This window comes from Vibrio sp. SALL6, from assembly GCF_002002385.1.
GTDB lineage: Bacteria > Pseudomonadota > Gammaproteobacteria > Enterobacterales > Vibrionaceae > Vibrio > Vibrio parahaemolyticus.
The window spans coordinates 1-50,741 of sequence record NZ_MQVK01000027.1 but is presented as its reverse complement, the minus strand read 5'-3'; the positions used below and the strand labels follow the sequence as shown (position 1 = coordinate 50,741).

Here is a 50,741-nt window from a genome sequence, read left to right as displayed (position 1 = left end):
CCGCTCGACGCCGTTATCGTCCCCCGAAGGTTCAGATAACTCGTTTCCGCTCGACTTGCATGTGTTAGGCCTGCCGCCAGCGTTCAATCTGAGCCATGATCAAACTCTTCAATTTAAAGTTTTTTCGGCTCAATGAATACTGAACATTACATAAAGTAATGTTTGAATTGACTGTGCTGAATCCGAAGATTCAATGGTCACTTCGTTTCATTGAAACCTAATTTGATACCGAGGTATCTAATTGGATTATCATCAACGAGTGCCCACACAGATTGATAGGTCTATATTGTTAAAGAGCTATTCTTCTTTGTGATTCACATCACTTCGGAAGAGGCGGCCATTCTAGCGAGATAATTTATTGTGTCAAACACTTTTTTAAAATTATTTCGTTTTTCTTTCTAGCCTTGCCAACCTTGCTGAAACCCTTGCGAGCCCTTGCCCTGTCGACGAGGTGGCATTATAGAGATCGCGCTCACATTGGCAAGTGTTATTTTGCAAAAATTGCAAAAATAATGATTAAACGACGACTTTTCGCCCAAAGCTTTATTTATCCAACTTTACCCAAAACTATCAAACAACTTATCCACAGAGTTATCCTAAAATGTGTATTTTTAATCCCATTACTTATGCCTATAAATAAAGAAAGCTGCATGATCGCAGCTTTCTTCTATAGATAGATATATCTGTAACTAGATACCTGAACCATCTTGTTCATTACCATCATCTTCATGAAGTCCACATTCACGCTTTAAACCAAAGAAGCGAGTTTCTTCCTCTGACATTCCTGGCTCCCATTTACGTGTCGTATGTGTATCCCCAACAGACAAGTAACCTTCTTCCCAAAGTGGATGATAGGTAAGACCATGTTGCTCGAGGTAGTAGTGAACATCTTTATTAGTCCAATCGATTACGGGCAGAAACTTAAACACGCCATTTTGAATCGACAGTATCGGTAAACCCGCTCGTGATTTACTTTGCTCTCTACGTAAACCTGAAAACCATGTTCCAACATTAAGTTCTTTCAATGCACGACGCATTGGCTCGACTTTATTTATTTTGTTGTACTTCTCGATCCCCTCAACGCCCTGCTCCCATAATTTGCCATAACGTGCTTCTTGCCATTGAGCACTTTGCTCCGCTCGATAAACTTTTAGATTAAGGTTGAGTTTTTCTGTCAACTCATCAATAAAGCGATACGTTTCTGCAAACAGATATCCGGTATCCGTAAGAATAATTGGGATGTCAGGTTTTTCTTGAGTCACAAGATGAAGCATGACAGCAGCTTGGATACCAAAGCTTGAGGATACCGCAAACTCTCCATCCAGATTTTCCAAAGCCCACTTTACTCGCTCTTGTGCCGACAGCTGTTCAAGTTCGACATTGATTTGTGCAAGACGGAGTATTTGCTCCGTCTTTGTTAATGTCAGTAACTCCGCCAGCTCCGGTTTGGAAGCCACAGAATCAAGCATAGAAGTCCCTCTTTGATACGAACACTTCTTGAATGATGCCTGCACGAATAGTGAAATCGCCAAAGGCTTCGCCTTCCTCACGCTCTTTCGACCATCGAGCCACCAGCAGATCAATCTCTTCTAGGATTTGTTTATCCGTGATGTTCTCTTTATACATTTTAGGTACGCGTGTACCAGCACGATTCCCCCCCAAATGTAAGTTGTAACGACCCGGCGCTTTACCTACCAGACCAATTTCAGCCAACATCGCACGGCCACAACCATTTGGGCACCCCGTCACGCGCAGAATGATATTGTCATTTTCTGGCAATCCGTGTTTTTCCAGAATGCCTTCAACATCCGTGACAAACTGAGGGAGGAAGCGTTCAGCTTCTGCCATCGCTAGAGGACAAGTTGGGAATGCCACACACGCCATTGAGTTTTTACGCTGCTCGCTGACATTGTCATCCATTAAGCCATGTTCACGAGCGATCTTTTCAATCTTCGCTTTTTCGCTTTTCGGTACACCCGCAACAATTAGGTTTTGGTTGGCGGTCATACGGAAGTCACCTTTGTGGATCTTCGCGATTTCAGCGACGCCCGTTTTCAGCGGCTTACCCGGATAATCCAGCAATCGACCATTCTCGATAAATAACGCCAAGTGGAATTTACCATCGATACCTTCTACCCAACCAATACGGTCACCACGCTCAGTGAACTCATACGGGCGGCTAGCTTCAAACTGAATGCCTGCGCGTTTTTCTACTTCTGCTTTAAAGACATCTGTACCGACGCGGTCGAGTGTGTATTTGGTTTTAGCGTTTTTACGGTTTGAACGGTTACCCCAGTCACGCTGAGTTGTTACAACCGCAGCCGCAACATCTAAGGTTTTTTCTAGAGGAATGAAACCAAAGTCATCAGCTCGGCGTGGGTAAGTCGACGTATCGCCATGCGTCATCGCCAAACCACCACCCACTAACACATTAAAGCCAACCAATTTGCCGTTATCGGCAATCGCAACGAAGTTCAAATCGTTCGCGTGGACATCCACATCATTTTGTGGAGGAATGACTACGGTTGTTTTGAACTTACGTGGTAAGTAAGTTTTGCCCAGAATCGGCTCATCTTCTTCGGTCGATTCGACTTTTTCTCCGTCTAACCAAATTTCAGCATACGCGCGAGTTTTAGGTAGAAGGTGTTCACTGATCTTCTTCGCCCACTCGTAAGCTTCTTGATGCAATTCAGACTCTACCGGGTTCGTGGTACACAGTACGTTACGGTTAACGTCTCCTGCTGTCGCGATTGAATCAATACCGATGCTGTTGAGCGTTTGGTGCATCAACTTGATATTTGGTTTTAATACGCCATGGAACTGAAACGTTTGACGTGTCGTCAGGCGAATACTTCCATATAACGAGTGTTCTGTAGCAAACTTGTCGATCGCCAGCCATTGTGTTGGCGTAATAATACCGCCAGGCATACGAGCACGAAGCATCACGTTATGAAGAGGCTCAAGCTTTTGCTTGGTACGCTCGTTACGGATATCGCGATCGTCTTGCTGATACATACCGTGGAAACGAATAAGCTGGAAGTTATCCGCTGTAAAGCCGCCAGTGATTCGGTCTTGCAAATCTTCGGCGATGGTTCCACGTAATAGATTGCTTTGTTTTTTTAGGCGTTCGTTATCAGATAGTGGCCCTAGCTCTTCGCCTAATACAATCTGCTTGTTATTTTCAGTAGAAAAAGTCATTAGTACACATCCCTCTGATAACGTTTCGCTTTACGTAAATCATTAATAAATTGTTCTGCATCGTCACGTGGCATCTTGCCTTCTTGCTCCGCAACAATGACCAATGCGTCATGGACATCTTTCGCCATACAAGTCGCATCACCACATACATAGATGTAAGCACCATCTTGAATCCACTGCCATACTTGCGCGGCGTTTTCTAAAATGCGGTGCTGTACATAAACTTTTTCTACTTGGTCACGACTGAAAGCAACATCTAAGCGGCTTAACACTCCCGACTTAAGGTATTTTTGCCATTCCACTTGGTACAAGAAATCTTGTGTGAACGTGCGATCACCAAAGAACAACCAGTTTTTACCTTCAGCATCGCGGTTTTCACGCTCTTGAATAAAGCTGCGGAATGGCGCAATACCAGTGCCCGGCCCAACCATAATGATCGGTGTATTATCATCTTCTGGCAGTTTAAAGTTATTGTTGTGCTCTACAAATACTTTTACGTCACCGCCTTCTTCTAGACGTTGAGCTAAGAAGCTCGATGCGCCACCGTAACGTTTTTCATCGTTGTGGTCATATTCAACCAACCCGACGGTAAGGTGTACTTCTTCATCCACTTCAGCTTGGCTAGAAGCAATAGAGTAAAGACGAGGCGTCAAACGGCGCAATAAACCAACCAACTCATCCGCGGTCAGTTTGGTTTTCTTCTCTGCGAATACATCAACAATTTGAGTGTTGGCAGAGTACTCACGAAGCTTGTCTTTATCTTCCACCAGCTTTTGTAGTTTCTTGCTGCCAGATAACTCGGCAAACTTAGCCACTAGCTGTGGGTTAGATGTCGTGATCTCGAACTTACCCACTAAAGCACTGTGAATAGATAAGCTTTCGCCATCAACGTCAACTGTTTCAACACCAGACAAACCAACTTTACCTAGAATTTCATTAGCAAGCTCAGAGCTGTTTTCGTACCACACACCCAAAGCATCACCTGGTTGATATGTCAGACCCGAACCATCTAGATCGATTTCAATATGGCGAACATCTTTACCCGAGTCTCGACCCGTGATCTTTTGGCTGGTGAGTAACGTCGCTGTGTATGGATTTTGTTTGTTGTACTGAGAATGTGAAGCTGCCGCTTGCCCTACAGGAAGTTGAACAATTTCCGCTTCATTGCCAGAAGATAGTGTCTCTTTAACTTTACCTAGCGCATTCTTGCGCCATTCTTCCGCTGCCGCTTCGTAATCCACATCGCAGTCAATACGGTCAATAAAAGACGTCGCGCCCAGTTTTGCTAAGTACATGTCAAAGTCTTTACCAGTTTGGCAGAAGAACTCATAACTAGAATCACCCAATGCAATCACACCATATTGAAGGTTTGATAGCTTAGGCGCTTTCTTAGATTGTAAGAACTCGTGCAGCTCAATGGCATTGTCTGGCGCTTCACCCTCACCGTTGGTAGAAGCAACAATGATGACGTGCGTTTCTTTGGCTAAGTTTTTGCCTTTGTAGTCGCTTGCGTCAAACAGCTCTACTGCAATTCCTTCTGCTTTCGCTTCTTGTTCTAACGCTTCAGCAACACCTTTTGCGTTACCGGTTTGAGAAGCAAAAATGATGGTCAACTTACCGGCAGGCTTTGCTGATACTGCGGCAGCTGCTTGGGCGATTGGTGTTGCCGCCGCACTTGGTTGATGTTGAGCTAAACCCCAAAAGTACCCACTGACCCAAGCAAGTTGCTGCGAAGACAACTCAGAGACAGTTTGTTGGAGTGAATTAAATTGTTGGTCATTCAGAGGGCTTGCGATCGGAGGATTTCCGCCTTGCCCATTATTATCTTCAGACACATTCTTGTGAGAATACTCATTCTTTTGAAAAGACATTATCACGACATCCCTATTCATTGCGTGACGATAGAGTACCCACTCTCCTTAATAACAAGAAAGAATAGAAGTGAATGTTTTATAACTTTTTGGAAGTAAGAACGGCTTACTTTTTGCTCAGCGATCTTCGATGCGGACTTGTTGAAAGCCCACCGCCATGGCTGATTTTGAGGCGGCATCTAAATCTTCATACAAACATTCTTCACCGTGACTGTCGGTCAGAAACACGAAACCACCTCGCGCATGCCTAAACTCAACAACCCATCCACCTTCTTGGATTGCTGGTTCAATAATGGCTTCAACAAGCTGGTTTTCACGAAATAGATGTCTTAGTTCATTTATTGTCATCGCTATCCCTGCTCTAACTTTCCCATTGCTCCTAAATAAGCATGGTCTACCTGAACAAAATAGGGAGAGAAATTCGAATAGATATAATGAAGTGGTATAAAAAAACGCCACTTATATCGTGGCGTTTTTAAAACCAAAGAAAGGCGTCGAATTAAAATGAGTATTCCGCACTAACAAAGAAGCCATTTGCGAAGATAAACTCTTTACCTAAGCTTGAGAGAAACACTTCCGACTCTAAATCGATCACGCGGTATCCACCACGGAAAGCCAACTGAGCGTCTTGTAGTGGCACATGGTATTGAATGCCAGCCATTAAGTCCGTGCTCTTGATGCCTTTGTTGTCACCAAAGTTCATCTCACCAATCACATCAAAGTTCGTATTAGGCACTTGGATCTCTGCGTAGCCGTACCAAGCCCAGATAAGCTCATCAAACTCTTCAGTACGCTTATTTGTACCAGCATCAATGTATTTCGTATCGCTTAGATTGCTGAATGTAACACCCGCATCAAAATGCAATAGATCATGGTCTAGCACTTGGTAGTACATGGTTAAATCGAGTTTATCAAAGCCCATGTAATCGGCATCAACACTTGAGTAACGTAGACGTGCATTCGGTACGTATTTCACATCGTGCTCAATGGCAGCGTAAAAAGTACCCGTTGTACTGCTATCTCTTCTTACTTCATTAACTTTTGTATCTGCACCCCATACTTCTGCCCCCACTTTTGCGGAAAAAGAAGATTCTGCGAATGTAGGAAGAGATGCGGCTAATGATAATGCTGTTAAAGCGATGGTCGCTTTATTTGTCATGGAATGTGTACTCCGAGATAGCTGATATTCAACAATGAGGGCGTGAGGGGAAATATACCATACTCTCACGCCTCGCTATCAACTAAATCGTCTATACCCAACTATTTATAACGCGGTTGGGCAACGAAGTGTTTGAAAAACCAAATACCCAATGCGATGACGATTAGCCATGGCAATAGTTTGAGTACCGCTCCGACCATGCCAAGCAAAAACATCACAACCAACGCAATACCTGTTGCAGCGAACACCGTCATCATTGTGATGCCTGTTACTAATAGGGTCGCGGCAAATACTAAAATAAAGATCAGTTCCAACATAATCACTTCTCCATTTGTTTTCATCAACACAGAGCAGTTTCCATACCAACTTATCGAGCTTTAATTAAGATTATGATTTTTAAATAAAAATAAAGCCAGAGACATTTCTGCACTCTGGCTTATTTATTCGCTAGTTGGTGTTTTTAACCAACCACTGGTGAATTTTACACATTCAGTTCTTTTGGAATCTTCGCTAAGGCATCTTGCAGCACTTCTAGACCAGAGCCTGGCTTGTGCGCATTTTCACTGATGTGACGGCGCCATTGACGAGCACCCGGCATATTTTGGAACAGACCCAACATGTGACGCGTGATATGACCAAGGTACGCACCTTTCGCAAGCTGCGCTTCAATGTATGGGTACATCTCTTCAACAATTTCGCTGCGCTTCTTCACCGGAGCAGCAGAACCAAACAGCTCTTGGTCCACCGAGGCAAGCAAGTAAGGGCTTTGGTAAGCCTCACGACCGATCATCACACCATCAAGATGCTGAAGGTGCGCTTTCGCTTCTTCCAGGGATTTCACGCCACCATTCACCGCGATGGTTAGGTGAGAAAAGTCTTGCTTCAATTGGTATGCACGTGGGTAGTCCAACGGTGGGATCTCGCGATTTTCTTTCGGGCTTAGACCGCTAAGCCAAGCCTTTCGCGCGTGAATAGTAAACTGTTCACAGCCACCCTTCTCTGAAACGATAGAAATGAAGTCAGTCAGGAACTCGTAAGAATCTTGATCGTCAATACCGATACGTGTCTTAACCGTAACAGGAACATCAACCACATCTTTCATTGCAGCGACACAATCCGCGACCAATTGTGGCTCCGCCATCAGGCAAGCACCAAAGCGACCATTTTGGACACGATCTGATGGGCAACCTACGTTTAAGTTAATCTCATCGTAGCCACGCTCTTGCGCCAGTTTGGCACACTTGGCCAAATCTTGTGGGTTTGAGCCCCCTAACTGAAGGGCTAACGGATGCTCTTCTTCGTTGTAAGCGAGGAAATCTCCTTTTCCATGAATGATCGCGCCTGTCGTCACCATCTCAGTGTACAGCAGGGTTTCTTTGGTCATTAAGCGATGGAAGTAGCGACAATGACGATCGGTCCAATCCAACATTGGAGCTACAGAGAGCCTGCAAGAATGAGTCATGATTTAAACACCCGTTTTTATGTTGCCAAGGTCGAGCGCAGCTGTGCGCTCAAAAATTAAGTCGGACATTGTATACCCAGTCACCTTTAGGTGCTAGCGTCAACGAGCATGACTTAGTCTACAGAGGCGACGACGGCTTGAAAGCCAGTCACTTTGCACCAACAAGATATGCAAACTAACGTAGATATTCCTTTATAACCGCCGTCCATAGAAAACACACAATGGTCAATTTATACGCAACCATCTTAACTTTGTGATTGCCATTTTGACTTCTGAATGACAGGGAATGACTTTAATTCATGATTTTCGTTCTGAACCTAGGTAAAATGAGGCATTTCTAAACGAACTTCGTTTAGAAATGATTTATCATAGAGCTCGTCCGATAGTTATGGTGAAAGGTTTGAACCCAACAATCATGGAACAAATTGAAAATATCTGCGCAGAGCGTGGAGTAAGATTGACTCCGCAACGCCGACGCGTCTTTGAACTCATTTGTTCTAATCGCCGCGCCTCAAGTGCGTACGAACTATTGGAGCAACTAAAAGAGAGTGAGCCTCAGGCTAAGCCTCCAACGGTTTATCGTGCGTTAGATTTTCTCCTAGAACAAGGATTTATCCATCGAGTCGAATCAACAAACAGTTTTATAACTTGTTGTTCTTTCAATACTCAACAGCACTTCTTCCAACTACTGATTTGCGATAAGTGTGGTGATGTCGTTGAACTCGAAGATGAGACACTGATATCCTTGTTAACCGAAAATGCCGAGAAGCTTGGATTCAAACTGACCAACCACGTGATTGAAACTCATGGTGAATGCCAGGCCTGTTCCTCCGAGACGAAAGACAAAGTATAGAAGAACGTTATGCGCGCTGAATTTGTAAACCCGTTTTTAGCCTCTTTAATAAACGTGCTAAAAACCATGGCTTCTCTTGAGCTGAAGCCACAAAAACCGCGAATCAAAAAGGATGAGATCGCACGAGGTGACGTTTCTGGTTTGATTGGCATGGTAGGTCCACAAACACGTGGTTCCATGTCCATAACCTTTGATGAAGCGTTAGCGCTAGAAATCATGCAAAACATGCTTGGTGAGCGTCCAAATGGACTCAATGAAGAAGTGACCGATATGGTAGGTGAGATCACCAACATGGTTACTGGTGGTGCCAAGCGCATTCTGGCTGAAAGCGGATTTGATTTTGATATGGCAACTCCGGTGGTGGTATCTGGCCGAGGCCATACGATTCGCCACAAATGTGAAGGCTCAATCATCATCATGCCTTTCTCTTCCCAATGGGGAAATGCCTTCATCGAAATCTGCTTCGAATAAAAGAGAAAAAATAGGTTGGCCAGTGCCAACCTATTTTGTTTCTGCCTCAGGCAATAAAAAAGGTCAGCATTTGCTGACCTTTTCTTTTTCTATTCAAACATTCATTAAGCTTTGAACGCTTTAAATGCATTGATTAGACCGTTTGTTGAGCTGTCGTGCGAGCTAATTTGAGACGCATCTGCTAGCTCAGGTAGGATTTGGTTAGCCAGTTGTTTACCTAACTCCACGCCCCACTGGTCGAAGCTGAAGATATTCCAGATAACACCTTGTACGAAGATTTTGTGTTCGTACATTGCGATCAGGTTACCTAGTGTACGAGGCGTGATTTGCTTCACTAGGATAGAGTTGGTTGGGCGGTTACCTTCAAATACTTTGAATGGTGCAATCGCTGCCACTTCTTCAGCATTCTTACCTGCTTTCACCAACTCTTCTTTCACGGTTTCTTCACTCTTACCAAACGCTAGTGCTTCAGTTTGCGCAAAGAAGTTCGACATCAGTTTTTGGTGGTGATCGCTAGCTGGGTTGTGACTGATTGCTGGTGCAATGAAGTCACATGGGATCAGCTTAGTGCCTTGGTGGATCAACTGGTAGAACGCGTGCTGACCGTTTGTACCAGGTTCACCCCAGATGATAGGGCCCGTTTGGTAAGTCACTGCGTTGCCGTCACGGTCAACGTACTTACCGTTAGATTCCATGTTACCTTGCTGGAAGTACGCCGCGAAACGGTGCATGTACTGATCGTAAGGCAGGATTGCTTCTGATTCCGCGCCATGGAAGTTGTTGTACCAAATACCGATAAGCGCAAGGATCACAGGGATGTTGCTTTCTAGGTCTGTTGATACGAAGTGGTTATCCATCTCGTGAGCGCCGTCTAGAAGCTCAATGAAGTTGTCGTAACCAACTGCTAGTGCAATTGAAAGACCGATTGCTGACCATAGTGAGTAACGACCACCAACCCAGTCCCAGAACTCAAACATGTTGTCTGTGTCGATACCGAACTCAGATACCGCTGGAGCGTTAGTAGACAGCGCAGCGAAGTGCTTAGCCACATGCGCTTGATCACCCGCAGACTCTAGGAACCAATCACGTGCAGTGTGCGCGTTAGTCATGGTTTCTTGAGTTGTGAACGTCTTAGACGCGATCAAGAATAGCGTTGTTTCTGGGTTAACTTTCTTCAACGTTTCAACGATGTGAGTACCATCAACATTAGATACGAAGTGAAGGTTTAGGTGGTTTTTGTATGGCGCTAGAGCTTCCGTCACCATGTAGGGACCAAGGTCAGAGCCGCCGATACCGATGTTTACGATATCTGTGATTGCTTTACCTGTGTAACCTTTCCACTCACCGCCGATTACACGCTCAGTGAATGATTTCATTTTCTCAAGAACCGCGTTTACCGCTGGCATTACGTCTTCGCCGCCAACCATTACTGGTTTATTCGAACGGTTACGTAGTGCAGTGTGCAGAACAGCGCGACCTTCTGTTTGGTTGATCGCTTCACCACTGAACATCGCTTCAATTGCAGACTTAAGCTCAGTCTCGTTAGCAAGAGCGAACAGGTGCTTCAGAGTTTCCTCGTTGATGAGGTTCTTTGAGTAATCGACTAGGATGTCTGAGCCGAAACGTGCAGAGTATTTGTCAAAACGCGCCGCGTCTTGAGCAAACAGCTCTTTAAGATCCATATCTTGTGCAGATTCGAAATGCGCAGTTAGCGCTTTCCAAGCTTGTGTTTGCGTTGGATTGATATTTTTCAACATGGTCTTTATCCCGATGTTACAGTAGGTTCCATTCCTTACAGTCTAGCGAAAACTGTGGAATCCCCGATTTAGCAAATAGAATATTAATGAGATGTTTGGGCGAATTGCCACAAAACAAGTCTTTGTAATTTTTTTTCAGGCGCCAATTATGACCGAGTGCTTTTACCCTCACATTGAGTTAGGTCACGTTCCCTGCCCTGAAATTGAACAATTCATTTATGATGGCAAGAATCATATCACTTACTTATGACAGGCTCTAATTGGAATAGGATAGACGCCAATTTATAAATTTCCAAAGGAACACGTATGTGGGCACAAAAAACACTGCAATTAAAAGCAAGAAGTCGGGGTTTTCATCTAATTACTGATGAAATTGAACAACAATTACCGCAAATAAACGAGTTTTCAGTAGGTTTGTTACATCTATTTATTCAACATACCTCCGCCAGTCTGACCTTAAATGAGAATGCCGACCCAACCGTTCGCATGGACATGGAAGCACATTTCAACAAATTTGTGCCTGAGCGTGCACCCTATTATCAGCACACCTATGAAGGTGATGACGACATGCCCGCACACATTAAAACATCACTGCTTGGCAGCAGTGTGACGATACCGATCCAAAACGGCCGATTAGCATTGGGAACATGGCAGGGTATTTACTTGGGTGAACACCGAGACTTTGGTGGTAGCCGTCGCGTGATTGCAACCATCAATGGTGAATGAGAGAGATAAAACAAAGGCTAACCGTATGGTTAGCCTTGCTCTTTCTATTTGGTGTATTCCATCTCGACACGTGGGGTCAATTTGGTCACCAACTCGTAAGCTATCGTCCCAATATGATTTGCGACTTCTTCAACGGGCAGTTCCTTACCCCAAAGAATCGCTTCGTCACTGACTTTATCTGTCGCATCAGGACCTAAATCCACGGTCAGCATATCCATTGACACTCGCCCCGCGACCGGTACTTTGCGACCATTGACCCATACTGGAGTGCCGTTAGGAGCACTTCTTGGGTAACCGTCGCCGTAGCCCACTGCGATGACGCCAACTTTGGTGTCGCGTTCACTGGTCCAGATACCGCCGTACCCCACGCTTTCACCTTTCTTCACTTCACGAACTGCAATCAGGTGTGACTTCAAGGTCATTACTGGTTGGTAGCCCAAATCTTGCGCCGTTTTGTCACTAAAGGGCGACACACCATACATAATGATCCCTGGTCGAACCCAGTCCAACTGACTCTGAGGCCATGCCAACAAGCCCGCCGATGCTGCCAACGAACGCTCACCCTGACAGCCTGACGTCAATGCCATAAATAACTCTATTTGTTGCGGCGTGATATTGCTATCCAGCTCATCCGCACAACCAAAGTGGCTCATGTATCGTAATGGCTTCGCCACATTCGGGCACTCTTTTAGGCGAGAGATAAATTCATCATACTGCTCAGGGCGAACGCCTAAACGATGCATCCCGCTGTCGATCTTCAGCCAAACGACCACTGGCGTTTCTAAATCCGCTTGTTCCAATGCGGTAAGCTGCTCTTCACAATGCACCACAGTTTGAATGTTGTTCGTCACTAAAACAGGCAGATCACCCGGCGAGTAAAAACCTTCTAGCAATAGAATCGGCTTTACCACACCGCAAGCGCGCAGTTGCAGCGCCTCTTCAATACGAGCCACACCAAAAGCATCAGCATGATTAGCATGTTTCGCCACATGACGGAGACCATGACCATAACCATTAGCTTTGACTACAGCCATGACCTTACTATCTGGCGCTTGTGCTTTCACACGCAGCAAGTTGTGCTGCAACGCAGACAAGTCAATGCATGCTTTTGCGGCTTTCATGTAGCTCATCGCATTACTCATCATCAATATCGAATGCTGGACCCGCGTAATTGTCAAAGCGCGAGTGTTGTCCTTGGAAGGTAAGTCGTACCGAACCGATAGGGCCGTTACGTTGCTTACCGATAATTATTTCCGCCGTGCCTTTGTATGGGCTATCCGGGTGATATACCTCATCACGGTAGATGAACATGATCAAGTCGGCATCCTGCTCGATGGAACCCGACTCACGCAAGTCCGAGTTAACAGGTCGTTTATCCGCTCGTTGCTCTAGGGAACGGTTTAGCTGCGATAGTGCCACAACTGGCACATTCAACTCTTTCGCCAGTGCTTTAAGCGAGCGAGAAATCTCAGCAATCTCTAGGGTACGGTTATCGGTTAGCGAAGGCACGCGCATCAACTGAAGGTAATCGACCATGATCATCGACAGACCTCCGTGCTCACGAGCAACGCGACGGGCACGTGAACGTACTTCAGTTGGCGTTAAGCCTGAACTGTCATCGATGTACATGTTTTTCTTCTGCATCAGGATACCCATAGTAGAAGAAATTCGAGCCCAATCTTCATCATCTAACTGACCCGTACGGATCTTGGTTTGGTCTACACGAGACAAAGACGCCAACATACGCATCATCAACTGTTCGGCTGGCATCTCTAACGAGAAAATCAAGACTGGTTTATCTTGCTGCATTGCCGCGTTTTCACACAAGTTCATCGCAAAGGTGGTTTTACCCATCGATGGACGCGCTGCCACAATAACTAAGTCAGAACCTTGGAGACCCGCGGTCTTTTTGTTGAGATCAGTAAAACCAGTATCTACCCCTGTGACACCATCTTGCGGCGTTTTGTACAGCAGTTCGATACGTTCTAGCGTCTTTTCGAGGATGTTGTCGACGTTTTGTGGACCTTCGTTTTCACTGGTGCGAGACTCGGCGATAGCAAAAACTTTACTCTCCGCCATGTCTATTAGATCTTCAGAACTGCGACCTTGAGGATCGTACCCCGCATCCGCAATTTCGTTCGCAACACCAATCAAACCACGGACGATCGCACGCTCTGCCACGATGTCTGCGTAGGCATTAATGTTGGCAGCACTTGGGGTGTTTTTCGCTAAATCTGCAAGGTAAGCAAAACCACCCACATCTTCTAGTTGCTCATGGCGCTCTAGGTGCTCTGACAAAGTGATAAGGTCAAGCGGTTTGCCCGACTCCAGAATGGTTTTCACACCTTCAAAAATTAGACGGTGCGGACGGCTATAGAAATCACTGGCGACCACTCGCTCAGCAACGGTATCCCAACGTTCATTGTCCAGTAAGAGACCACCAATCACTGATTGCTCCGCTTCTAGTGAGTGAGGTGGCACTTTGATTGCGTCGACCTGACTATCTGAAGGTTTGCGATTTCTGTTTTCCGCCATGACTTTGCTCGATAACTACTAATGACCCACGATTATAACCTTAAAGTTAACTAAGATGCTTCCCCGATGCGACAATTACTTGTTAAGAAATCAGCATGTGATTAGCTTAAGGGAGCAATGGGTGAATCACGCCTAGCTCCAATAAAATTTAACCTACCATTGACCCAACCAAGTATCTGTATCAGTATCATCCTCCTCCTTTTTAATTACGTTCGAGGTTGATGTGTTCCGAGACTGGTTACTTAGCTTGAGCTTGCTATGCACTGGTGCATCGTACGCTGAAGAATCAGTACCGCCAGAGCCAAATATTGATGTGCCCAACCCTCTGAAAACTGAGGTGGAATTTGGCTATCAAGCTCACACAGGTAACACGGACTCTCGTTCCCTGAATGCTCGCTTGAGTGCGGAGTATACGTCTGGCAGGCACCGTTCTAACGGTGAATGGAAGTATTACAACCTTTATAAAGATGGTGAAGAAGACAAACGCTCTTCCACCTATTCTGTGCAAAGCGACTACAAATTAGGTCCCAAAACCTATCTGTACGGTAGCTTCAAAGGGGTAGATTCGCGCTACAGTGCTTATTTTAAAGATCACACGTTATCGGGAGGCTTAGGTTACCAGTTTTCCTACACTGATAACTTTATCTTAGAAGTAGAGGTGGGGCCTGGTTTTCGTTATCAAGAACCTAACCTAGATGAAATCGACGACGATGATATTATCTTTCCCAACATCGTGCGTGAAGGGATCTTCCGTGGCAACCTCAATACCACTTGGCATGTACTGGAGAATCTCAGTTTAGCTGCTGACATAACATTGGTCACTGGTCAAAGTAACACGCGTGTGGATAGCGATCTGAGTGCCACTAACAACATCACCGAGGATATCGCCTTAAAGCTCGCTCACTCGCGTCAGTATCACGATAAGGTCCCAGAGGGGCTGAGTAAAGCGGACAGTGTGTTCTCCGTCAATCTACTTTTCGCGTTTTAATCTCCAATTTTTATCACTCAATTTCAGACAAAAAAAAGCACCTCCGAAGAGGTGCTTTTTAGTATTTCGTCTTGATACTGAATTACTCAGCAGCAACAACCTGTACTTTCGCAGTAGCGAAAACTTCAGAGTGAAGTTGAACGCTGATCTCGAACTCACCAGTTGTACGTAGAGCACCTTCAGGAAGGCGAACTTCGCTCTTAGCAACTTCAACGCCTGCCGCTGTGATAGCGTCAGCGATGTCACGAGTACCGATTGAACCGAATAGTTTGCCTTCGTCACCAGCTTTAGAAGCGATAACAACTGCTTCTAGAGCGTTAACTTTCTCAGCGCGAGCTTCTGCAGCAGCTAGTTGCTCAGCAACTTTAGCTTCTAGTTCAGCACGACGTGCTTCGAACATTTCAACGTTGCCTTTAGTAGCCATAACTGCTTTACCCTGAGGGATAAGGAAGTTACGAGCGTAGCCAGATTTAACGTTTACTGTATCGCCAAGACCACCTAGGTTACCGATTTTATCAAGTAGAATAACTTGCATTGCTTAATCCTCTTTCTTAATAAACGGAACCGATTACTGATGCTTGTCAGTGTACGGTAGTAGAGCTAGGTAGCGTGAACGCTTGATAGCACGTGCTAGTTGACGCTGGTACTTAGCGCTTGTACCAGTGATACGGCTAGGTACGATTTTACCAGCTTCAGTGATGTAGTTTTTAAGAGTTGCTACGTCTTTGTAATCAATCTCTTGTACGCCTTCTGCTGTGAAACGGCAGAATTTACGACGACGGAAGAAACGAGCCATGGGCTATCTCCTGATCTTAAATTTGAGTAATGTTGTCGGCATGTAACACTAATTTCCCAACGCCATTTCGGCCGGTCTGATAAGCGACAAAACCACTTACCTTAATGTTACTGCCTGGTACTAAATTCTGAGTGATTGCTTGTGACCTAAGCCCGCTGACGACTACCGGCATACGACAATAAACTTGTCTCGGTAAATCAGCTTCGATAACAGTAGAGCGATGCTCTAACCAAAACCGACAGTGTTCAATGCCACTAGGGCTTTTACTACGAATGGGCGGTTTGGCAATGGTGCCGCTCAGCTCCATTCGGTTGGTCATAACAAAACTTACTCAGCAGCTTCTGATTTAGCTTCAGGCTTAGCTTCAGAACGCTCTTCACGACGTGGAGCACGCTCTTCTTTTTGCTTAAGCATGATAGATTGCTCAGTGATCGCTGCTTTAGTACGCATGATCATGTTACGTAGAACTGCATCGTTGAAACGGAAAGCAGTTTCTAGCTCATCGATTACAGCTTGGTCAGCTTCAACGTTCATTAGAACGTAGTGAGCTTTGTGAAGCTTGTTGATTGGGTAAGCCAGTTGACGGCGGCCCCAGTCTTCTAGACGGTGGATTTTACCGCCAGCTTCAGTGATAGAACCAGTGTAACGCTCGATCATGCCAGCAACTTGCTCGCTTTGATCTGGGTGCACCATGAATACGATTTCGTAATGACGCATGGGTTGCTCCTTACGGATTATTCAGCTTCCACAATTGGCTCAGTCGTCCAGAGGAAGCAAGGAACTAAAGATAATTGACTGAGTTTAAGGAGCACGAATAGTACAGAAAGGCCGCAAAATAGGCAAGTGATTATTTACGGGATGTGCGGGATATTTCTTGCTGGCTTCACCCCAGATACGACAAAGGCTACCAGTTGAGAGGCAGCCTTTAAAATCAGAGGATTACAGCGCTTATTTTTAGCTCTTACTCTACTTGAGCAAGTTCAGTACGCATTTGGTCGATCACTTGTTTGTAATCTGGCTGACCAAAAATAGCGGAACCCGCCACAAACATGTCTGCACCCGCTTCAGCGATTTCACGAATGTTGTCTACCTTCACGCCACCATCAATTTCCAGACGGATATCGCGACCAGACTCATCGATCATCTTACGTACTGCGCGCAGTTTATCTAGCGTGTGAGGAATGAAGGATTGACCACCAAAACCTGGGTTTACTGACATCAGTAGGATCAAGTCAACTTTGTCCATGATGAACTCAAGATGCGCGAGCGGTGTTGCAGGGTTGAGTACCACACCCGCTTTACAGCCGTGCTCTTTGATAAGCTGAAGCGTACGGTCAACGTGATCAGAGGCCTCAACGTGGAAGGTGATCATCGATGCGCCAGCTTTCGCAAAGTCAGGGATGATGCGATCTACCGGTTTCACCATGAGATGAACGTCGATTGGCGCAGTAATGCCGTAATCGCGGAGCGCTTTACACACAGGAGCACCAAAAGTCAGGTTTGGCACATAGTGGTTATCCATAACATCGAAATGCACCACATCCGCACCCGCTGCGAGTACTTTTTCTACGTCTTCACCTAGACGCGCAAAATCAGCCGATAAAATGGATGGAGCAATAAGAAAATCTTTCATACCTGACCTCAGTAGTGACGAGCAAAACAGCAAACCAATTTGCGCGCAATTCTACCGAAGCCAGTGGGGAGATCCACTATTTAGAGAAAATAGTATCAGAACTATGAAGCCGCGCTATCTGATTCCGGCACTTTGAACAGGGCGAGCAGTTCGTCAACTTTGTTACGACCACTACCGTTACGGCTGATGGTACGTTTCACTTTCACCACACTTAAATCCGCACCATGGTAAAGGCGGCGCGTTAGCGTCGTGTCGTGATTTGAAATCAACACAGGAATACCACGCTCGGTAGCCGTTCTTTCTGCAATGTCGGCTAATGCAGCTTGGTCGTCCAACGTGAAACCATTACCAGCGTATGAGGTGAAGTTTGCCGTGTTTGAAAGTGGCGCATAAGGTGGATCGCAATACACAACACTGCCCTTGCGCGCACGACGAAATGTTTCAGGATAACCTTCACACACAAACGTGGCTTTTTTGGCTTTCTCAGCAAAAAACTCCAATTCCGCCTCTGGGAAATAAGGCTTTTTGTAAGAGCCAAACGGCACGTTGAAGCCACCTTTTTTGTTGTAACGGCATAAGCCATTAAAGCCAAAGCGGTTCATGTAGAGGAACGCAAGTGAGCGATACATTACGTCGTCAGTTTTATTAAACTCCGCGCGAATGCTTAAGTACGCTTCTTTGCGATTATTTTCAGCTACAAACCAGCGTTTCGCTTCCGAGATATACTCCTCAGGACGCTCTTTCAGCAGGTTGTAGAGATTAATCAGGTCGGGGTTGATATCCGCCAGCAGATAGTGGTCATAGTCGGTGTTCAGAAAAACCGAGCCAGCACCAACAAAAGGTTCAACTAGCTTTCGAGCCGGTGGCAAATGACGTTGGATGTCTTCAACCAGTCCGTATTTTCCTCCAGCCCATTTAAGAAAGGCTCGTTGCTTTTTCATCTATTGCTCTATTCTATCGACCAAAAATTAAGGCTGCGGAATGTAACATATTTTTCAGCGAAGCTCAGGATTATTTCACGCGATCAATTTCTCGCTGTACTTGACCTAGCGATTTTGCCCATGGGCTCACCGACTTAAGTGAATCTGGCAGCTTCTCTACCGCGTCTCGAGCCATTTGAATTGTCGGATAATCTTGGTAAGTCACGATGTACCATTCCGTTCCACTGCGAACCGTCGGATAAATGCGTACCTTGTTATTCAGCTGATGCTCATCAAGAAAAGCTTGCACATCTTCCATTGATGTCATGGCTGCTAACTGCAAGGTGTACGCTCTTGGAGATAACGCTTTTAACTCTTCACGTGAAAACGAGAATTTGACGATAGGTTTACTTGAGGTCGTCTCTGTTTTCGCAACCTCTTCTGATGCGGCATCGCTTGGCTTCACCACTTTAATCAAAGAAGAGTTTGTCTCTGACTGGGTTTTCGCTTGAGGTTCAGCCCCTTCTACTAACGCTTTAATATTGTCTGTATTCGCTTGCTCAGGCTTACCTTCTAACAGAGCATCAACCACGTCAGATTCAATCACCACACGCTGCTGGGTGTCATCATTTCCGACGCTTGCTACTTCTTCTGTCACCGTTGGTGGCAATGAGTTGGAATCGTCAGTCGCATCTGATAAATCGCCGTCATTTGGCAAGTCGTCAGTCACTGAGGTTAAATTAGATTCTGATGGCGAAAGAGTCGGCTCAGTGAGTGTCGGAATGGCAGTTTGCTCGATGCTTCCCGTGATCTGCTGCGCTTTGTCATCTGGGCTTGGCTGATTAAACATCCACCAATAACCACCAGCGGCCAGCAACAGTAGCACCAAAACCACTAATGCGATGTTGAGTGGCGATCCGACAATTGAACGGATAATGATCCTTTTTTCCACTTTCATCTCTCCTAATGCCATGATGTCACCCGGAATCGGGTCGACTTTCTTAAATGCATCTCGAACACGTTTCTCCGCATCGTCATCGACATACCTAACCACTAGTGATTCGAAGAAACGACGCGCTTCCACTTCGGATAGCATATCGATATCAAGTTCAACTGGCTTAAGTTCTTGCCCATAACTCAATCGAGACAAGACCGACTCCAAACGCCCAGACTGAGTAAAAAGCAACACGTTGATCGTCCAGTTCGGCTTTTCATGCGCCTCTAAGACTAACGTCCATAACTCCGAAACGAGCGTTTCACTAAGTAAATGAGCGTCATCAATAACAATCGCAATATCGCAAGGCTCACCTTCGAGAATACGCTCTAGACTGTCGAGTAAAGGCTCTTGTTGATTAAACAATGCATCGGAAACCAGCTGACTCAAGATGAGGACGCGACGCTGCACGTCATCTTGGGTCGCATGGCAAAGTAACAAACATTGATTTTTGTTACTCGCACCCAGCTCAAGGTATCGTTGCGCCAGCCAAGATTTTCCATACCCATCAGGGCCATTGATCGCAATAAGGTTGGAGCCAAAGTTGGTCAACAACTCCAATCTATCCAATAACTCGGTTTGAGAATCTAATTCCAGAACGTGAGCAAAACTCATCTAATAACCTTCTTAAACAACAAGAATGACGCCAGATGGCGTCATTACAAGGTTAAATACTGCGACCGAAATCAATAGCCTGCTGAATCACTTCTTGTGAAGTATCGGCTATCACTTCCGCACTGCCAATTCCGGTTGGTAGAACTAAGCGCAATTGACCTGACAGCACTTTTTTATCACGCATCATATGCTTGATAAAGTCATCAAAACTCATGCTGTCGGGTGTGTGGACTGGCAATTTCGCTCTGCGCAACAATGCCACAATACGCTCAAACTGCTCTTCAGAAATCAATCCACGCAGAAGTGACGTTTTGGCCGCCATCACCGTACCAGAAGACACCGCCTCACCATGTAACCAATTGCCGTAGCCTAATTCAGCTTCTATCGCATGACCGAAAGTGTGACCCAAATTGAGCAACGCACGAATTCCAGACTCTTTTTCGTCTTGTGCAACCACTTCAGCTTTAATTTGGCAGCAACGTGCAATGGCATAGGTAAGCGCGTCTTCATCCAACGTGTATAAACGGTCTAAATTTTCTTCCAGCCAATCAAAGAATGCACCATCATAAATAATGCCGTATTTGATCACTTCAGCGATACCAGCAGCAAATTCACGCTCAGGTAGCGTCGATAAACAGTTGGTATCGATGATCACCGCTTTCGGTTGGTAAAATGCGCCAATCATGTTTTTACCTAGCGGATGATTGACTGCCGTTTTGCCGCCAACGGAAGAATCCACTTGGGACAACAACGTCGTTGGAATTTGGATAAAGTCCACACCTCGCTGATAACAGGCTGAAGCAAAACCGACGAGATCTCCGATTACACCACCACCGAGGGCAATAATGACCACATCACGAGCATAACTTCCCTCTAGCAGGAAATTCATGACTTGGTTAAACACATCCAAGTTTTTGTACTGCTCGCCATCAGGCAACTCAAGTAACGAAGCATCACAACCAAGTTGTTTTAGTTGATGAAGGATTTTATTGGCATACAAAGGTGCCACTGTGACATTACTGATCACAACGACTTTTTGATTGGTATTTTTGTTTGAGAGAACTTGAGAAAGGTACGCCGGGTCCTCAAACAACCCGGCGCCTATAGAGATTGGGTAGCTACGCTCTGCTAGATTGACCGTAATCCGTTCCATCGGTGTGCTCCAATTAAAAGAAGATAAGTACTTATCTCTCTTCTAGCATTTTTACGATCTGGTTGGCTACCACTTTTGCACTTTGATCGTCAGTGCGAACAGTGTAATCCGCTACTTCTTCGTATAACGGGTTACGTTCTTCAGCTAATTGCTCCAATACTTCACGAGGGTTGTCCGTTTGAAGTAGAGGACGCTTCTTGTCACGGTTAGTACGTGCAAGTTGCTTTTCAATTGTCGTTTCTAGGTAAACAACTACACCGCGAGCAGAAAGACGGTTACGGTTCTCTTTGCTTTTCACAGAGCCGCCGCCAGTTGCCAGCACGATGCCTTGTTCTTGAGTCAGATCTTCAAGTACCGCTTCTTCACGCTTACGGAAGCCTTCTTCACCTTCTACATCAAAAACCCAAGAGATGTCTGCACCAGTGCGTTCTTCAATCACTGTATCGGAGTCAACAAACTCCATATGCAGTTGCTGTGCTAGATGTCTACCAATTGTACTTTTGCCGGCGCCCATTGGGCCAACAAGGAAAATATTACGTTTCTCAGCCATGTTTAGCAGTAATTTACAACATTGATTCAATAAGATCGCCACAAGAAAACACAGCTAAACCGCTGTTCTACAAGGCTTGTGGCACCAGTTCCTCACAGATAATTCGTGATAAGACCCGAAATTATCCAAGCATGGTGCCACTAATGCAACTTTATTTTTGATCTAATCGCCTATTTACTTGATAGCCACTACTGAATAACGACCTTAGGCGTAACGAAAATTAGTAACTCACTTTTACCAACGTTTTCGTAACTTCGGCGGAAAAGTGCGCCTAATAGCGGAAGATCGCCCAACAATGGCACTTTATCCACTGAGTTAGTAATGCTGTGCTGAAAAATACCACCGAGCACAACCGTCTCACCATTATTCACCAGAACTTGGGTGCCAATCCGCTGCGTATCAATTGCCATTGCCTCTCCTGTGCCCGTTTTCACTACCTTACCAGGTCGGTCTTGGGTCACACTCAGATCCAACACTAAACGATTGTCAGGTGTGATCTGCGGTGTCACCTTCAAGCTCAACACCGCTTTTTTAAAGGTCACTGACGTTGCACCACTCGATGAAGATTCTAGATAAGGAATTTCGGTACCTTGTTCAATGTACGCGGGCTTCTTATTGGTCGTAATCAATCGTGGGCTCGAAATGATTTCTGCTTTTGATTCTTGCTGCAATGCAGACAGCTCTAAGTCCAATAATGTATCAGAACCTAACTTTGCCACTTGGAACGCAATGCTCGCCGCATTCGGGTTGGTCGCGGCTAAATTCACATTAAGAAAATCATCGATACCAACACCATCACCACCCTCTTCACCTTCGCCATCACCACCACCTTCGTACAAACCGATTGTCGCTAGGTTGTTCTCAATAGAGCCACCAACGGTGTTATTACCATTAATAGATGTGAAGCCCCAACGAATACCTAACTCATCCATGTTACCCTCACTGATGGTGACAATTCGGGCTTCAATTTGTACTTGTTTGACTGGGATATCGAGCGATTCAATGATTTCGCGAATAACGGCGATGTTCTCTGGCAATTCTCTGATTAATAGCGAATTGGTTCGCTCATCAATGGTCATACTGCCACGCTCTGACAACATACTAATGTTGCCTTCACCATTGATCATCTCTGCAATATCCGAAGCTTTAGCAAAATTGACTTTGATGATTTCTGATGAAAGCTCCCCCATTTCTTCCGTCAGTTTTTGTTTTTCTAACTGCTGCTTCTCGCGCAAATCCAGCTCATCGGTCGGAGCGACCAAAATCACGTTGCCATCAACACGCTTATCTAACCCTTTCACTTGCAAGATGATGTCGAGCACTTGCTGCCACGGCACACCATCAAGACGCAGTGTAAGGTTGCCTTCGACAGAGTCCGAAACCACCAAGTTAAACTGGTTGTAATCTGCAATCAGCTGCAAAACGTTACGCACAGGAATGTCTTGGAAGTTAATCGAGATCAGCTTGCCTTCTTTTTCTAAGATGCTCTTGTCTGGCACTTTTTCATTTGGTTTAAGCTTGCTGACAGTGATTTCAAGATAACGCCCCGTCAAACGATAGTCATGCGTGTATTCTTCATCGATATACGCAACTAATCGTGTGGTGGAGGTATCGCGGAACACTTCCACACTTTCCACCACCGTCGCGAAATCTTTCACGTCGAGAAGGTAAAGCTGTTCGTCTTTTACCGACGTGTTCATTAAATCAATGCTTAATCCTTCTTGAACACGTTTAACATCAACAATAGCCGCCGGGGATGCAAGCTCCACCACAATCACGGCATCTTTGCTTTTGTTAGTGCGAAAGTCGATGCTCTTGAGCGCATTAGACTGTACATCTTCTGCTGCTGCTAAAGGGGCTAGAAGTAAAAACAACCATAAGGAGAAGAGCCCAGTAAGCATCCTTGGTGTACGTGTTAATCCTTGTCTCATTTTCATTACTCAATATCAAAAATAAATGCAGCTATATCTATCTCAAAGCCAACTTAACTTTACGTTTTTGCCAGCACCCCAAACCATCGGGCAAGGTTTCATTAATCAACAAATAGGAGTGGGTAACATGGGTGACCTTACCGTTATTACGCCCGAGGTATTGACCTGGTTTCACTTTGTAAACCGTGCCATTCGGGGCTTGTACTAAACCAGAAACGGTGTTCCCCATACCCATAACTCCTTTTAAACGAAGTTGGCTGAGTGGGAATTTTTCTAACTTGCCAGATCTCGCTCGGTTCGGCGGTTGCCAACAATCTTTTCTCGCCACAGGTTGAGTCGCGATGGTCGCCTCTTTGGGCAATTCGAAAGGAGCACGCATCACTTCTGGGGCATACGCCACTGCGATGTATTTGTCAGAAGGTTTGAGCTTCTCCACATCTCGCCTAGCCTGGCTCTCAACACCACGAATAAAATCCGTTAATGATTCATCATTCGCCTGGCACCCGACCAATAGAGCGCTTACCAACACCGTCAGCAAAGATTTATTTCCCATCTTTCTTTTCCTCAGGCTTGAACTGATAAGTGTTTGCTCTCACTCGGAAGTGCAAAGTTTCACTCTCTTGGCTGACACGCTGCCAAGTCACGTCTTTAAAGGTGATGATGCGTGGCAGTGTGGCAATGGCCTGTGAAAAACGACCGATATCGTGGAAATCACCTGTTAGCTCGATATTTAGTGGCAATCGATACAGGAAGTTTTCAGATTGCTTTTCTCCCCAATCGATTCGAGTAAACGTTAACTTGTTGTCGATACCGAGTTCGTTTACCGACGCCAACATTGTGGCCAACTCTTTTTGTGCCGGTAGTTGTTGCAACAGCAACTCATAACGCGTAGTGAGCTCGTCCAGTTGAGATTGCAATTGAGGCAATGCAGCCACCTTGTTGGCTTTTATGCGCAATGCCACTTTTAATGTTTGCTCCTCTTGAATCAAATTGTTCAAGCGAGCCTCTTCTGGCTTTAAGTAAAACCAATAACCAAACCCTTGGATAAGAAGAACAAGCAGGCAGATCACTACAAGCTGAGGCAGTAATGGCCATTCAGCAATCTCATCCATTTCTAGATCTTGCCAATTAACCATGTTGTTTTCCCTCTTTCTTCTCTTCTACCGTGTTGAACATGAAGGACACTTTAAAGGTCTGAAACTCTTTACCGAAACGGGCTTTTCCGTGCACGATAGAGTGCATTTCAACGTCCAGTAGCTTGGCAGAACGCTCCATGTTATCGAGCATGGTTGCTAGCCGAGGTGTACTGTCTGAAATACCTGAGATTTCAATTTCTAGATCGTTCATTTTGATCTTGTCGACATACACGCCTTCTGGAATAACAGCAGGCATGAGGTTCATAAAATCAGTGGTTTTATTCCGACCATTTTGCAACGCTTCCACAACTTTCAAGCGTTCCAAGATTTTGCTGTGTTCAAGCTCCGCGATCTTCATCGCTTCTATCCGCTTATCTAGATCGGAAATGTACGTTGTTAGATAGTCGAGTCGCTCTTGTTGAAGATCTTGTTGATACTCATAATATTTGCCAACGCCCCACTGAATCCCCAACGCCACCATGACGCCCAATACCACTAAACCGACAAATCGACGACGATGCTCTTCCCTTTGATTTTCGCGCCAAGGCAATAAGTTAATGCGATAAAGCACGCACACCTCCTAACCAATGAATGCCACGGACCGCCAGCCCTGCAGCTGTCGAAAAATGTTGCCAATCAGCCGCTCGTCGCTTGCGTTTCGACACTTTCATTTCAAACAGTCCGAGTGGGTTTAGCAACTCGCACTCCAATGCCAACTGATGCGAGAGCTCTTCTGCCAACATTGGCGTCGATGCCCCCTCGCCCGATAACCAAATGCCTTTGATGTTTTGCGAACCATTGATCGAGGTATAGAGCTGCATTTGACGTTTTACGCGCTCAACCACTTGACGATTGAACTCTTCCGTTTTGGCTTGAGCATCATCAGAGAGTAAGTCTTCTTGTGGCGTCCCCATTGAAATACGAGTACCGCACGCAAACTCCTTATGAAACAGTTCGCCTTGCTCGGTAAACATGGTGAATGAACTCGCTAGCGAGCCGATGTCTAACAAACAGTATTTGTTTTTTTCAGGAAAACGCTCTGCGGCAAGCTTCCAGATATGACCTAGGCTTTGAGAGTGCACGTCAACCAACACAGGCTTTAAACCAGACTGTTGCAACGCCTCAACTCGGCTTTCAACCACATCTTTGCGCGTAGCGAATACTTGATAACTGTCCGTTCCACGCATCCCTTCTTCAGCACGAAGGCGTACAAAATCCAAACTCAGTTCTTCCACAGGAAAAGGAGATTGATGAGAAAAAGCTTGTACCACCGCAAACTCGATTTCGCTCTCATCAAGGCTTTGTTCGATTTGCAGTTTCTTGCTAATAACTGAGTTGTCTGGAACAGAAATTGCCACTCGCTTGGCCCCAAAAGGCAGCTCTTTTTTCATCTGCTTTAGGGTCTTTACAATTTCTTGATGATTTATAGTGTTATTTTCAGCGACAATACCTTCCTTAAGTAATATTTCTTTGTAACCCAGTAAGGCGTATTGATCGCCAATGGGTTTAAGTACTACGGCTTTGAGGCTGTTATGGCCAATATCTATGCCGGTAACGATTAGCTTATCCATCTCTACTCTCGCTCCGAAATTTCTTCGCGCAAAGGTTGTTATTAGCACCCAAATAAGAGTTAATATCTCTATGTGCTAAATTTTTGACCTAAGAGTACAAGGGTTTGCCGTTACACAGCCTCAACCAATCAGGGATTCTCCGGTGAAGTTCATAAAGCGTTTATTATTTTTAACATTGATTTGCATAATTCTTGGAGTCACCACAATTTTTGGCTTCTATCAGTACGTGAAGCCTGAATTGCCAGACGTTGCAACTCTAAAAGACGTTGAATTACAAACACCTATGCAGGTATTTAGTCAAGACGGGAAGCTGATCGCACAGTTTGGTGAAAAGCGTCGTATTCCTGTTACTTACGATGAAATTCCTCAAGATCTAATTCACGCACTGATCGCCACCGAAGACAGCCGTTTTTACGAGCACCCTGGTATCGATCCAATCGGTATTACTCGTGCAGCTGTCGTGGTTGCTCTTTCCGGCTCAGCAAAGCAAGGCGCGAGTACCATCACTCAGCAGCTAGCGCGTAACTTCTTCTTATCCAACGAGAAGAAACTAATGCGTAAGATCAAAGAGATCTTCATTGCCATTCACATTGAGCAACTGCTGAGCAAACAAGAGATCATGGAACTTTACGTTAACAAGATCTTCCTTGGCTATCGTTCATACGGTTTTGGTGCGGCGGCTCAGGTGTATTTTGGTAAGAGCTTAAATGAGCTCTCGCTTAGTGAAATTGCGACACTGGCGGGGATGCCAAAAGCACCTTCAACCATGAACCCAATTTACTCGCTAGAACGTGCAACAAAACGTCGTAACGTTGTGCTAATGCGTATGCTCGATGAAAAATACATTACGCAAGAACAATTCGATGAAGCACGTAACGAACCAATCATTGCTCGTTACCACAGTGCAGAAATTGAAGTGTCTGCGCCTTACGTTGCCGAACTTGCACGTGCATGGGCAGTAAAAGAGTACGGTGAAGAGAAAGCCTATACGTCGGGTTTGAATATCTACATGACGGTTGACTCTAAACTGCAAGACGCTGCCAATAAGGCTGCGGTAAACAACCTAATGGCTTATGACGAGCGTCATGGTTACCGCGGCGCAGAAAAAGTGTTGTGGAAAGAAGGGGAAGCCGCTTGGGATGCAGAACAAATTGAGAAGCATCTAAAAGGCCAGCCAACTTACGGCGATCTTTACCCTGCTGTCGTGACAAAAGTGGAAGGCAAAACGGCGCAAGTTGTTGTGAAAAATAACGACGCACAAACCATCCCTTGGACTGGCATAAACTGGGCACGCAAATTCCTCACCGATAACCGTCAAGGTTCAACACCAAAATCTGCACAAGAGGTTTTAGCTGCAGGTGAACAAATTTGGGTTCGCGAGCTAACGACGACCGATGAAGATGGCAACACTCAAAGCAGCTGGAAGCTAAGCCAAGTGCCTAGCGCGAACACCGCATTTGTCGCGATGAATCCTGAAAATGGCGGCATTTTGTCACTGGTAGGTGGTTTTAACTTTGTTCACAGCAAGTTTAACCGCGCAACCATGTCCGTGCGTCAGGTTGGTTCTAGTATCAAACCATTTATTTACTCAGCCGCTATCGATAAAGGCCTAACGTTAGCAACTCTGATCAACGACGCGCCAATCAACAAATGGGACGCAGGTTCAGGCTCAGCATGGCGACCAAAGAACTCACCTCCAACTTACGGTGGTCCAACTCGCCTTCGCATTGGCTTAGCGCAATCGAAAAACGTAATGGCGGTTCGTACCTTACGTGAAGTGGGTCTGGATGAAACTCGTCAGTACCTAACTCGCTTTGGATTCGATATCAACGAAGTGCCTCGCTCAGAAACTATCGCCTTGGGTGCGGGTAGCTTAACGCCAATGAAAGTGGCGCAAGGTTACTCGGTTTTTGCAAACGGCGGTTACTATGTTGAGCCGTTCTACGTAGAACGCGTTGAAGATGCATTTGGCGAAGTTTTGTTTAAAGCCAACCCTAAGAGCGTTTGTCATCAAGATTGCCCACAAATGAGCCCACAACCAGAAATGGATCGCTTTGCCAGTGAGTTCGGTGAGCAAGACGTTGCCGTTGATGGCCAAGCTCCAGAGAACGCACTAGAAAATGATGAACCAAAATACGCACCACAAGTGATCTCTGAACAAAACGCATTCTTGATGCGTGAAATGATGTACAGCAACATCTGGGGTGGCGGCAACTGGCGTGAAGGAACTGGCTGGAACGGTACCGGCTGGCGTGCGCAAAAACTTGAGCGTCGTGATATTGGTGGTAAAACTGGTACGACTAACGATTCAAAAGACGCATGGTACAACGGTTATGGTCCGGGCGTGGTTGCTATTGCATGGGTGGGCTTCGATGATCACTCACGCGCATTAGGCCGCACGACGGTGAACAGCAATTTGGGTCAAGGCCAAGTATCTGGTGCTGAATCAGGTGCGAAAACAGCAGAACCAGCATGGATTGACTTTATGCAAGTGGCATTGGAAGGCAAGCCAGAACAAGGCAAGAATATTCCAGATGACATCGTGCGCGTTCGCATCGATCGCAACAGCGGTCTGCTGACTCATAAAGTGGATAGCACGTCCATGTTTGAATACTTTGAGAAAGGCACGGAGCCAACCGAATACGTTGGTAACAGCCTCGAAGACAGCATTTATTCAAGCGGTTCTGGTGGCACAACGGAAGAGTTGTTCTAAACCAAACGAAAGAAAAGATAAGGGGAGAGCGTTGGCTCTCCCCTTTTTTATAACGTTAAGCGGCCATAGAAGATGGCTGCGACTCTAGAATTGCTTTGATTTTCGCTGCTAATGCTTCAAAACGAGCACGCAACGGAGAGCCAGGGCGGTACGCCAAAACAATGCTGCGTGAAGGCGTAGGGTTGACGGCAGGAATGTAGCAAACGCCATCTTTTTGTTTTTCGGCTGGAATAGAAAGCTGAGGCAACAAAGTAATACCCGCTCCCGCAGCAACCATATTACGCAAAGTTTCTAAACTGGTGGCTTTAAAGCGCTCATCATCTTTTGCTCCTGCCGCAAAGCAGAAACCTAACGCTTGGTCGCGTAAGCAATGTCCATCACCTAAAGCCAGCACAGTCTTCCCATTGAGCTCTAACATATCAACCTGGTCGAGCTGTGCCCATTCATGACCACATGGTACAGCAACACTAAGCGGTTCGTTGTACACTTCAATCTCTTTAAATGGGGCAGTTTCCGCCACAGAAGCCAATACCAAGCAGTCCAGCTTCCCTTCCTCTAGCTGGCGAACCAATTGATGAGTTTGAGCTTCATGCAGGAACAGCTCAAGCTCAGGGAACTCTTCTTTCAGCTGTGGAAGAATTTTAGGCAATAGGTACGGGCCAACCGTCGGAATAAAACCGATGTGCATTGGACCGGTCATCGCCCCACTCTGTCCGCTGGCCATATCTTTAAAGGTTTTCACCTCACTCAAAATGCGTTTAGCTTGATCCACCAGCTGTAAACCAGAGTCGGTGAACAACACTCGGCGGCTGCTTCTTTCTAGCAATGCCGTGCCGAGTTCGTCTTCCAGCTTACGTATTTGACCACTAAGCGTTGGCTGACTGACAAAACACGCCTCTGCCGCTTTGCGAAAATGCTTGTGCTCCGCCAGTGCGACTAAGTACTCAAAATCCCGAATATTCATAACACACGATTCGCTTCTATTTGATGATAGTCAATGTCTATCAAAACCATAGCATCAAACGATTAGAGCTATCAAAGGATTTTTACAATAATGGGCTCAACAAAACGAAACAGAGCCAAACGACAAGTCACGCTCTAAACGCTTCAATCGAATATTTTAAAGGAATCAATATGTTTGTATCTAAAGAAGGTCAAAACGTACCACAGGTTACTTTCCCGACTCGCCAAGGTGATACTTGGGTGAACGTTACCTCGGATGATCTATTCAAAGGCAAAACAGTGATCGTATTCAGTTTGCCTGGAGCGTTTACACCGACTTGTTCTTCTAGCCACTTACCTCGTTACAACGAGCTATTCCCTGTGTTCAAAGAACACGGTGTTGATGAAATTTTGTGTATTTCGGTAAACGACACATTCGTTATGAACGCGTGGAAACACGACCAAGAAGCCGAGCACATCACCTTTATTCCAGATGGTAATGGAGAGTTCACCGATGGCATGGGCATGCTCGTGGACAAAAATGACATCGGCTTTGGTAAACGTTCTTGGCGTTACAGCATGTTGGTAAAAGATGGTGTGATTGAGAAGATGTTTATCGAACCAAATGAGCCAGGAGACCCGTTCAAAGTATCGGATGCCGACACTATGCTGAACTACATCGCACCAGAGTACAGAACTCAGGAATCGATCACTGTATTTACCAAGCCTGGTTGTCCTTTCTGTATGAAAGCCAAACAAAACTTGATTGATCACGGTCTTCAATATGAAGAAGTAATTTTGGGGAAAGATGCAACTTCCGTCAGTCTTCGTGCGATTACAGGCCGTACGACCGTCCCGCAAGTATTCATCGGCGGTAAACACATCGGTGGTAGCGAAGAGCTAGAAACTTACCTAGGCTAACCTGTCCATAGCCTACACCCCCGGTCTCCGACGTCTTTGACTCGGAGGCCACCCTGGCTCTTCCCGCTCAAATCTTAGTTCTTAGTTCTTAGTTCTTAGTTCTTAGTTCTTAGTTCTTAAATCGTTCTACTACCTGAATCAACGATTTTAAATACAACACTTTTTGTTCATCATAACGTCTTGTTTCTATTCCCAAGCCAAATACAAAAAAACCTCGCAGATACGAGGCTTTTTTCTGGACTAGAGTTTAATGGATTACATCATCGCATAACGACTCACTAGCACAATCGCGGTGAACCCAATGGTGAAAAATCCCCCGGCAAGTCCTAGTGCTACTCTCAGTTCTGTCGACATTATCTTTTCCTATTTTCGGCTGACGCGGCACCATACACCAGTTACGTGCTACAAAATTTCATCAAAGCTAATTTTCCATTTTTGGGTCCGTACCACCTAACAAGCGCACATGGTAAAGCCTATTCATCTTCTGCTAATCTTGGGCAAGTTGAATTGAGGTAAACATCATGGCTTGTCGTAGCTGCCAAGAACATTGGTTTTGGAAAAAGATCGGTCGTTGTCAACGATGCATGGATCAATTGACCGTACTTTCAGTTGTGTGTTGGATCATTTGGTGGTTTGCTTTTCGCGATCATCCACAAAGCATTGAATCGATCGCCCTGATCTTTGCGGGCTTTGCATTTAACATTTTATTGTTTCTGCACTTATGGATGCGTTTTGTCATCTTGCCGTGGCAGCGTCGTCGCGGGAAACAGAATGGAGAGGATCACCACAAATGACAGATAGAAAAAAGCCCCAAAATCAATCTCGATTCTGGGGCTCTCTTAGATTCTTCTAAGAAAAAGCAGTGGTACTTTAATAGACCGAGCTTCCTCTCAAAGGTTCAAAGTTTTTTCGATTTTTTTAGCAAAAACTTATGTAAATGATCGTTCTCTAATGATATCTGTTTAAATACTAACAAAATCAATACGCTATGCGACATGGCTGCGTTGGATGATCTGTTCAACTAAATTGATCTCTAACGCCACTTCATCACAGGCATGTTGACGCGGGCATTGGTCGCAATCTTTCAACACTTTTTCTGGCAACAGAGACTTAGATGTTGGCAAGAAACTCTGCTTCATAAAGAACTCTGGCGTACGTGTTAGTACGAAGACTTTCTTAATCGCCATTTGACGTGCTTTATCCACCAAATAGTTCACGATCGCGCTGCCTTGCCCTTGTCCTTGCCAACCCGCCTCAATACCGAGCGAGCGAATTTCCGCAAGTCCAGAGTCATACACATACAGAGATGCGCAACCAGTCACTTCACCATGATGTTCAGCAACGGCAAATGAGCCAATGTCGCGAACGAGTTCATTACGAGAACGAGGTAAGTTTTCGCCCATATTCGCCCAGTACGCAACCATGCCCTCAAGCGTTTCGATATCCGTTAAACGTGCAGGACGTACTTTAACGGCCGAACTATCACGCTGCGCCAAACGCTTGTCCGCTTGATCAACGGCATAAGCGACTTGTTTTGGTGACACGCCACCAAGCGCGCTACGTTTTTCTAGACAAGACTCAATCGTTAGGATGTCGTACACATCGTTGTCGATGACGTCAGAGAACTCTTGTAACTCTTGCAGTGACAGCTCTTCCAGTGCACAACCTTTGGCAATCGCGCCAACGACAGCCACACCGACAATATGATGCGCTTCTCGGAAAGGAATGCCTTTCGCGACCAAGTAGTCCGCTAATTCTGTGGCATTGGCGTAGCCTTGTTTCGCGGCTTCTAACGTACGTTCGCCATTAACCTTAATCCCATCGAAACACAACGCTGCCATTTCCATACAGTCGTTCCATGTATCAAGAGCATCGAACAAACCTTCTTTGTCTTCTTGCATGTCTTTGTTGTACGCCAGTGGCAGGGCTTTGACTGTCATCATCATACCAGCAAGTGCGCCGTACACGCGACCAGTCTTACCACGAATGAGCTCTAGCGCATCTGGGTTTTTCTTCTGTGGCATCAATGACGAGCCAGACGTCACTGTATCTGCCAACTCAATGAAGTTCGACTCACCTGAGTTGTAGAAAATCATATCTTCCGCGAGACGTGACAAGTGCAGCATAGAAATAGAAGCGACAGACATCAGTTCCATCACATGGTCACGATCCGATACCGAATCGAGTGAGTTACGCGTAGCACGGTGAAAACCAAGGTTATGCGCCAGTTGTTCACGATCAATTGGGTAAGCTGTACCAGCTAACGCGCCAGAACCTAGCGGACAGGTATCTAAACGTTGCAGCGCATCACTCAGACGTGAGTAATCACGCTCAAACATTTCAACATACGCCAAACACCAATGAGCAAACGTCACAGGCTGAGCACGTTGTAAGTGAGTATAACCAGGCAAAACCGTACCTTGATGCTGTTTCGCCACTTGCACCATTTGCGATTGCAGACGATCAAGCGCAATAAGAAGTTGCTGCCCTTGCTGACGACACCAAAGTTTTAAGTCGGTCGCCACTTGGTCGTTACGAGAACGACCAGTGTGCAGCTTTTTACCTAAGTCGCCGACTTTGCTGATCAACTGTTGTTCCACCCACGAGTGAATGTCTTCAGCATCAGAGCGTAAAATCTGATGCGGATCTTCCATCACTTCGAGTTTCAACTCATTTAAAGCGAGCTCGAGCTTTTGCTGCTCTTCTGCTGATAATACACCAACCGAAAGCAATGCTTTAGACCACGCAATTGAGCCTACGATATCTTGCTCAGCCAATCGGTAGTCGAAACGCAACGAATCGTTGAACTCTTTGAATCTGGTATCTGCCGCTTGGGTAAATCTTCCGCCCCATAATGCCATTGCGTCTCTCCTGATGACTATTGCTTACTCTAACGTGTCTAATGAGTGATGACGAAATCGGTGGTCATTTGCTCACTTTTTCTTATACGCCAACGTTACGGCAATTCAATATAAAAATAAAGTATAAATTCAATATTTTTACATATATATTCATCCCACTTAATTTGCGACTCTTTGGGTAATAAAAAAAGACCCGCCATATGTTGGCAGGTCTTTATTCAATCCGAGATGGGGAGTGATTATTTTTTCTGGCTATTCAATGCACGAATACGGCTTGATAGCGAGTAAAGACGGATGAAGCCACCAGCATGACTTTGATCGTAAACCTCATCTTCACCAAAAGTAGCGAACTCTTCTGAGTACAAGCTGTTGTCAGAACGTTTTTGCGTTACCGTTGCTTGACCTTTGTATAGCTTAACAACCACTTCGCCATTGACGTCTTGTGCTAGCTCTTCTGAGGCAGCAAGAATCGACTTACATAGCGGTGTAAACCAACGACCGTCGTACACAAGGTGAGAGGCTTTTAGACCAAGTTCTTCACGGAACTCGAATGACGATTTGTCTAGCACCAATTGTTCAACTGCGCGCAGAGCTTCCATCATGATGGTACCTCCCGGTGTTTCGTAACAGCCACGAGACTTCATTCCCACCAAACGGTTCTCTACGATATCAATACGACCCACACCGTGTTTTGCGCCTTTTTCGTTTAAGTAAACTAGTGCGTTGTATGGTGTCATCGCTTCACCATCCACTGCCACAACTTCACCTTTTTCGACTTTCAACGTAACGTATTCAGCTTCATTTGGCGCTTGTTCAGGATCAACGGTCCAGACCCAGCAATCTTCGTTTGGTGCATTCCATGTATTTTCAAGCACACCACCTTCGGTAGAAATGTGCCATGCGTTCGCATCACGTGAGTAAATCTTCGTTAGAGACGCTGAGCAAGGAATGTTACGCTCTGCAAGGTAATCCAGACATTGTTCGCGGCTCACTAAATCCCACTCACGCCATGGAGCGATAACGTGTAGATCTGGTGCTAACGCAGCAAATGCACCCTCGAAACGCACTTGGTCGTTACCTTTACCAGTACAGCCGTGACACAATGCGTCCGCGCCCACTTTACGTGCCACTTCAACTTGCGCTTTGGCAATGATTGGACGCGCCATTGATGTACCCAACAGGTATTTGCCTTCGTAGTAAGCACCGGTTTTTAGTGTTGGGTAGATGTAGTCTGCTACCATTTCTTCTTTTAGGTCAGCGATGTAGCACTCTGATGCGCCAGATGCTTTTGCTTTCGCTTCGATGCCTTCAAGCTCTTCAGCACCTTGACCTACATCGGCCACGAAAGCGACGACTTCACAGTCATAATTCTCTTTTAGCCACGGGATGATTACTGAAGTATCTAGACCGCCTGAGTATGCGACTACCACTTTATTTACGTTCACTTTGCTCATGTTTTTTCTCCAAACTTAACTGGCGCTGCGCTCGGCGGTCAGTGCCAACCACTTCCTAATGTTGAATTCTTTAACTGTTTTGCTTCCGCTTATTGAGGCAGAAACTGTGTTCCAATACTTTCACCAGCAAATAACTGCGTGAGTTTTTCTGGGTAGCGCCACGTCGCCACTTCTATCGGACGACCAAGATCGTTTGCAGCTTCGAGAGCAGCTTTCACTTTGACGATCATCCCATCAGTGATCACTTGGCCTTCGATCAGCGCATTGGCTTCTTTCTCAGATAAGCTTTTAAGCAGATGACCTTTGCCATCTAACACACCGCTTACATCTGACAACAGCACCAACTCCGCGTCCAAAGCACCCGCAACGGCAACCGCTGCTTGATCCGCATTCACGTTCATCATTTGACCTTCAGCCGTGAGACCAATAGAGCTGATGATAGGCAGTGCGCCCGTATTTAAAATCGCTTGAAGTAGGCTTGAGTCACCCGGCGTCGCTTTGCCCACCGCGCCTAATTCAGGATCTAACTCTTCGACATGACAAAGGCCACCATCCGCTAGGCTCAAGCCCACCGCATTCAAACCATCGGCAATCGCTTGACCTTGCAGTAACTTATTTGCCGTTCCTGCCAGCGCACCGGCAATGACTGGAATTTGATCGTATGGCGTCACACGTAGACCATGTTTCTTTACGGTCTTAAGTTGAAGTTTCGCCATCAACTCATCCACCAAGTAGCCACCGCCATGAACGATGGCGATTTGTCGCTGCGCCGACTTCTGGTATGCCGCGATGGCACCAAACAGTTGGCTTAAGGTTTGAGTGCAAGATAGAGCCGCACCGCCTAGCTTAATGACTAAAGGAGCTTGATTGGTTTGCGTCATTGCTTTTCCCTCTTTCAACGACTACAGCAACGCTGTCAGTTCTGGGTAACCGTAATGAATATTTAAACACTGCATCGCTTGACTCGATGCACCTTTAAGTAGGTTGTCGATGGCTGAAATCACAATGATGTGTTCGCCTTGCACCTTCCAGCCGATATCGCAGAAAGGGGTATTTTCAACATCCTGAATACGTGGAATGCCATCACCTTTGAGGCGTACGGCTGGCTTACCTTGATAAGCTTGTTCAAAAGCTTGAGCAACTTGTTGCTCCGTTACACCTTGCGCCAACTTCATCGTGACAGTAGCAAGAATGCCGCGTTTAAAGTTGCCAAGATGAGGAGTAAAAATCACATCACATCCTAAATGCTGGGCAATTTCTGGTTGGTGGCGATGATTGAATACACCGTAAGGCTGAAGGCTGACCTCACAAAAACTGTTGGTCATTGAGGCTTTACGCCCTGCGCCAGAGACACCACTTGTCGCGTTAATGACTGGCCACTGTTGAGTGTCCAACAAACCATCAACGAGTAGTGGCTTAATTGCCAACTGCGACGCCGTTGGGTAGCAGCCAGCTACCGCAACTAAAGGAGCGTTTTTAATCTCTTCTTGGTTCCACTCCGCTAAGCCATACGCCGCTTTATCTAGCCAGTTGTTGAATTGATGCTCAAAGCCGTAAAAGGTGTCGTAAAAGCCATCGCTTTTGACACGAAACGCGCCGGACAAATCAAAGACCTGACATCCAGCTTCGAGAAAGATAGGAGCAAGATCATGGCTGACCTCATGAGCCGTAGCTAAAAAAACCACATCAGAGTCTTGCGCAACTTGCTTTGGATCGGTCAACGCATTCACCACCATATCAACCACGTTCGCCAATTTACCGTGTAACTGTGCAATGGTTTTTCCTGCATCGACACTGTTGGCGGAAACGTATAAACCTGATAGCGTGAGTTGTGGGTGTTTATTAACCATGAACGCTAACTCTGCGCCGGTGTAACCGCTGGCTCCGATAATTGTGGTTTTTAGCATTGTGTGACATCCATATACTTAAGGCTCAAAATGATTATTCATATTTAAAATTAGCTTTATTTTGATTTTTTATTCATTAAATATGAGTTAATATGTGTTTTACATTTTTGTGCTCTGTCTGTCAATAGGAGAATTGAAGAATCCATGCAATTACCAACTTTTCTAGAGGTCTATGAAGGACTCATTAGTACCTCTTCGATCAGCTCGACTGATCCAAGCTGGGATCAAGGCAATGCCAAAGTGATCGAGAAACTCGCCACTTGGTTTAAAGATCTTGGTTTTCACGTTGAGGTGATCGAAGTCGAATCAGGCAAACACAATATGATTGCACGCATGGGCGAAGGCGAAGGCGGTCTGCTGCTTGCTGGGCACAGCGATACCGTGCCATTTGATGAAGGACGCTGGAGCTTTGATCCCCATAAGCTCACAGAGAAAGACAACCGCTTCTACGGTCTGGGTACGGCAGACATGAAAGGCTTTTTTGCTTTCATTTATGAAGCAGTAAAAAAGGTGGATTGGAGCAAGCAAAACAAACCGCTTTACGTATTGGCCACCTGTGATGAAGAAACTACCATGCTCGGTGCAAGACACTTCACCACGAACGCGCCGTTCAAGCCGGATTACTGCATCATTGGAGAACCCACTAGCTTAGTTCCTATTCGTGGTCACAAAGGGCATGTCGCCAATGCGATTCGGGTTACCGGTAAATCCGGCCACTCCTCTGACCCAGCTTTGGGCGTCAACGCGATTGAAATCATGCATGAAGTGTTGTTTGCGATGATGCAACTGCGCGACAAACTCATTAAAGAGTATCACCACCCAGGATTTGCCATCCCTAGTCCAACATTGAACTTAGGCCATATCCATGGCGGTGATAGTGCCAACCGTATTTGTGGTTGTTGCGAGTTGCACTATGACGTTCGCCCATTGCCGGGCATCAGTTTGGACGGTTTAGAAAACATGCTGCGCAGCGCACTACAAGAAGTAGAAGCTAAATGGCCGGGACGAATCGACATCGTACCGTTGCATGAGCCAATTCCAGGATATGAATGTCAGCACGATCATCCATTTATCGGTGGTGTTGAAGAGATCTGTCAAACCAGTTCGCAAACCGTCAACTACTGCACGGAAGCGCCTTTCTTGCAGCAACTGTGTCCGACTCTGGTACTTGGCCCTGGTTCTATCGAACAAGCGCACCAACCAGATGAGTTTCTCTCCTTTGATTTTATCGACCCAACCATTGATGTGCTCTCAAAGGCGATGGTTAAGTATTGTTGTTGATTGAGTTTAAAAAAAGCCTTTATGCAGCTCCGATGAGCTGCATATTTTGGCTCTCAAAGCACAAGGTTTTATGCACCGTTAACACGAATTTAACTTGTTATTTTGTAATTAATTTTCACTTTTAATTCTATGCCCGTCGAAACTTTGCTCTAAATCAGGAGAGACGCCGAATAATTGCAAACTTAGTCTGCTTTATTTGACTAGAACTGGTGCTTTTCGCTAGATTGGAGTCTTAACAAGGACAATGGATGTAGTTTTTTTACGAGGCAGGACGACAATGAACGAGAAATACGCCGCACTTAAAAGCAATGTGCGCATGTTAGGCCACTTACTGGGTAACACGATTCGCGATGCCCACGGCGAAGAAATCTTCGAGAAAGTGGAGACCATTCGTAAATTATCCAAATCGGCTCAAGCAGGTAATCAAGCAGACAGGGAAAGCTTGATAGAAGAAATCAAACACCTACCCGATGAGCAACTAACGCCAGTCACCCGTGCGTTTAACCAATTTCTAAACCTCACCAATATTGCCGAGCAATACCACACCATTTCACGTCACTGTGAAGAGCACATCTGTGAACCAGACGCGATCAACTCGCTGTTTTCAAAACTGGTACAAAACGATGTTAGCAAACTCGATACCGCTCAAGCGGTACGTGATTTGAATATTGAACTGGTATTAACCGCGCACCCAACGGAAATCACTCGCCGCACCATGATCAATAAACTGGTCAAGATCAACGAGTGTTTATCCAAACTCGAACTCAGCGACCTGTCTTCTAAAGAACGCAAAAAAACAGAGCGTCGCTTAGAGCAACTTATCGCACAAAGCTGGCATTCTGACGTGATTCGTCAACAACGCCCTACTCCATTGGATGAAGCGAAATGGGGCTTTGCCGTAGTAGAAAACTCACTGTGGGAAGCTGTGCCAGATTTCCTACGTGAAATGAATGATCGTCTGAAGTCTTACCTAGGTGAAGGTTTACCAATTGATGCTCGTCCAGTGCATTTCTCTTCTTGGATGGGGGGTGACCGTGATGGCAACCCGTTCGTTACTCATAGCGTAACGCGTGAAGTACTGCTTCTGTCTCGTTGGAAAGCCGCTGACCTTTATCTCAATGACATCAATGAATTGATCAGCGAACTCTCTATGACCGTTTCTAACGATCAAGTTCGTGAACTTGCTGGTGAAGATCAACATGAACCATACCGCGCAATCCTGAAACAACTACGTGCTCTGCTCAATGACACCAAAGATATTCTTGATGCGAAGATCCACGGTCAAAAACTGGCAGTCAAAGCACCGCTACAAAAAGTTGAACAGCTTTGGGATCCTCTGTACGCGTGTTACCAATCACTGCATGAGTGCGGCATGGGCGTCATCGCTGACGGCTCGTTGCTAGATACGCTGCGTCGTGTGAAAGCGTTTGGCGTTCACCTAGTTCGTCTTGATATCCGCCAGGAAAGTACGCGCCACGCAGATGTACTCTCTGAGCTGACTCGATACCTCGGCATTGGTGATTACGAACAGTGGAGCGAGCAAGATAAAATTGCTTTCCTCACCAATGAACTTGCGTCTAAACGTCCGCTATTGCCGCGCGATTGGGAACCATCAGAGCCTGTCAAAGAGGTTTTAGACACCTGTAAGATCATCGCTCTGCAACCGCGCGAAGCGTTCGGTGCTTACGTCATCTCAATGGCTCGTACCGCCTCAGACGTACTCGCTGTACACCTATTACTGCAAGAAGCTGGCTGCCCTTACCGTATGGATGTTTGTCCTCTGTTCGAAACTCTAGACGACTTGAACAATGCGGAATCGGTCATTAAGCAGCTAATGAGCATCGACCTTTACCGTGGCTTTATTCAAAACCACCAAATGGTCATGATCGGCTACTCTGATTCAGCAAAAGATGCGGGTGTCATGTCGGCAGGCTGGGCTCAGTACCATGCTATGGAATCTCTAGTTAAAGTGGCAGAAGACGAAGGTGTTGAGCTGACTCTGTTCCATGGTCGTGGCGGCACCGTTGGTCGCGGCGGCGCACCTGCACACGCGGCTCTGCTGTCTCAACCACCAAAGAGCTTGAAAGGCGGGTTACGCGTAACAGAACAAGGCGAAATGATCCGCTTTAAACTGGGTCTACCAGATGTTGCGGTAAACAGCTTCAACTTGTATGCAAGCGCCATTTTGGAAGCAAATCTACTGCCACCACCAGAGCCAAAACAAGAATGGCGCGACTTGATGGAAGTGCTGTCGGAAGTGAGCTGTGAAGCTTACCGTGGCGTCGTCCGTGGCGAACCAGATTTTGTTCCATACTTCCGTCAAGCGACGCCTGAACTAGAGCTAGGCAAACTGCCGCTTGGTTCACGCCCTGCGAAACGTAATCCAAATGGCGGTGTAGAAAGCTTACGTGCAATTCCTTGGATCTTCTCGTGGAGCCAAAACCGTTTGGTGCTTCCGGCTTGGTTAGGCGCAGGTGAAGCTATTCAGTACTCAGTAGACAAAGGTCATCAGGCGCTACTGGAAGAAATGTGTCGCGAATGGCCGTTCTTCTCAACTCGCCTAGGTATGCTTGAGATGGTGTACACCAAGTGCAACATGGAAATCTCTCGCTACTATGACCAACGCCTAGTTGAACCTCAACTTCAACCATTGGGTGACCGACTGCGTGAACAGCTTCAACGTGATATTAAGTCCGTACTGAACGTAGAGAACAACGAAAACCTAATGCAAAGCGACCCATGGGGCCAAGAATCAATTCGCCTACGTAACATCTACGTAGAGCCATTGAACATGCTTCAAGCTGAATTGCTATACCGTACTCGTCAAACAGAAGAGGCTTCTGCAAACCTTGAAGAGGCTCTGATGGTGACCATCGCGGGTATTGCAGCAGGTATGCGTAATACGGGTTAAAAATAACCATTCATAATACAAAAGGCTGAGTTCATACTCAGCCTTTCTTATATTCATAACTTCCAACCACATAATTGCGCAGCAAATAACCAGATATTTACACTACAAAAAACCCATAAAATACCAACAAATTAGAATTATTGACTACAAAATAACTCTATTGAGTATTATGTTAGTTTTTCAGGGTAATTTTGTCCTAGTATTCCACTTCATGCTTATTATTTATATACTACTTGCCTGCTGAGAGCTCATAAATCCAATCATACCTGCTCCAGCCCTGATGGGGATCCCCATCTCTAGGTGATAAACGGCTTTAAGGTGACAGGACCAACTTTGTTGGTGCTACTTATTACATTAAAAAACTCAAGCGCCAGTAAGAGCGCAGCTGAAAGTGTAAGTAGCTTGTTTACAAGTTTATTGACCATTTGGATTGAAGACATGTCATTACCACACGTAATCTTAACTGTTCTTAGCACTCGCGACGCAACCGGTTACGATATCACTAAAGAATTCTCTGCTAGCATCGGTTACTTCTGGAAAGCAAGCCACCAACAAGTTTACCGTGAACTAAATAAAATGGCCGAGAAAGAGCTGGTTACTTGCGTACTAGAACCTCAAGAAGGCAAACCAGACCGTAAGGTTTACTCCATCACAGATGCAGGCCGTAGCGCTCTTGGAGAATGGTTTGATCAACCAACTGCACACCCAACCGTTCGTGATGAATTTTCAGCGAAACTTATGGCTTGTGCTGTTCAACCATCAACACCTTTCCGTGATCAACTAGCAGAACTTGTTGAAGAGTCTCGTAAACTGGTTTCTCACTACAAAGAAATTGAAGCTGCTTACTACGCAACGCCTTCAACTTTGGACAAACAAGCTCGTTTAGAGCGCCTAACGCTTCGTCGTAACCTACTGTTACGTGAAACGTGGATCACTTGGGCAGAAGAAGTCCTAACAGAACTTGAAGTGATTGGTTAATTTCCTTTTACTTAGAGACAACGAAAAAGGCTTGCCACTTGGCAAGCCTTTTGTCTTTTTGAAACCGGATTTACGCTTCTACGGCTACACGAGGGCGAACACCCAAAGTATGGCATAGCGCATAAGTCATCTCCGCACGATTCAGCGTATAGAAGTGGAAATCTTTTACACCTTCGCGACTTAGTACACGAACCATATCAATAGCTTGGCTTGCACCTACAAGTTGGCGAGTCACAGGATCATCATCCAAACCTTCAAACTGTTTGCTCATCCATCCTGGCACTTTAACATTGTTCTGCGCTGCAAAGCGTGAGGCTTGCTTAAAGTTCGATACTGGCAAAATACCCGGTACGATTTCTACATCGATTCCCGCCGCAACACAGCGGTCACGAAAACGCAGATAAGATTCCACATCAAAGAAGAACTGAGTAATGGCACGGTTTGCACCAGCATCCACTTTACGTTTTAAGTTTAGCAGATCCGATTGAGCACTTTTTGCCTCTGGATGCACTTCTGGAAAAGCCGCCACAGAAATATCAAAATCGTGACGAGATTTTAGTAGCTCAACCAAGTCCGAAGCATACATATCTGGAGCACCGCCACCAGGTGGGATGTCACCACGCAGCGCAACGATATTTTCGATGCCGTTATTCCAGTAATCATCAGCAATCTCAATCAACTCTGAACGTGTTGCATCGATACAAGTGAGGTGAGGCGCAGCAACTAAACCGGTCTCTGCTTTGATTTCCTTGATAATGGAGTGAGTTCTATCACGCTCACCAGAGTTTGCTCCGTATGTTACCGAAACAAATTTAGGCTTGAGCGTTTTGAGACGATGCACAGAGTTCCACAGTGTTTCTTCCATCTTTTCACTGCTTGGCGGAAAAAACTCAAACGAGACATTAATATTATCTGACAACTCAGCGATATTCTGGTTTAAGGCGTCGATATGGCCTGCGTGCGTGTATCCCATCTTACTCTCCCTGTGGCACTCCGCCACGAAATCAAAATCCTTGAATCGACGTTTAGACGTCTATATGTCTACAGAATGTATTGAATGTGATTTAATGTCAACCTTGTGATTATGAATTTTTCTCACGTTAATAATGAGGATAGTTCAAGTTAATTCGCATCTGCTATTTACTCATAACAACGTTTGAAAATGGCGAATCTTATTTTAAGTATGGCACTGAGGAAGGAATAAAAAACCCCGGATGAATTCCAGGGTTTTTAGGTATCTCGCAAAGTTTAGAATAATCCAGCTAAGCGGTTGAGATCCGATTGGATTGCACCAGCGGTCACCTCGCGTCCTGCACCTGGGCCACGAATCACCAAAGGGTTGTCCTTGTACCATTTACTTTCAATAGCAAAAATGTTGTCGCATGGCAGCAAGTTAGCCAGCGCATGTTCGCGCGGTAATGCTTCTACGCCCACCGTCGCTTTGCCATTTTTCTCTAAGCGCGCCACATATCGAAGCACCTGCTCATCTCTTTGTGCTTTGGTTAGACGCTCTTGAAGAATCTCACTGAGCAGTGCGCCATTATCAAAGAACTCATCCAAACTCAGAGAGCGCAGCTCTTCAGGCACCAGTGATTCCACTTTTACGCTATCCGGTTCAATATCCAGACCAGACTCACGCGCTAAGATAACCAGTTTACGCATGACATCCGAACCATCTAAATCAGCACGCGGATCCGGTTCTGTTAATCCTTGTTGCCACGCTAAATCGACCAACTCATTAAACGGCACCGAGCCATCAAACTGCTGGAACAGCCAAGAAAGTGTTCCAGAGAAGATTCCGGATAGCGCCACAATCTCGTCACCACTTTCACGCAGATCTCGCACGGTATGGTTGATAGGTAACCCAGCCCCAACCGTCGCGTTGTAGAGCCAGTAACGACCGATTTTCGCGAATGCATCTTGCACTTGATGGTAATACTGACTGTCGGCAGAGCCTGCAACTTTGTTAGCAGAAATTAAATGGATGCCTTGCTGAGCGATATCAACATAACGTTGCGCCAACTCTTTGCTCGCAGTCACGTCCAATACCACGGCTTCATCATAACCTTGTAAATCACCTAACCGACTCAGCCACGCCCCATCGTTCTCAATACTTTCTTCATCAAACCTGTCGGCAACCGCCGCCGCATCGATACCCTTTTCATCAAACCAATATGTCTGGCTATCGACAACGGCGACTAAGTCAAAGCTCATACCGTGGCGTTTTTCGAGTTCTGTTTTCTGAGTCGCAAATAGATTTAACCAGCTAGAACCGATATTGCCTTTGCCACATAACGCTACCGCTACGCGCTTTTGCGCTTGGAATAACTGGCTGTGAATCAACTGCACTAATGCTTCGGTATCGGTGCGACGTAGTACCGCAACTAGGCTTAAACCTGATTCAGTTTCAGAAACAAATTCAACTGGTGCGTGCTTCAATTTTTGGTAAAAACCAAAACAATGGTTGGCATTCTTCGTTACGCCCGCTCCGACAGCGGCCACAAGTGAATAGCCTTCTTTGAGTTTGATTTCAGCTTCAACCGCAAGATCTTGTAGATACTTCAGCGCACCTGTCGCAATCTCTGCGGTGTACGCTAAGCGTAATTTTTGCTGATCGGCTTGGGCTTCGTAAGAGAGTGGCTCGAGTTGCGCACGTTGAAGAGACTTTAAAACATCACTTTGGGTTTTGTTGAAGTCATGACCATGTCTAAAGGACAATTGAATCAACAATACCTCATCCAAAGAAGTGATGATTTTTGCTCCACGCCCAGAAGCAAGTACACGCTCAATACGTGTTGAACCTGATTCAGGTTGATAACTGCACTTGAGGCTTAAGTCCATCGTGCTTTGCGCGACAGGTTGTAACGTACGGCTATGCAAAACCGGCGCTGCAAGGCGGGCCAGTTCACTCGCTTCGTCTAAGCGCAGTAAAGGCAACAGACATGCGTCCGACACCAAACGAGGATCCGCACTGTAAACGCCAGCAACATCACTCCAAATGGTTACGGTTGTCACTTCCGCCAAAGCTCCGATTACGGTTGCGGAATAATCCGAGCCATTCCGCCCCAACAGCACGGTTTCTCCTGCCTCATTTTGCGCCATAAATCCGGTGATGATGACGCGTTTGTGGCTGTGTTGCGCCAACGCCTCCTTAATCAGGGGATAAGAACGCGCACGGTCAACTTCCGGTTGAGTACCAGCTTCTGCACGTAAAAATGCACGTGCATCTTGTGCGACCGCAGGAACATTTTGTTGTGAAAGCAAGGCAGCCAATAAACGTGAAGACCACACTTCACCGTGACCCAACACTGCCGCTTTTTGCGCATCCGTCAGTGGTGCAGCCAGCTCGGCTAAGGTACTGAACTCATCGTGCAAAGAAGCGAGCAATTGCGTCTGCACCTCGCCTTCTAATAAAGATTCAATTAGCTCCGACTGGAATTGTCTTAAGCCTTGCAGTGCTTCATGCGCAATACGGCCATCTTTGTCTAAACCTTCCAGAAACTCGATCAAGCGATTAGTGGTCTTCCCCGCGGCAGATACCACCACCAGATCATTCTCGACAGAGTATTCTTTAAGAATATCGGCCACACGTAAGTAACATTCAGGGTTTGCTAAGCTGCTGCCACCAAATTTATGTAACTGACGCTGTACACTCATTTTTTAGTTCTCCTATTACTGAGCAGCTTTTACAAAGGCTTGATCGAGATCGGCAATCAGGTCTTGTGCATCTTCTAAACCCACAGACAAACGAAGCAGCTGATGCGACACGCCCGCTTCCGCTAACGCCTCTTCCCCCATGGCTCGATGCGTCATAGATGCGGGGTGACAAATCAAACTCTCCACGCCACCAAGCGACTCTGCAAGAGAAAACAGTTCGAGCTCTTTAACAAACACTTTAAGTTGCTCAAATGAGCCTGCAAATTCAAAGCTCAACATAGACCCAAAACCCGACTGCTGCTTTTTCGCGATTTCGTGACCAGGGTGATCTGGCAAGCTCGGATGGTAAATCTTCGCGACCAAAGCCTGCTGTTGTAGGTAGTTGAGTACGTGTTGAGAGCTTTCTTCGTGCACTCGCATACGGGCGCCTAAAGTGCGGATCCCACGCAACGTCATGTAACTATCGAAAGGCGTACCCGTGGCGCCAATACAGTTTCCCCACCATGCAAGTTCTTCTGCGTGCGCTTCTGTTTTGGTGATCACCACACCACCAATCACGTCCGAGTGACCATTAATGTATTTTGTGGTTGAGTGGATAACAAAATCAGCACCGAGATCCAAAGGCTTTTGGTACACCGGAGTCAAAAAGGTATTGTCTACCGCAACCAAAGCGCCCACTTGTTTGGCTTTTTCGCATACCGCAGCAATATCAACCACACGAACCAAAGGGTTCGATGGAGTTTCTAACAAAATAAGCTTTGGCTTTTTCGCTAGTGCAGCCTCTAGAGCTTGCTCATCCGATTGATCAACGAACTGCACTTTGAAGTCGCCTTTGTTAGCTCGTGTATTGAACAAACGGTATGTGCCACCATAGCAATCATGCGGTGCAACAATCAGATCATCTGGCCCAAGAAAAGCCGATACCCACAAGTTAAGTGCGGAAGTACCGCAGTTAGTCACCACTGCGCCTTTGCCAGACTCTAACTCTGATAACGCACTCTCTAGCAAACCACGGTTTGGGTTACCTGAACGCGTGTAATCGTATTTAGGGACTTCACCAAAAGCAGGGAAACCATAGTTGGTTGAAAGGTAGATTGGTGGAACAACAGCGTGGTATTGGCTGTCTGATTCGATACCAGTGCGTACAGCAATGGTCGCAGGCTTGCGGGTGCTCATGGGTGTATCCTTTCACAGGTGATGACTTCTAAATAGGAATGCGCTATATCTAATTTGTCAGATCTATCTGAACAACACTCTTCCTTAACTGTTCTGTTCACTTTACTTGTCAAAAAATGAGACGTCAACACTTCTAGACGTCTATATGTCTTTGCTTGTGGCAGTAAATGCAGCTAAAATCAGCACCTATATTAATTTTCAACTTATTACATAAATGAAGGTGTGCAATGGCTGACTGGAATGGCGAATACATTAGCCCATATGCTGAGCACGGTAAAAAAAGCGAACAAGTAAAAAAAATTACCGTTTCTATCCCGCTAAAAGTTTTAAAAGTGCTGACTGATGAGCGTACTCGTCGTCAGATCAATAACTTACGCCATGCAACCAACAGCGAACTACTATGTGAAGCATTCCTGCACGCATATACAGGTCAGCCATTACCAACGGATGAAGACCTTCGTAAAGACAGACCGGATGACATTCCAACTGAAGCAAAAGCGTTAATGACGGCGATGGGTATCGAATTCGAAGCATTTGACGAAGAATAATTGCTTACAAATTCATCCGCTTTAGGAGCTGCGCCGGGGGCAGTTTTTGGAGATATAAAAAATGGGACGTCAATGCGTCCCATTTTTGTGTTCAATGTGGCTGAGTAAATTACTCTGCCATGTAGTTTTCTGGCATCTCGATACGAGCAACACCGGAATCTACTGCCGCTTGAGCTACCGCTTTTGCTACGCGAGGTAGTAGACGTGGATCCATTGGCTTAGGAATGATGTAGTCGCTACCAAATTCTAGCTTCTCAACACCTGCAGCTTTTAGTACCGATTCAGGTACAGGCTCTTTTGCCAATGCACGAATTGCGTCAACCGCTGCCAGCTTCATGTCGTCATTGATTTCACTCGCACGTACATCTAACGCTCCACGGAAAATGAAAGGGAAACACAACACGTTGTTCACTTGGTTTGGATAATCACTGCGACCAGTACCCATAATTAAGTCATCACGCACTGCGTGTGCTAGCTCAGGTTTGATTTCAGGATCTGGGTTCGAACAAGCAAACACAACTGGCTTGTCAGCCATGAGTTTCAACGCTTCTGGCGGCAATAGATTTGGACCAGATACACCTAGGAATAGGTCTGCACCTTCGATCACATCTTCTAGTGTGCGCTTATCTGTATTGTTTGCGAACAGTTGCTTGTACTCATTCAGATCATCACGACGAGTATGGATCACCCCTTTGCGATCCAGCATGTAGATCTTCTCGCGCATTGCGCCACACTTGATAAGCAGCTCCATACACGCAACGGCTGCAGCACCAGCACCAAGACAAACAATCGTTGAATCTTCAAGCTTCTTACCCTGCAGCTCGATAGCATTGAGCATACCTGCAGCTGTCACGATAGCCGTACCATGTTGATCATCGTGGAATACTGGTACATCACAACGCTCAATCAAACGCTTTTCAATTTCAAAACAGTCTGGTGCTTTGATGTCTTCAAGGTTGATACCACCGAAAGTGTCAGCAATGTTCGCAACCGTATCAACGAACTCGTCGATCGTGCGATGCTTCACTTCAATATCAATTGAATCAAGGCCAGCAAAACGCTTAAACAGTAACGCTTTACCTTCCATTACAGGCTTAGAGGCAAGTGGGCCAAGGTTACCTAGACCAAGAATAGCGGTACCGTTTGAAATAACCGCAACCATGTTGCCTTTCGCCGTGTACTTGTACACGTTGTCAGGGTTTTGTGCGATTTCACGTACAGGCTCAGCCACGCCAGGGCTGTATGCAAGAGCAAGGTCACCAGCAGTTTCTGCTGGTTTAGTTAATTCGACAGCGATTTTACCTGGGGTTGGGTAAGCATGGTAATCCAGAGCTTTTTGGCGATGTTCTTCTTCTGGGGTGGCTGCTTGGCGATTGTCTTCAGACATGGATCGTTTCTCTTTGTTATTTTTAGGTAAGGGGGCATAAATTCTAAAGGATAGAAATCAATCTTCATAGGTAAGATTGCGAGCAATATCCTTAAAAATCCGATAATAAAAGAGATTAGACCAGATAAGTGTGTTAAGCACCTGATTTTCTGGTCAGGTGCTCTTTTTATGATATGAATTCTTTTTGAACAATGCGTCAGTATGTTCGTTACTCTTCATCGACATACTGAGCTTGAAGGTAGTTTTCAATGCCTGACATTTCAATCAAGCCAAGTTGGGTCTCAAGCCAGTCCACATGCTCTTCTTCATCTTCGAGAATATCTTGAAATAAATCACGCGAAACATAGTCGCGAATATCTTCGGCATAGGCAATCGCATCTTTTAGATCAGAAATGGCCGCCATCTCCAGTTTAAGGTCGCATTCGAGCATTTCCTTAGTATCTTCACCAATCATTAGCTTTCCAAGATCTTGAAGGTTCGGTAATCCCTCCAAGAACAAGATCCGCTCGATAAGGTGGTCAGCATGCTTCATTTCATCAATCGACTCGTGGTATTCCTTATCGGCAAGGTGCTTTAACCCCCAGTCTTTATACATACGAGCATGAAGAAAATATTGATTGATAGCGATGAGCTCGTTACCGAGCACTTTATTGAGATGTTGGATGATGATTGGATCGCCTTTCATGACAAAGCCCTCCTATTTGGCTTCTATTAACTTTAGAAGCAAATGAGAAGGTGTCAAAGAGACCAAGTAATCCTCAAAAAGCGATGAGGTAGTTAACTGGCTTGTCTTAATTCGGTGTAATGTGTTTCTGCTAGGATTTCTTTCGCCTGCTTAATGCACTTACCACACTGGCTCCCCAAAGCAGTGCATCTCTTAATGCCTCGAATATCAGTTACACCCTCATCTATCGCCAACTTCCTAATTTTTTTGTCGGAGACGCCATGGCAAAGACAAACGTACATATAAAAACCTTTCTAATAAAAACCGAAGACCAGAATATAAACGGGAATGGTTATTGTTACTACTCGTATTGAGGAAGTATTGAGAACATTTCGTTATATAGGTTTTTGTTCGGAAAGAGAGGATCAATCACTTATGAGGGAACTGCGAATCAGAAAAAACATACTTCAAGTAAGAGGTTGTTTTTTAAAAACAAGAAGGGAGCACCTTCAGTTTGTGCTTATAACTAAATAAAAAACAAATACGAAAAAGGGAAGCCGAAGCCTCCCTTTTCTTGATGCGCTTTCTTCAAAAAGAAGAAGAGTGCAAGATTTCGTTTAATTCGTTAAGAATTATTCGAAGATCTTAGCAACAACACCAGCACCTACTGTACGGCCACCTTCACGGATAGCGAAACGTAGACCTTCGTCCATTGCGATTGGTGCAATTAGCTCAACAACCATTTGGATGTTGTCGCCTGGCATTACCATTTCTACGCCTTCTGGTAGAGAGATATCGCCAGTTACGTCAGTTGTACGGAAGTAGAACTGTGGACGGTAACCTTTGAAGAAAGGAGTGTGACGACCGCCTTCTTCTTTAGATAGTACGTATACTTCTGATTCGAACTTAGTGTGTGGAGTGATTGAACCAGGCTTAGCTAGTACTTGACCACGTTCAACTTCGTCACGCTTAGTACCACGTAGAAGTGCACCAACGTTCTCACCTGCACGGCCTTCGTCTAG

Annotated in this window: 46 protein-coding genes, 1 rRNA gene and 1 pseudogene; 11 read left to right on the top strand and 37 right to left on the bottom strand. The window is 45.7% G+C overall.

Features of this window, described 5'->3' with window-relative positions:
* The 8 genes from BIW15_RS18330 to dusA form a co-directional block, all read right to left on the bottom strand.
* Positions 1-115: ribosomal RNA gene (locus BIW15_RS18330) — 16S ribosomal RNA — on the bottom strand; the annotation flags it as partial.
* A 574-nt stretch (positions 116-689) separates the two neighbouring features.
* Positions 690-1,469 carry a phosphoadenylyl-sulfate reductase gene (locus BIW15_RS18315; RefSeq protein WP_021449750.1) on the bottom strand — a complete coding sequence of 260 codons (780 nt, stop codon included), beginning with the start codon at positions 1,467-1,469 and terminating at the stop codon, positions 690-692.
* Positions 1,462-3,198, bottom strand: coding sequence for an assimilatory sulfite reductase (NADPH) hemoprotein subunit (gene cysI / locus BIW15_RS18310; RefSeq protein ID WP_015297344.1), 1,737 nt, complete (start codon positions 3,196-3,198; stop codon positions 1,462-1,464). Before cysI ends, BIW15_RS18315 begins: the two co-directional genes overlap by 8 nt.
* A complete protein-coding gene (locus BIW15_RS18305; RefSeq protein ID WP_077281410.1) occupies positions 3,198-5,069 on the bottom strand; it encodes an assimilatory sulfite reductase (NADPH) flavoprotein subunit in 1,872 nt (623 codons plus the stop codon). Before BIW15_RS18305 ends, cysI begins: the two co-directional genes overlap by 1 nt.
* A gap of 117 nt (positions 5,070-5,186) precedes the next feature.
* Positions 5,187-5,417, bottom strand: coding sequence for a hypothetical protein (locus BIW15_RS18300; RefSeq protein ID WP_005455817.1), 231 nt, complete (start codon positions 5,415-5,417; stop codon positions 5,187-5,189).
* A gap of 151 nt (positions 5,418-5,568) precedes the next feature.
* Entirely contained in the window at positions 5,569-6,228 is a 660-nt protein-coding gene (locus tag BIW15_RS18295) for a TIGR04219 family outer membrane beta-barrel protein (RefSeq protein WP_005455819.1), read from the bottom strand.
* Between the two features lie 101 nt (positions 6,229-6,329).
* Positions 6,330-6,545, bottom strand: a complete 216-nt coding sequence (gene pspG, locus BIW15_RS18290) for an envelope stress response protein PspG (protein ID WP_077281412.1) — start codon at positions 6,543-6,545, stop codon at positions 6,330-6,332.
* Positions 6,546-6,709: 164 nt separating this feature from the next.
* Positions 6,710-7,690, bottom strand: a complete 981-nt coding sequence (dusA, locus tag BIW15_RS18285; protein WP_077281409.1) for a tRNA dihydrouridine(20/20a) synthase DusA — start codon at positions 7,688-7,690, stop codon at positions 6,710-6,712.
* Between the two features lie 388 nt (positions 7,691-8,078).
* Between dusA and zur the strand changes: the two genes are divergently transcribed.
* Complete coding sequence (zur, locus tag BIW15_RS18280) at positions 8,079-8,543, top strand: zinc uptake transcriptional repressor Zur (protein WP_077281408.1); 465 nt, start codon at positions 8,079-8,081, stop codon at positions 8,541-8,543.
* 9 nt (positions 8,544-8,552) lie between these two features.
* Positions 8,553-9,014: a chemotaxis protein CheX gene (locus BIW15_RS18275; RefSeq protein ID WP_077281407.1), complete on the top strand. Its 462-nt coding sequence runs from the start codon at positions 8,553-8,555 to the stop codon at positions 9,012-9,014.
* A 104-nt stretch (positions 9,015-9,118) separates the two neighbouring features.
* Here the strand turns inward: BIW15_RS18275 and pgi are convergent, their stop codons facing one another.
* Positions 9,119-10,771 (bottom strand): glucose-6-phosphate isomerase, encoded by a 1,653-nt coding sequence (gene pgi / locus BIW15_RS18270; protein WP_077281406.1) that lies wholly within the window; start codon positions 10,769-10,771, stop codon positions 9,119-9,121.
* A gap of 306 nt (positions 10,772-11,077) precedes the next feature.
* Between pgi and BIW15_RS18265 the strand changes: the two genes are divergently transcribed.
* Positions 11,078-11,497 (top strand): secondary thiamine-phosphate synthase enzyme YjbQ, encoded by a 420-nt coding sequence (locus tag BIW15_RS18265; RefSeq protein WP_077281405.1) that lies wholly within the window; start codon positions 11,078-11,080, stop codon positions 11,495-11,497.
* Positions 11,498-11,541: 44 nt separating this feature from the next.
* On the opposite strand, the gene alr is transcribed toward BIW15_RS18265, so the two are convergent.
* A complete protein-coding gene (gene alr / locus BIW15_RS18260) occupies positions 11,542-12,618 on the bottom strand; it encodes an alanine racemase (protein ID WP_077281411.1) in 1,077 nt (358 codons plus the stop codon).
* Positions 12,619-12,631: 13 nt separating this feature from the next.
* Positions 12,632-14,032, bottom strand: a complete 1,401-nt coding sequence (locus BIW15_RS18255; RefSeq protein WP_005455859.1) for a replicative DNA helicase — start codon at positions 14,030-14,032, stop codon at positions 12,632-12,634.
* A gap of 223 nt (positions 14,033-14,255) precedes the next feature.
* Here BIW15_RS18255 and BIW15_RS18250 point away from each other — a divergent pair, with 223 nt between their 5' ends.
* Positions 14,256-15,020, top strand: a complete 765-nt coding sequence (locus tag BIW15_RS18250; RefSeq protein ID WP_077281404.1) for a DUF481 domain-containing protein — start codon at positions 14,256-14,258, stop codon at positions 15,018-15,020.
* A gap of 82 nt (positions 15,021-15,102) precedes the next feature.
* Here the strand turns inward: BIW15_RS18250 and rplI are convergent, their stop codons facing one another.
* From rplI to pilM, 14 genes are all read right to left on the bottom strand, one after another.
* Positions 15,103-15,555, bottom strand: coding sequence for a 50S ribosomal protein L9 (gene rplI, locus BIW15_RS18245; RefSeq protein WP_041154703.1), 453 nt, complete (start codon positions 15,553-15,555; stop codon positions 15,103-15,105).
* A 33-nt stretch (positions 15,556-15,588) separates the two neighbouring features.
* The gene (rpsR, locus tag BIW15_RS18240; protein ID WP_000090472.1) at positions 15,589-15,816 is read right to left on the bottom strand and encodes a 30S ribosomal protein S18; all 228 of its coding nucleotides are present in this window, start codon (positions 15,814-15,816) and stop codon (positions 15,589-15,591) included.
* A gap of 16 nt (positions 15,817-15,832) precedes the next feature.
* On the bottom strand, positions 15,833-16,135 hold the full coding sequence (gene priB / locus BIW15_RS18235) for a primosomal replication protein N (protein ID WP_077281403.1): 303 nt from the start codon (positions 16,133-16,135) through the stop codon (positions 15,833-15,835).
* A gap of 8 nt (positions 16,136-16,143) precedes the next feature.
* A complete protein-coding gene (gene rpsF, locus BIW15_RS18230) occupies positions 16,144-16,533 on the bottom strand; it encodes a 30S ribosomal protein S6 (protein WP_005381299.1) in 390 nt (129 codons plus the stop codon).
* Between the two features lie 244 nt (positions 16,534-16,777).
* On the bottom strand, positions 16,778-17,449 hold the full coding sequence (rpe, locus tag BIW15_RS18225) for a ribulose-phosphate 3-epimerase (RefSeq protein WP_017449467.1): 672 nt from the start codon (positions 17,447-17,449) through the stop codon (positions 16,778-16,780).
* Between the two features lie 101 nt (positions 17,450-17,550).
* Entirely contained in the window at positions 17,551-18,390 is an 840-nt protein-coding gene (locus tag BIW15_RS18220) for a Dam family site-specific DNA-(adenine-N6)-methyltransferase (protein ID WP_077281402.1), read from the bottom strand.
* Between the two features lie 70 nt (positions 18,391-18,460).
* Positions 18,461-19,978 carry an SPOR domain-containing protein gene (locus BIW15_RS18215; RefSeq protein ID WP_077281401.1) on the bottom strand — a complete coding sequence of 506 codons (1,518 nt, stop codon included), beginning with the start codon at positions 19,976-19,978 and terminating at the stop codon, positions 18,461-18,463.
* 52 nt (positions 19,979-20,030) lie between these two features.
* Positions 20,031-21,131, bottom strand: coding sequence for a 3-dehydroquinate synthase (gene aroB, locus BIW15_RS18210; RefSeq protein WP_077281400.1), 1,101 nt, complete (start codon positions 21,129-21,131; stop codon positions 20,031-20,033).
* A 31-nt stretch (positions 21,132-21,162) separates the two neighbouring features.
* Positions 21,163-21,681, bottom strand: coding sequence for a shikimate kinase AroK (gene aroK, locus BIW15_RS18205; RefSeq protein ID WP_005381319.1), 519 nt, complete (start codon positions 21,679-21,681; stop codon positions 21,163-21,165).
* A 188-nt stretch (positions 21,682-21,869) separates the two neighbouring features.
* On the bottom strand, positions 21,870-23,618 hold the full coding sequence (locus tag BIW15_RS18200) for a type IV pilus secretin PilQ (RefSeq protein ID WP_005488227.1): 1,749 nt from the start codon (positions 23,616-23,618) through the stop codon (positions 21,870-21,872).
* 31 nt (positions 23,619-23,649) lie between these two features.
* Positions 23,650-24,165 (bottom strand): pilus assembly protein PilP, encoded by a 516-nt coding sequence (locus BIW15_RS18195; protein WP_005454781.1) that lies wholly within the window; start codon positions 24,163-24,165, stop codon positions 23,650-23,652.
* Complete coding sequence (locus BIW15_RS18190) at positions 24,155-24,748, bottom strand: type 4a pilus biogenesis protein PilO (protein WP_005496571.1); 594 nt, start codon at positions 24,746-24,748, stop codon at positions 24,155-24,157. Before BIW15_RS18190 ends, BIW15_RS18195 begins: the two co-directional genes overlap by 11 nt.
* Positions 24,741-25,319 carry a PilN domain-containing protein gene (locus tag BIW15_RS18185; protein ID WP_015297396.1) on the bottom strand — a complete coding sequence of 193 codons (579 nt, stop codon included), beginning with the start codon at positions 25,317-25,319 and terminating at the stop codon, positions 24,741-24,743. Before BIW15_RS18185 ends, BIW15_RS18190 begins: the two co-directional genes overlap by 8 nt.
* Positions 25,303-26,319 carry a type IV pilus biogenesis protein PilM gene (pilM, locus tag BIW15_RS18180; protein WP_077281399.1) on the bottom strand — a complete coding sequence of 339 codons (1,017 nt, stop codon included), beginning with the start codon at positions 26,317-26,319 and terminating at the stop codon, positions 25,303-25,305. The genes BIW15_RS18185 and pilM overlap by 17 nt, the downstream gene beginning before the upstream one ends.
* Positions 26,320-26,461: 142 nt before the next feature.
* Between pilM and BIW15_RS18175 the strand changes: the two genes are divergently transcribed.
* Entirely contained in the window at positions 26,462-29,032 is a 2,571-nt protein-coding gene (locus tag BIW15_RS18175; protein WP_005480476.1) for a penicillin-binding protein 1A, read from the top strand.
* A gap of 55 nt (positions 29,033-29,087) precedes the next feature.
* On the opposite strand, the gene oxyR is transcribed toward BIW15_RS18175, so the two are convergent.
* Positions 29,088-29,996, bottom strand: a complete 909-nt coding sequence (oxyR, locus tag BIW15_RS18170) for a DNA-binding transcriptional regulator OxyR (protein WP_005465160.1) — start codon at positions 29,994-29,996, stop codon at positions 29,088-29,090.
* Between the two features lie 170 nt (positions 29,997-30,166).
* On the opposite strand from oxyR, the gene BIW15_RS18165 reads away from it, so the two are divergent.
* Positions 30,167-30,895, top strand: a complete 729-nt coding sequence (locus BIW15_RS18165; RefSeq protein ID WP_015297397.1) for a redoxin family protein — start codon at positions 30,167-30,169, stop codon at positions 30,893-30,895.
* Positions 30,896-31,416: 521 nt separating this feature from the next.
* Positions 31,417-31,689 carry a DUF3624 domain-containing protein gene (locus tag BIW15_RS18155; RefSeq protein ID WP_005480479.1) on the top strand — a complete coding sequence of 91 codons (273 nt, stop codon included), beginning with the start codon at positions 31,417-31,419 and terminating at the stop codon, positions 31,687-31,689.
* A gap of 192 nt (positions 31,690-31,881) precedes the next feature.
* Here the strand turns inward: BIW15_RS18155 and argH are convergent, their stop codons facing one another.
* The 4 genes from argH to argC all read right to left on the bottom strand — a co-directional run bounded on the left by argH (position 31,882) and on the right by argC (position 37,117).
* Positions 31,882-33,756 (bottom strand): argininosuccinate lyase, encoded by a 1,875-nt coding sequence (gene argH, locus BIW15_RS18150; protein ID WP_005465154.1) that lies wholly within the window; start codon positions 33,754-33,756, stop codon positions 31,882-31,884.
* A 239-nt stretch (positions 33,757-33,995) separates the two neighbouring features.
* On the bottom strand, positions 33,996-35,210 hold the full coding sequence (locus BIW15_RS18145; RefSeq protein ID WP_005465152.1) for an argininosuccinate synthase: 1,215 nt from the start codon (positions 35,208-35,210) through the stop codon (positions 33,996-33,998).
* An 89-nt stretch (positions 35,211-35,299) separates the two neighbouring features.
* Complete coding sequence (gene argB / locus BIW15_RS18140; protein WP_005496562.1) at positions 35,300-36,091, bottom strand: acetylglutamate kinase; 792 nt, start codon at positions 36,089-36,091, stop codon at positions 35,300-35,302.
* Positions 36,092-36,112: 21 nt separating this feature from the next.
* Entirely contained in the window at positions 36,113-37,117 is a 1,005-nt protein-coding gene (argC, locus tag BIW15_RS18135; protein ID WP_005465147.1) for an N-acetyl-gamma-glutamyl-phosphate reductase, read from the bottom strand.
* Between the two features lie 144 nt (positions 37,118-37,261).
* On the opposite strand from argC, the gene argE reads away from it, so the two are divergent.
* The 3 genes from argE to BIW15_RS18120 all read left to right on the top strand — a co-directional run bounded on the left by argE (position 37,262) and on the right by BIW15_RS18120 (position 42,287).
* Positions 37,262-38,398, top strand: a complete 1,137-nt coding sequence (gene argE, locus BIW15_RS18130) for an acetylornithine deacetylase (RefSeq protein WP_005465145.1) — start codon at positions 37,262-37,264, stop codon at positions 38,396-38,398.
* A gap of 277 nt (positions 38,399-38,675) precedes the next feature.
* Positions 38,676-41,309: a phosphoenolpyruvate carboxylase gene (ppc, locus tag BIW15_RS18125; RefSeq protein ID WP_069493363.1), complete on the top strand. Its 2,634-nt coding sequence runs from the start codon at positions 38,676-38,678 to the stop codon at positions 41,307-41,309.
* Positions 41,310-41,747: 438 nt separating this feature from the next.
* Positions 41,748-42,287, top strand: coding sequence for a PadR family transcriptional regulator (locus BIW15_RS18120; RefSeq protein ID WP_005395734.1), 540 nt, complete (start codon positions 41,748-41,750; stop codon positions 42,285-42,287).
* A gap of 70 nt (positions 42,288-42,357) precedes the next feature.
* Here BIW15_RS18120 and metF read toward each other — a convergent pair whose 3' ends face one another.
* From metF to BIW15_RS18105, 3 genes are all read right to left on the bottom strand, one after another.
* Complete coding sequence (gene metF / locus BIW15_RS18115) at positions 42,358-43,260, bottom strand: methylenetetrahydrofolate reductase (RefSeq protein ID WP_005465139.1); 903 nt, start codon at positions 43,258-43,260, stop codon at positions 42,358-42,360.
* A gap of 275 nt (positions 43,261-43,535) precedes the next feature.
* On the bottom strand, positions 43,536-45,944 hold the full coding sequence (locus BIW15_RS18110) for a bifunctional aspartate kinase/homoserine dehydrogenase II (RefSeq protein ID WP_025522516.1): 2,409 nt from the start codon (positions 45,942-45,944) through the stop codon (positions 43,536-43,538).
* 15 nt (positions 45,945-45,959) lie between these two features.
* Positions 45,960-47,120: an O-succinylhomoserine (thiol)-lyase gene (locus BIW15_RS18105; RefSeq protein WP_005496548.1), complete on the bottom strand. Its 1,161-nt coding sequence runs from the start codon at positions 47,118-47,120 to the stop codon at positions 45,960-45,962.
* Between the two features lie 227 nt (positions 47,121-47,347).
* Here BIW15_RS18105 and metJ point away from each other — a divergent pair, with 227 nt between their 5' ends.
* Positions 47,348-47,668, top strand: coding sequence for a met regulon transcriptional regulator MetJ (metJ, locus tag BIW15_RS18100; protein WP_005432736.1), 321 nt, complete (start codon positions 47,348-47,350; stop codon positions 47,666-47,668).
* 109 nt (positions 47,669-47,777) lie between these two features.
* Here metJ and BIW15_RS18095 read toward each other — a convergent pair whose 3' ends face one another.
* From BIW15_RS18095 to tuf, 4 genes and pseudogenes are all read right to left on the bottom strand, one after another.
* Positions 47,778-49,055 carry a malic enzyme-like NAD(P)-binding protein gene (locus BIW15_RS18095; RefSeq protein ID WP_005465132.1) on the bottom strand — a complete coding sequence of 426 codons (1,278 nt, stop codon included), beginning with the start codon at positions 49,053-49,055 and terminating at the stop codon, positions 47,778-47,780.
* A gap of 208 nt (positions 49,056-49,263) precedes the next feature.
* On the bottom strand, positions 49,264-49,740 hold the full coding sequence (gene bfr / locus BIW15_RS18090) for a bacterioferritin (protein ID WP_077281398.1): 477 nt from the start codon (positions 49,738-49,740) through the stop codon (positions 49,264-49,266).
* 92 nt (positions 49,741-49,832) lie between these two features.
* Positions 49,833-50,021: a (2Fe-2S)-binding protein gene (locus BIW15_RS18085; RefSeq protein ID WP_005496545.1), complete on the bottom strand. Its 189-nt coding sequence runs from the start codon at positions 50,019-50,021 to the stop codon at positions 49,833-49,835.
* Between the two features lie 330 nt (positions 50,022-50,351).
* Positions 50,352-50,741 (bottom strand): annotated as a pseudogene (gene tuf / locus BIW15_RS18080) (elongation factor Tu); the annotation flags it as partial.

Excerpts from the sequence above, each read along its gene's own strand:
- BIW15_RS18315 (WP_021449750.1), bottom strand. The coding sequence starts at position 1,469 with ATGCTTGATTCTGTGGCTTCCAAACCGGAGCTGGCGGAGTTACTGACA.
- cysI (WP_015297344.1), bottom strand. The coding sequence starts at position 3,198 with ATGACTTTTTCTACTGAAAATAACAAGCAGATTGTATTAGGCGAAGAG.
- BIW15_RS18305 (WP_077281410.1), bottom strand. The coding sequence starts at position 5,069 with ATGTCTTTTCAAAAGAATGAGTATTCTCACAAGAATGTGTCTGAAGAT.
- BIW15_RS18300 (WP_005455817.1), bottom strand. The coding sequence starts at position 5,417 with ATGACAATAAATGAACTAAGACATCTATTTCGTGAAAACCAGCTTGTT.
- BIW15_RS18295 (WP_005455819.1), bottom strand. The coding sequence starts at position 6,228 with ATGACAAATAAAGCGACCATCGCTTTAACAGCATTATCATTAGCCGCA.
- pspG (WP_077281412.1), bottom strand. The coding sequence starts at position 6,545 with ATGTTGGAACTGATCTTTATTTTAGTATTTGCCGCGACCCTATTAGTA.
- dusA (WP_077281409.1), bottom strand. The coding sequence starts at position 7,690 with ATGACTCATTCTTGCAGGCTCTCTGTAGCTCCAATGTTGGATTGGACC.
- zur (WP_077281408.1), top strand. The coding sequence starts at position 8,079 with ATGGTGAAAGGTTTGAACCCAACAATCATGGAACAAATTGAAAATATC.
- BIW15_RS18275 (WP_077281407.1), top strand. The coding sequence starts at position 8,553 with ATGCGCGCTGAATTTGTAAACCCGTTTTTAGCCTCTTTAATAAACGTG.
- pgi (WP_077281406.1), bottom strand. The coding sequence starts at position 10,771 with ATGTTGAAAAATATCAATCCAACGCAAACACAAGCTTGGAAAGCGCTA.
- BIW15_RS18265 (WP_077281405.1), top strand. The coding sequence starts at position 11,078 with ATGTGGGCACAAAAAACACTGCAATTAAAAGCAAGAAGTCGGGGTTTT.
- alr (WP_077281411.1), bottom strand. The coding sequence starts at position 12,618 with ATGAAAGCCGCAAAAGCATGCATTGACTTGTCTGCGTTGCAGCACAAC.
- BIW15_RS18255 (WP_005455859.1), bottom strand. The coding sequence starts at position 14,032 with ATGGCGGAAAACAGAAATCGCAAACCTTCAGATAGTCAGGTCGACGCA.
- rplI (WP_041154703.1), bottom strand. The coding sequence starts at position 15,555 with ATGCAAGTTATTCTACTTGATAAAATCGGTAACCTAGGTGGTCTTGGC.
- rpsR (WP_000090472.1), bottom strand. The coding sequence starts at position 15,816 with ATGGCTCGTTTCTTCCGTCGTCGTAAATTCTGCCGTTTCACAGCAGAA.
- priB (WP_077281403.1), bottom strand. The coding sequence starts at position 16,135 with ATGACCAACCGAATGGAGCTGAGCGGCACCATTGCCAAACCGCCCATT.
- rpsF (WP_005381299.1), bottom strand. The coding sequence starts at position 16,533 with ATGCGTCATTACGAAATCGTATTCATGGTGCACCCAGATCAAAGCGAG.
- rpe (WP_017449467.1), bottom strand. The coding sequence starts at position 17,449 with ATGAAAGATTTTCTTATTGCTCCATCCATTTTATCGGCTGATTTTGCG.
- BIW15_RS18220 (WP_077281402.1), bottom strand. The coding sequence starts at position 18,390 with ATGAAAAAGCAACGAGCCTTTCTTAAATGGGCTGGAGGAAAATACGGA.
- BIW15_RS18215 (WP_077281401.1), bottom strand. The coding sequence starts at position 19,978 with ATGAGTTTTGCTCACGTTCTGGAATTAGATTCTCAAACCGAGTTATTG.
- aroB (WP_077281400.1), bottom strand. The coding sequence starts at position 21,131 with ATGGAACGGATTACGGTCAATCTAGCAGAGCGTAGCTACCCAATCTCT.
- aroK (WP_005381319.1), bottom strand. The coding sequence starts at position 21,681 with ATGGCTGAGAAACGTAATATTTTCCTTGTTGGCCCAATGGGCGCCGGC.
- BIW15_RS18200 (WP_005488227.1), bottom strand. The coding sequence starts at position 23,618 with ATGAAAATGAGACAAGGATTAACACGTACACCAAGGATGCTTACTGGG.
- BIW15_RS18195 (WP_005454781.1), bottom strand. The coding sequence starts at position 24,165 with ATGGGAAATAAATCTTTGCTGACGGTGTTGGTAAGCGCTCTATTGGTC.
- BIW15_RS18190 (WP_005496571.1), bottom strand. The coding sequence starts at position 24,748 with ATGGTTAATTGGCAAGATCTAGAAATGGATGAGATTGCTGAATGGCCA.
- pilM (WP_077281399.1), bottom strand. The coding sequence starts at position 26,319 with ATGGATAAGCTAATCGTTACCGGCATAGATATTGGCCATAACAGCCTC.
- oxyR (WP_005465160.1), bottom strand. The coding sequence starts at position 29,996 with ATGAATATTCGGGATTTTGAGTACTTAGTCGCACTGGCGGAGCACAAG.
- BIW15_RS18165 (WP_015297397.1), top strand. The coding sequence starts at position 30,167 with ATGTTTGTATCTAAAGAAGGTCAAAACGTACCACAGGTTACTTTCCCG.
- BIW15_RS18155 (WP_005480479.1), top strand. The coding sequence starts at position 31,417 with ATGGCTTGTCGTAGCTGCCAAGAACATTGGTTTTGGAAAAAGATCGGT.
- argH (WP_005465154.1), bottom strand. The coding sequence starts at position 33,756 with ATGGCATTATGGGGCGGAAGATTTACCCAAGCGGCAGATACCAGATTC.
- BIW15_RS18145 (WP_005465152.1), bottom strand. The coding sequence starts at position 35,210 with ATGAGCAAAGTGAACGTAAATAAAGTGGTAGTCGCATACTCAGGCGGT.
- argB (WP_005496562.1), bottom strand. The coding sequence starts at position 36,091 with ATGACGCAAACCAATCAAGCTCCTTTAGTCATTAAGCTAGGCGGTGCG.
- argC (WP_005465147.1), bottom strand. The coding sequence starts at position 37,117 with ATGCTAAAAACCACAATTATCGGAGCCAGCGGTTACACCGGCGCAGAG.
- argE (WP_005465145.1), top strand. The coding sequence starts at position 37,262 with ATGCAATTACCAACTTTTCTAGAGGTCTATGAAGGACTCATTAGTACC.
- ppc (WP_069493363.1), top strand. The coding sequence starts at position 38,676 with ATGAACGAGAAATACGCCGCACTTAAAAGCAATGTGCGCATGTTAGGC.
- BIW15_RS18120 (WP_005395734.1), top strand. The coding sequence starts at position 41,748 with ATGTCATTACCACACGTAATCTTAACTGTTCTTAGCACTCGCGACGCA.
- metF (WP_005465139.1), bottom strand. The coding sequence starts at position 43,260 with ATGGGATACACGCACGCAGGCCATATCGACGCCTTAAACCAGAATATC.
- BIW15_RS18110 (WP_025522516.1), bottom strand. The coding sequence starts at position 45,944 with ATGAGTGTACAGCGTCAGTTACATAAATTTGGTGGCAGCAGCTTAGCA.
- BIW15_RS18105 (WP_005496548.1), bottom strand. The coding sequence starts at position 47,120 with ATGAGCACCCGCAAGCCTGCGACCATTGCTGTACGCACTGGTATCGAA.
- metJ (WP_005432736.1), top strand. The coding sequence starts at position 47,348 with ATGGCTGACTGGAATGGCGAATACATTAGCCCATATGCTGAGCACGGT.
- BIW15_RS18095 (WP_005465132.1), bottom strand. The coding sequence starts at position 49,055 with ATGTCTGAAGACAATCGCCAAGCAGCCACCCCAGAAGAAGAACATCGC.
- bfr (WP_077281398.1), bottom strand. The coding sequence starts at position 49,740 with ATGAAAGGCGATCCAATCATCATCCAACATCTCAATAAAGTGCTCGGT.
- BIW15_RS18085 (WP_005496545.1), bottom strand. The coding sequence starts at position 50,021 with ATGTACGTTTGTCTTTGCCATGGCGTCTCCGACAAAAAAATTAGGAAG.